This window comes from Nitratidesulfovibrio sp. 1201_IL3209 (genome assembly GCF_036763125.1).
Lineage (GTDB): Bacteria > Desulfobacterota > Desulfovibrionia > Desulfovibrionales > Desulfovibrionaceae > Cupidesulfovibrio.
This window is the reverse complement of record NZ_JBAIYT010000011.1, coordinates 1-57,671: the sequence shown is the minus strand read 5'-3', so window position 1 is coordinate 57,671 and position 57,671 is coordinate 1. Positions and strand designations below refer to the sequence as shown.

Here is a 57,671-nt window from a genome sequence, read left to right as displayed (position 1 = left end):
CCCTTCCTGTATGATGTTCTTGACGCCCTCGAAGTTGCCGCGAATGACGGTGGAGAGGGCGGTGTAGTGCAGCGAGTTCTTGGCCATCTTGGCCATTTCCTTGTCCAGGTTCACGCGGTCTTCGCCGTGGATGACGCGCGGCTTGGCCGCCTTTTCCCAGTCGGCGCTGAACCCGTCGGGACTGAACTCGGAGGGCATGTGGTTTTCCTCGGTGCGGGTCATCCGCCCCTTGGCGTCCAGCCCCAGCGCCGCCTGCAACTGCTTCTCGAACTCCAGCTCGCGCGGCTTGTAGCCGGGCGTCCGGACGTTGGCGATGTTGCTCATGACGACATTCTGACGCTGGAGCTGCATGTCCATGACCTTGCCGACAAGGTTCACATGCGTTTCGTACAGGCTTTTCATGCGGGATTCCTCCCCGTTCGCCCCCGGGGCGTGCGCCGCGCGGGGGGTGGTGGCCGCCGGTGCGGCCCGTGGATGCACCCCCGCTTGAGCAAGAGGCGTTCCAGTGCATGAAACTTTTTTCATTCAGCACTGTTGCATGAAAAAATGCGGTTTTTTCCGGCCCTGGCCCGCCGGAATGACGACGCCGCCCGGCCATCTCGCGGATGGCTGGGCGGCGTCGTCATCGTGAAGGCCATGGCGGCAGGATTTGCCCCCCGCGCCGGGCAGGGGGGACGGCAAACCGGCGCTTTGTGCCCCCGCGCCCGGCGGACAGGACGGGCAGGGCTGGACCATCACCCGGCTTAACGATTACAAATACATCTTATATGTCCACATGTTGCGCATGCCACCCTGTTCTGTCAAAATGGCGTGGCATGCGGTTTGCTATGCCCGTGGCGCCCACGAAAACTCCGCAGCCAGCAATGGCACGCATCGTGCTTGGCGGAGGACATGGGCACAGCTTTCCCGGGAGCGTTCGCGAAACCGACGGGCGAACCGCTCCGGCGCCGCCAGCAAGGCGCCCGCCCCGCGCAGCGCGGGGCGACCCAGAAGCGAAATGCCTTACGGCATGGAGGGGAGAACATGAGCAACCATCTCGACTACGAAATCAACAAGGAACTGGGCGAGTGCTACCTTTTCATGGGTGACCTGGAAAAGGCCGAGGAATACTACCGCAAGGCCGCCGGAAGCAACGGCGTGCATCCGGACCCGTACCTCGGGCTCGCCACCATCGCCGTGCAGCGCGGCAACCTCGAGGCGGCCCTGGTGCTGTACCGCAAGGCCGCCGGCATCGAGGCCAACGACAAGTCGCTGGCGGGCATGGGCCTGGTGGAAATGGAAACCGGCGCGCACGCCGAGGCCTTCGAGCACTTCGTGGCCGCGCTGGGCATGAACCCCGGCAACCTGGTGGCCATGAACGGCCTGCTGCGCCTCGGCTACCACCTTGGCCGCATCGACGAAGTGGTGGCCCACCTGCGGGCCTTCCTGGAACTTTCCCCCGAAAAGGACAACGTGCGCTTCTCGCTGGCCGGGTGCCTGATCTCCCTCGGCCGCAAGGACGAGGCGCGGGCCGAGCTCGAGACCATTCTCGACCGCACGCCCGACCACGCCGACGCCCGCGAGATGTACGCCCTGATCGGGTAGCCGCGCCTGCCGCCGCCAGGCGGCCGCCACGGCAAGATACTCCCCTCCCCATACGATTTTCCGGCCCCGACGCTGGCGCTAGGGGCCGGAAAATCACCTTTCGCCGTCATTCTGCCCAACGCTCGGGCGGCGAAACGGAGCGGAAACGCAGTACGGGCGCATGGCACTCCCCGGGGAGTGCCATGCGCCCGTCCCGTTTTTCCGGCGCGCGCGACGCGGCCTACAGGTTGGCGGCGTACCAGTCGCCGGACAGGCGCAGGCCCTGGCGCACGTTGTACACCGGCTCGAAGCCCAGCAGGGTGCGGGCGCGGCTGATGTCGGCCAGCGAGTGGCGCACGTCTCCGAAGCGGAATTCGCGGTGCACGGGCTTGGCGTCGGCGGCTTCCGGCTTGTGGCGGCTCACTTCCTCGCGGATCAGGTCGAACAGCTGGTTCAGGTCGGTGCGCTCGCCGAAGGCCACGTTGTACACCGTGTTCATGGCGGCCTCGTCGGCGGCCGTGGCGGCCAGCAGGTTGGCCTGCACGCAGTTGTCGATGTAGCAGAAGTCGCGGCTGGTCTCGCCGTCGCCGTTGATGAACACGGTCTCGCCGCGCAGCAGCGAGGCGAACCACTGCGGGATGACCGCGGCGTACGCGCCGAAGGGGTCCTGCCGCTTGCCGAACACGTTGAAGTAGCGCAGGCCGATGGCCTTCATGCCGTAGCAGGTGGCGAACACGTCGGCGTACAGTTCGTTGACGTACTTGGTCACCGCGTAGGGCGACAGCGGCTTGCCGATCTTGTCCTCGACCTTGGGCAGGGTGGGCTCGTCGCCGTAGGTGGAACTGGACGCGGCGTAGACGAAGGTCTTCGCCCTGGCGTCGCGGGCGGCCACCATCATGTTCACGAAGCCCGAAATGTTGCTCTCGTTGGCCAGAATGGGGTCTTCGATGGAGCGCGGCACGGAGCCCAGGGCGGCCTGGTGCAGCACGTGGTCCACGCCCTCGCACACTTCGCGGCAGTGGTCGAGGTTGCGGATGTCGCCTTCCTTGAAGCGGAAGTTGCGCCACAGGTCCGCGCCCACGATCTCGCGCACCATGTCCAGGTTGCGCTGGTAGCCGGTGGCGAAGTTGTCCAGCCCCACCACCCGCTGCCCGTGCAGCAGCAGCGTTTCCAGCAGGTTGGAGCCGATGAAGCCGGCAACCCCGGTGACGAGCCAGGTGCGGGGAGCGGCTTCCAGTTCCTGCAACAGGGCGGTATAACGGGTCATGATGGCGTATCCTCGCAAAGGAGTGGCGGTTTCGGATGGAATGCCTATTGTACGTGCGCCGGGAGGCCGCGTCAAAGGACGGCGGACCCGGACGGCGTTGCGTCATGGCGCGGCGGCCGTGCGGCGGGGGGGCTTTCGGCCTGCCGCCGGAGACCGGTCGGCTGCCGCCAAGGACCAGTCGGCTACCGCCGAAGGCCCGTCGGCTGAAGGACGGGTTCGCCGCGCACCACCGCAACGTGCGCGCTTCTACTCCCAACGCCACACCCTGTAAAGAGGCGGCAAGGGGACGCGCCGCGAACCCGGCACTCCGGCCCCCGTCTGGCCCCAGACGGCCCCAATCCGGCCCCCATCCGGCCGGAAACGCACGTCGGCCGCCCGCCGCCCGGCCCCCTTTTCAGCGTGCGGCCCACCTGTTACAAGGTGCGCGTTCTTCCGCCCCCCGCGCCGCGTGCGCCAGGGGCGGGGCAACACTCCCCGGCGTCCTGCCGGGACCAGCGTCCGGCACGACCGGCATGACCGACACGAACCGGCACGAACCGGCACGGCGGGGCGCGCAGCCAGCGAGGCATCAGATGAAGGTCGCCATTCTGGGCAATCAGGCCCGGGCCATGGTCAATTTCTGGAGCGTGCTCATCCGCAGGCTCCGTTCGCTGGGGCACGAGGTGCTGTGCATCGTGCCCGACGCCGACACCGACACCGAAGGCCGCGCCGCGCTGGAGGCCATGGGCGCCCGCGTAGCGGGCTACCCCCTGGACCGCAAGGGGCTGAACCCCGTGCGCGACGCCGCCACCTTCACCGCGCTGTACCGCATCTTCCGCGAGGCGCGGCCCGACGTGGCCTTCTGCTTCACCATCAAGCCGGTCATCTACGGGGCCATGGCGGCGGCGCTGGCGCGCGTGCCCGCCCGCTACGCCATGATCACCGGGCTCGGCTACATGTTCGAGGCGGACACCCCGGTCAAGCGCGTGCTGACCAGGGTGGCCGCCCTGCTCTACCGCATGGCCCTTTCCTGCGTGCGCACGGTGTTCTTCCAGAACATGGAGGACCGCCGGGTGTTCGAGGACAACCACATCATCCCGCACGGGACGTCCGTGGCCATGTGCCGGGGCACCGGCGTCGCGCTGGATCACTTCGCCCAGGCGGAGCCGGTGCTGGACCCGCCGTCCTTCCTGCTGGTGGGCCGCCTGCTGGAGGCCAAGGGCCTGCGCGAATACGCCGGGGCCGCGCGGCTGCTGAAGGCCAGGCACCCCGACGCCAGCTTCCGCGTGCTGGGGCCACCGGAAACCGGGCCGGGCAGCGTGCCCCTTTCCGAGGTGGAAGGCTGGACGCGCGAAGGAATCATCGAATATCTTGGCGAGACCCGCGACGTGCGCCCGTTCGTGGCCGCCGCCAGCGTGGTGGTGCTGCCCTCGTGGCGCGAAGGCACCCCCTGCTCGGTGATGGAAGGCATGAGCATGGGCCGCGCCGCCGTGGTCACCGACGCCCCCGGCTGCCGCGAGGTGGTGGAGGACGGGGTGAACGGCTTCCGCGTGCCCCTGCGCGACCCCGAAGCCCTGGCCGCCGCCATGGAACGGTTCATCGCCGACCGCAACCTGATCTCGCGCATGGGGCAGGCCGGGCGGCGGCTGGCCGAAACCGAATTCGACGCCGACAAGGTGAGCGAGCATATCCTGCGGGTGATGCGCCTAGTCTAGGACCGGCCCGGCATCCGCCACCGCATCGCAGAGCGCCGGGACGCCGCAGCCCCCCGCCACCAAAGATTTCCCAACCATTCCGGGAGGAATGCGTGAACGACAATATCCGTAACGGCCTGTTCCGCCTGCTGGATGCCCTGTGCATCCTCATCGCGCTGTACGTGGTCGGCGAAACCATGCTGCCGGACGAATACAGCGTGCTCGTGGACTACACGGGCGCCTCGTTCTTCACCACCTTCTTCTTCCTGCTCTCGTTCTACGTGCTGGACTGCTACTCGGTGGGCGAGGAAGACTTCCGCGATTCCGTGGCCCGCGTGGGCGTGGCCTCGGTGCTGGGGGTCATCGCCACCGGCTTCACCTTCTATTCGTTCGAAAGCTGGCGCTTCGACCGGGCCACCTTCGTGCTGCTGCTGGTGCTGGTGGTGGCCCTGTGCCTTGCCTGGCGCGTGGTGTGGCACCGCATCGGCAGGCGCTTCACGACCCGGCACCGCGTGGTGCTGGTGGGCGTGGACCGCGCGGGCAAGGTGCGCAGCCTGCTGGAACAGAGCATGCCCCATGCCGAAATCCTGGGCTACGTGGGCGAAGGCGGCATGGACGCCGACGCCGGGCCGTGCCTTGGCCCCTCGTACGACCCGCTGGGGATTGCGCGCGCCCATAACGCCACCATGCTGATCATGCTGCCCGACGCCCCGCTGGACGAGGACATCGCCCGCGAACTGTTGCGCGCCAAGCTGGGCGGCCTGATGGTGGTGGACATCCGCACCCTGTACGAACACGTGGCCGGGCGCATTCCCGTCAGCCTCATCCGCGACGAATGGCTGCTGATGGAGGACGGCTTCAACCTGAACACGCAGGGGTCCATGCAGCGCCTGAAGCGGGTATTCGACGTGCTGACCTCGCTGGTGCTGCTCATCCTGACCCTGCCGGTGATGCTCGTCGCGGCCGTGGTCATCCGGCTGGAATCGCCGGGGCCGGTGATCTACCGGCAGAAGCGCGTGGGCCTGCACGAAAAGGAATTCACGGTGCTGAAGTTCCGCTCCATGACCGTGGACGCGGAAAAGAACGGCGCGGTGTGGGCGCAGAAGGGCGACACCCGCGTGACCAAGGTGGGCAAGTTCATCCGCAAGGTGCGCATCGACGAACTGCCCCAGTTGTGGAACGTGCTGCGCGGCGACATGTCGCTGATCGGCCCGCGCCCGGAGCGCATGGAATTCGTGCGCGAACTGGAAAAGGTCATCCCGTACTTCTACGTGCGCCACACCGTGAAGCCGGGCGTCACCGGCTGGGCGCAGGTGTGCTACCCGTACGGCGCGTCCATCGAGGACGCCCGCTACAAGCTGGAGTACGACCTGTACTACATCAAGAACATGTCGCCCCTGCTGGACCTGAAGATCGTGCTCAAGACCGTGGGGGTCATCTTGTTCCCCAAGGGGGCGCGGTAGGGGCCATTTCCCCGCCGGTACGCCAAAGGCCGACCGCTCGGGAGCGGTCGGCCTCTTTTAGTTGTTCGGCCCGCTTGACGACATGCATTTCAATCTATATTTTCAATACATGAAATGGGACGCCAGCTTTTGCGATGAATTTGACGCAGAGTTCGCTGAGTTCGACGTTTCGCTGCAAGATGAATTGTTGGCGCGTCTTTCGCTGCTGGAGGAAACCGGCCCCTCGCTGGGCAGACCCCACGTGGACACCCTGAAGGGCTCCCGGCATCCGAACATGAAAGAATTGCGTTTCAGCCTTGGTCGACAACCGTACCGATTCCTGTTCGCCTTCGACCCACTGCGCAACGCCGTGGTGCTGGTCGGCGGCAGCAAGGCTGGCGATGCCCGTTTCTACGACCGCCTGATCCCCGTTGCCGATGCCCGGTACGACAAGCATCTTGCCACGCTGAAACCACAGGAGGGCAATCATGGCCCGTAAGCTCAGCGACGTTATCGCGGCACTGCCCGAAGCCCGCCGGGAAGCCATCCGCAAGCGCACTGACGAACTGCGCATGGAGATGAGCCTGCGTGAACTGCGCCGGGAACTCGGCGTTTCGCAAAAGGAACTTGCCGCCGCACTGGATGTTTCACAGGCCACCGTCTCGAAGCAGGAACGTAGCGGCGACATGCAGATCAGCACTCTGTGCCAGATCGTACGCGCCCTTGGCGGCACGTTGCGCGTCACCGCGCAACTGCCGGGCAAGAAGGAAGTGGAACTGACGCCGTTCTCGGACGGCTGCCGGGTGTGACGCAACACCGCCACCTGCGCAATATTCCCCCAACCAGAAAGTTTGCGGGGTGAGAGCGCGAGAGAGGGGGGCTTTTCAAAGCCCCCCTCTCTCGTATCTCCAAATCTTCTCTTCTCCCCTCTTCTCTCGCGCCGTCAGCAAATCCTCGGCAACTGCTCGCCTTCCAGCATGGAGAGCAGGCGGTGGCCGCCCATGGGCGTTTCCAGGATGACCTGCCCGGCCCGGCCCGGCCCCGCGCCATCGGCGGCCAGCACGGTGCCGATGCGGGCGGCGTCGGCGCCAAGGGGGCTTTGGCGCAGCACGGCCAGGGCGGCGTCGGCCTTTTCCTGCGGCAGGATGCAGATCAGCTTGCCCTCGTTGGCGAGGTACAGCGGGTCCAGCCCAAGGAACGAGCAGCCTTCGCGCACGGCGTCGCGCACGGGAATGTCCCGTTCGGCGATGCGCACCACGACGCCCGACTGCCCGGCGATCTCGTTGAGGGTGGTGGCCAGGCCGCCGCGCGTGGGGTCGCGCAGCACGTGGATGTCGCCCACCTCCAGCAGCAGCCGTTCGGTCAGCCCGTTGAGCGCGGCGGAATCGCTGCGCACGTCGGCCGAGAAGTTCAGCCCTTCCCGGTGCGACAGGATGGTCAGCCCGTGGTCGCCCATGGTGCCGCTGACGATGACCGCGTCGCCCGGCCTGGCGGAATGCCCGCTGGGCGAGGGGTCGGCGATGATCTCGCCGATGCCGGTGGTGTTGATGAACACCTTGTCGGCCATGCCGCGCGGCACCACCTTGGTGTCGCCGGTGACGATGTGCACGCCCGCCTCGCGCGCGGCGTTGCCCATGGAGGCCACGATGCGTTCCAGCACCTCCATGTCCAGCCCTTCCTCCAGGATGAACCCGCAGCTCAGGTAGCGGGGCCGCGCGCCCAGCATGGCCACGTCGTTGACGGTGCCGTGCACGGCCAGCGTGCCGATGTCGCCGCCGGGAAAGAACAGCGGGTCCACCACGTAGCTGTCGGTGCTCATGGCCAGCGGGCCGGTCAGTTCCAGCCGGGCGGCGTCATCCAGCGTGCGCAGCACGGGGTTGTCGAAGTGTTTCAGGAACAGTTCGCCAATGAGCCGGTGCGCGGCCTTGCCGCCGCTGCCGTAGTCGAGAAGAAGCGTATCCCCGGCCATGCGGTCATGCCTCCACGTGGTACTTGAAGTAGGCGGCGCAACTGCCCTCGGTGGAGACCATGCACGGCCCCACAGGTTTCGCGGGCGTGCAGGCCTTGGCGAAGAGCGGACAGTCGCTGGGCTGCATCTTGCCCTTGAGCACATCGCCGCACTTGCAGCCGGGAATGGGCCGGGCCTCGGGCAGGGTCAGGCCCAGACGGGCCATGGCGTCGAATCGCTCGAATTCGGGCCGAAACACCAGCCCGCTGCCGGGAATGCACCCGATGCCGCGCCACAGGGCGTCGGCAGGCTGGAAGACCATATCCAGGATTTCCCGTGCGCGGGGGTTGCCCGCGTCGTCCACGGCCCGGCGGTAGGAATTGACGATGGCGAATTCGCCCGTCTTGCGCTGCTCGACCATGATCAGCAGGGCTTGCAGGATGTCCACGGGGTCGAACCCGGCGATGACGCCGGGCGTCCTGAATTCCTCGGCCACGAAGCGGTAGGGCTCCACGCCGAGAATGGTGGACACGTGGCCGGGCAGCAGGAAGGCGTCCACGGCGCAGTCCGGGTCGGCCAGCAGGGCGCGCAGCGCGGGCGGCACCAACTTGTGGAACGAGAGCACGCAGAAGTTGGTCAGGCCCTGCTGCCGGGCCATGAGCACCGTGGCGGCCACGGTGGGTGCGGTGGTCTCGAAGCCGATGCCGAGAAAGACCACGGTGTCGCCGGGGTTGTCGGCGGCCAGCTTCAGCGCGTCGTGGGCGGAATAGACGATCTCCACCCGCGCGCCCTTGGCCTGGGCCAGCTTCAGGTTGTCCCCGCCGGGGCCGGGCACGCGCATCAGGTCGCCGAAGGTGGCGATGATCACGCCGGGCTTTTCGGCCAGTTGCAGGTAGGCGGCCACCTCGCTTTCGTGGGTCACGCACACCGGGCAGCCGGGGCCGGAAAGGTGCTTGACCCCGGCGGGCAACAGCGGGCGCATGCCGCTCTGGAAGATGGCCACGGTATGGGTGCCGCACACTTCCATGAAGCGCAGGGGGCGGTCCAGCTCGCGGTGCAGCCGCTCGACGAGGCTGCGGGAAAGGTCCGGATCCTTGAAGGCCGTGGAGAAATTCACGCTCACGTTGGTCTTCCTGCCTGTCGGTGCGTCGGCGGTGAACCGGAGTGGGCCGCTGTGGGCCGGGCCATGCGGACCGCCCGCCGGACGATGATGCGCCGCCGGGCCATGGGCCGGGCAGGCGCGACGCGACGGCGGAACCGCCCCTGGGGCATGGCCCGCCGCCCGCACGGTTTCGCGCGGGCAACCCCATGCCCTCCGCACCGTGTCCCGATGGTGCTACGCCGGGCCAAGGGCTGCTGTCAACGTGACGGGACTGCGGGATCGGGGGCCTGCGGGACTGCAGAACCGGGGGACCGGGGGACAACGGCGCTGGGGAACCGGGGAGCGCCGCCGCCTGCCCACCGCCTGCCCGCCGCCTGCCCGCCGCCTGCCGGCCCGCGCTTTGCCTTTTGCCCGGCCAGTGGTTATGTTCACGGATGTGGCGAACGCGCGGCGCATCGCACGGGACCGGCATCCTGCGGTCCGCCCGGCCCGCGCGTCACCAGAGGAGATCGCATGACCGCCACCGAGGGTATGCCCTTCACCGGCGATGCGGAAAACCCGCGCGAGGCGGCGGCCATCCGCTGCATGACGCCGGACGACCTGCCGCCCCTCAGCTTCGCGGCCCCGGACCCCAAGGACCCCAAGGACCCTGCGGACCCCGCGGATCCCAGGGTCGCCTGGCCCGTGCCCGACGCGGCCGCCTGCCACGCCCTGTGGGACCGTTACGCCATGCCCGAGCACATCCGCGCGCACAGCAGCATGGTGGCCGACATGGCCATGGCCCTGGCCCGCGCGGCCGTAGCCAATGAAGCGGGCGGAGCGGGCCTGCACCTGCCCTCGGTGCTGGCCACCGCCCTGCTGCACGACATCGCCAAGGACTACACCATCCGCTTCGGGGGCAACCACGCCCAACTCGGCGGCGCGTGGACCCTGCACGAGACGGGCAACCCGCGCATCGCCCAGGGGGTGATGCACCACGTGCACTGGCCGTGGCGGGTGGACGTGGCCGTGCCCCAATGGCTCATGCCGCTGATCATCATCTACGCCGACAAGCGCGTGAAGCACGACCGGCTGGTGAAGCTGGAAGAACGCTTCGACGACCTCATCGAGCGGTACGGCCGCACCGAGCGCATCCGGGAACGCATCCGCGAATCGCACGAGCAGGCCGTGGACATCGAACGCGCCCTGTCCGCACGGCTGGGCGTGCCCCTGCACGACACCGGGCTGCGCGACGGCCAACTGGCGGCCTACACGGGCTGATGCCCTGCCGCGTCCGCCGGACCGACCGGCGGACCGCCCGGCGGGCCGCGCCATTCCCGAACACCTCTTTCCTTCCGCCCCGCAAGAAGGGTTCCGCATGAAATCCGACCACCTGCACGCGGCGCTGCTGGCCGTCTACGGCGGCGTGTGGCGTCTGGCCCGCCCCCTGCTGCGCCGCAACGCCCGCCTGGCCGAAGGCTACGACCAGCGCCTGGCGCCCGACGGCTGGGCCGAGGCGGCCCACCTGTGGGTGCAGGCGGCCTCCGGCGGCGAGGCGTATCTGGCGTGGGAACTGCTGCGCCATCTGGACGGCGACATGTCCGCAACCGCCGGGGGCGACGGCGCACCCGGCCGCTGTCCCGGCTCCTGCCCGCCTTTGTCCACCGACGGCAGGCTGTCCGTGCTGCTCACCTCGTGCACCCGGCAGGGGGTGGAAGTGCTGGAAAAGGCCCGTGACTGGGCCGCCGGACACCGGCCCGGCCTGCGAGTGCAGGTGCGCTACTTTCCCTTCGACGAGCCGGACCTGATGCGCCGCGCGCTGGACCAGGCCCGCCCCCGAGCCGTGGCCCTGCTGGAAACCGAACTGTGGCCCGGCCTGCTTTCCGCGTGCGCGGCGCGGTCCATCCCCGTGGCCGTGGTCAACGGCCGCATGACCCCGCGCACCCTGGCCGGGTACCTGCTCACCCCGGACTTCTGGCACGGGCTGGCCCCGGCGCGCATCGCCGCCATCTCGCCCGACGACGCCCAGCGCTTCGGCCTGCTGTTCGGGCACCGGCGCACCTCGGTCATGCCCAACATCAAGTTCGACCGGGCCCTGCCCGAACCCGGCGCGCCCGGTTCGCCGTCGTCCCCCCCGTCGTCCCCTCCATCCCTGGGCCTGACAGGCACGGTGCTGCGGGAATCCGCTCCGCTGGTGGTGCTGGGCTCGGTGCGCGAGGAAGAGGAAGCCGTCCTGCTGCCGGTCATCCAACGGATACTGCAAGAACGGCCCGACGCGGACATCGCCGTGGCCCCCCGCCACATGCATCGCGTGCCCGCGTGGGTCAACGCGCTGGAACAGGCCGGACTGCCGTGGGAACTGCGCTCGCGGCGCACGGCCCCTCCCGGCGGCGCGTCCACCGCAGGCGGCACGGTGCTGGTCTGGGACGTGTTCGGCGAACTGGCCGCGCTGTACGCCAGCGCCACGGCCGTGTTCGTGGGCGGATCGCTGGCCCGGCTGGGCGGCCAGAACTTTCTGGAACCGCTGACGCACGGGGTGGCGCCCTGCGTGGGGCCGTCGCGCGAAAATTTCGCGTGGGTAGGCGACGGACTGGCCGAAGCCGGGCTGCTGGCAGAGGTGGCCGACGGCGACGCCCTGGCCGAAGCCCTGCTGCGCCAACTCCGCAGTCCCCTGCAACGCCAGGTGGTGCGCCACCGCTTCGAGGAATGGATGGCCCCCCGCCGGGGCGGCGGGCGCATGGCGGCGGAACTCGTATTGTCCGTGGCCGGGCTGCGCTAGAGGCTGTTTCTAAATTGTCCTTTCGCCCGTTGGCTGCGTCAAACTTCGTCTGCCATGGCTCTGCTGTCCTTATCCGTAAGGTTCGCTTCGCTCACCAACGGCTAAGGCTCGGTCGAATACGGTAAGAGTACGCGCTGCGGTCCTCATCCGTAAGGCTCGCAAGCTCGCCAACGGCTGAGGCACTCCCTCATGGCAGGCTCGTTTTCCTTGCCAACGAACGAAAGTCCTAATTTGGAAACAGCCCCTCCTAGAGGTTGCCTCCGGATACGGAGCGGACAGGCTTCGCCCCCCCCTACGTGGTCCGGCCAGCGTGCGCGCCGTCCCCGTCGGCCATGCCTTCGCCGCCCCCGCAGGCATTCTCCGCGTCCTCGCCGCCGTTTCCGCAATGCCGGTCCATGCAGCGCAAGAGTTCCCCGCGCGAGAAGGGCTTGGCCAGAAAGCCGGAGCACCCCGCCGCCGCGCAGTCGTCGCGGAACTCGCCCACCACGTGCGCCGTCAGGGCGACGACCGGCGTGGGCGGCAGGCCCCGCTCGCGCTCCAGGTCGCGGATGGCCCGCGTGGCCCGGTAGCCGTCCATCACCGGCATCTCGATGTCCATGAACACCAGATCGAACCGCCCGGCGGCGTAGGCGGCCACGCCCTCCTCGCCGTTGTGGGCCTCGGTGATGGCGCACGGCCGCCCGCGCAGGTACAGCGAAAAGAGCAGCCGGTTGCTGGGGCTGTCCTCCACCAGCAGGATGGACAGGGGCCGCTGCGGCCCGGAACCGTCGTCGCCGGTCTGCGGCCCGGCCGGTGGCGGGACGGCTTCCGGTCCGGTGACCGCGTTGCCGCCCATGGCGTCCGGCCCGGCGGTCTGCGCCACGGCGGGGTCCGCCGTGCAGGCGTCATCCGGGGCGGGCTGCATGGGCAGGGTGAAATACACGGTGGTGCCCCGGCCGGGGACGCTTTCCAGCCAGATGGCGCCGCCCAGCATGTCCACCAGCGCCCGGCAGATGGACAGCCCCAGCCCCGTGCCGCCGTACTGCCGGGTGATGGACGAATCCGCCTGCATGAAGCTCTCGAAGACCACTTCCTGATGCTCCGGCGGGATGCCGATGCCCGTGTCCGCCACGGAGAAGAGCACCTCCACCCGTCGGCCCTGAGGCAGGCGGCAGGCATCCTCGGCCTGCGCGGGGGCGCGCGGCGCATCCGCCCCGGCCCGGCCGGACGGATCACCCGGATCACGCCGGCTGGCCGGGCTGGCCGGGCTGATCAGACTGGCCGGGCTGGGTGAACTGGCCGCGAGAGCGCCACGGGCGGACATGGACGGCGCATCGCCGTCACGGCCCGGCACGTTGCCGTCGGCGGGCTGGGCCAGCACCATCACCCGCCCGGCGGGGGTGAACTTCACCGCGTTGGAGACCAGGTTGCCCAGAATCTGGCGCAACCGCAGCGGATCGCCCACCAGCGCGCCGGGCACGCCGGGCAGCACGGCCCAGTCCAGGCGCAGGCCCCGCCCGCCCGCACCGGCGGCGGGCTCCATCTGGCGGCAGACCTGTTCCATGAGTTCGCCCAGGCGGAAGCGCACCCGCTCCGGCACCACCCGCCCCGCCTCCAGGCGCGAAAAGTCCAGCACGTCGTTCAGCAGCGCCAGCAGCGAATGCCCGGAACTGCGCAGCACGTCCAGGTAGCCGCGCTGCTCCGGGGCCAGGGGGGTGCGGTCCAGCACATCGGCCATGCCCAGCAGGGCGTTGAGCGGGGTGCGCACCTCGTGGCTCATGCGGGCCAGCAGTTGCGTCTTGGCGCGGCTGGCCGCCTCGGCGGCCTCGCGCTCGCGCTCGGCGCGGTGGCGTTCCACGCGCTCGGTGATGTCGTGCACCGCGCCTTCGATGTACAGTTGTTCGCCGGTCTCGCCGGTCACCGCGCGGGCGGTCAGGGCCACGTGCACCACGCTGGCGTCGCGTCGGCGCAGGCAGGTCTCCATCGACACCCGCCCCTCCTGGCGCAGGCGGCGCAGCAGTTCCTCGCGCTCGCCGGGGCGCACGTAGAACTGCTCGCCGATGTCCGTCACCGACGACACCATCTCGTACGGCGACGAATAGCCGAACGTGCGCGCCATGGCCGGGTTCACCCGCAAGAAGCGGCCCTGCGGCGTGGACTGGTAGATGCCCTGCGCCGATTCCTCGAAGATGCGCCGGTAGTTGGCCTGGGCGCGGGTAAGTTCCCAGTTCAACAGTTCCAGTTCGCGGTTGGCGCGGGCCAGCCGTTCGCCCGACTCCACCTTTTCCTGCAACGCGCCCAGCAGGCTGGTGCGGTTTTCCTCCAGCGTGGAGGCCATGTGATTCACGGCCTGGGCCAGCTGGCCGATCTCGGCCATGCCCGCCGGGGGCAGCCGTTCGCTGTAGTTGCCGAGGGAAATGCGCCGGATGGCGTGCAGCAGTTCGTGCAGGGGGCGCACCACCCGGTCGGCGATGAAGAACCCCGTGCAGATGGACAGCCCCAGGGCCACCGCCGCGGCCAGCAGGGTGTATTCCACGGCGGTGCGCAGGCGCGAGCGTTGCGGCTCCACGTCCACGAACACGGCCAGCGCGCCCACGGGCATGCCGCTGCCCCCCGGCAGGGGCTGGTAGCTGACCAGATAGGGCCTGCCCGCCACCTGCTCGTAACGTTGCAGGAAGGGCAGGTCCGGCCCCTGGCCGAAACCCTGCGCCCGGCCGAACGGCCCGGCCATCTCGCCCGGCCACCCCAGCAGGCTGCCCCCGCCGGAGGAGCCGCCCACCGCCCGGCCGTCCGGCGGCATGCCTGGCGACACTCCAGGCGACGGGCCCTGCCCCGCCCCCTGCGTCAGTCCCTGGGTCAGATCGGGCCGGTCCGGCCAGTCCGCCACGTCGGCGGTGCCGTCGCCGGGGAACAGCGTGCCGCGCGGCCGCTTGCCGCCAAGGTCGAACACCGCCACGTCGGCGCGCACCGCGTCTCCCAGGCCGCGCAGCAGCGACCGGTTCATGGGAAACGACACCACCGCAGCCCCCACGATGCGCCCGTGCTGCCGGGCCGTCAGCCCTTCCATGTCCACCCGGCCGGTGATCTCCTCCACGTCCGAGGCGAACGGGGCGTACGAGGGCATCGGGGATAACTGCGGCAAATGGGGCAGTTGATTCAGCTGGGGCGCGCTGCCCAGCGAGGCTTCCGGCAAGGCCGCGGGGCCCATGGGCGCGGGCAGCGGCGGACGCCGATGCTCTCCGCCCATGCGGGAACCGAACTGCTCCAGGGGCACGATGACAGGCACCACCGCCTTGATGGACAGGCCGTCGGCGGACCGGAACACGTCGCGCCGCGACAGCCCCCGCAACGCCTGGCGCACCACCAGCGCCCCGTCCATGGTGGCGCCGTTGGGGGTCACGCCGGTGGCGGGGACGTCCCCCGCGCCGCCGACGGGCAGCAGGCGCACCACGGGCTCCGCGCCCATGTCGAACACCTCGATGCACGCCCGGGGCCACAGCCCGTGCAGTTCGGCCAGACGCAGGCGCAGGCCCGGCATGTCGCCGTCGTATTCGGTGCGCAGCCCGGCCACCACCCGCGCCAGGGCCTCGGCCGTGCGCGACAGGCGGACGAGTTGCAGCGAGGCCGCGTCGGCCAGGGTGCGCCCCTGGGCATGCAGGTAGCTGTCGGTCTGCACCGTGGTCACCTGCACGAACACCGCGCTGACGATGCCCAGCGGCAGCAGGCAGACCAGCAGGCACCACCCCACCAGCCGCAGGCGCAGGCCGGGCGCGGGCGGCGCCCTGCGCGGCAGCAGGTGCCGCAGCGGAAAACGCGCCCAACGGCGAAGGAGGGTGCGCAGGCGGCCGGTCATGGGGGTCGTGGGGATCACGGGGGTCATGGCCGTGCGAAGGGAACAGGGAAGGAAAGGAAAACGGCCGCCGCGCCGGACTGCGCGAATGCGGCTCCGCACGCCGCCACGCGCACGCGCTGCGCGACGATGCTGGCAAAAAGGTCTGCGACGCTGGACATGCGGGGCCTCTGGGGCGTCTGGGCCGGAAGGATACGATGGTTCGAACATAGCCAATCGCCATGGGGCGCGCAACGAGGCGAGGCCCGCAACGCGCCGTGGGGGATGCCCCGGCGCGCGCCGCATGGCGGAGTGCTGACGGGCATGGCGGCCGGAATGGGCCGGGACAGGCCGGAGCGGGCCGGAATGGGCCGGGGTTGCATCGTGCGCTCACCTTGTTATGGTGCATGCTGCACGCTCGGGCGAAGCCGTCGCCCGGCACGATACGGGAAAGGAGGAGAGCATGCCCCGCTTCAGATCGCTGAAGACCCACCTGCGCGCGCTGCTCGCTTCCGCCGAGTGGGAAGAACACCTGGACGACATCGTGACCCTGCCCGGCAAGGGGGCCGTGGGACCGCTGCTGTCGTGCCTGCTGCTGGGCGGCGAGGCCAAATGGCGCGCCGTGGTGGCCCTGGGACGGGTGGTGGCGCGCATCGCCGACGCCAACATGGAGGACGCCCGCATCATCATGCGCCGCCTGATGTGGCACATGAACGAGGAGTCGGGAAACATCGGCTGGGGCATCCCCGAGGCGTTCGGCGAAATACTGGCCTGCCACGAACGCCTGGCCGGGGAATACCACCGCATCCTCGTCTCGTACGTGCGCGAGACGGGCAAGGACGACAACTACTGCGACCACGCCCCCCTGCGGCGCGGGGTGTACTGGGCCATCGGCCGACTGGCCCAGGAACGGCCCCACCTGCCCGGCTTCGCCGAAACGGCCGTGCCCGCCCTGCTGGCGGGCCTTGCCGACTGCGACCTGCCCGCGCGCGGCACGGCGGCCTGGTCCCTTGGCGTGCTGTCCACGCCCGAAGCCCTGCCCGCACTGCGTGAACTGCGCACCTGCGATGCCCCGGTGGAACACTTCGAACGCGGCCGCGTGCTGCTGTGCACCGTGGGCGAACTGGCCCAATGCGCCGCCCAGCGCATCGAAGCCCAGTGCCTGCCGCCCACGGACAGGGCTATGCCCGACGCCAACGGCACGGCGGCGTAGCTGGCTGGCTACCGCCGAGGCAAGGCCGCACCAGATGGGAAACGGGGCGCGCAAACGGAAAAACGGGGCTCCGCCCCGGACCCCGCCGGGGGAACATATTCCCCCGGACCCCCTTTATTGACGGCCACCCCGAACAGAACCGAACAGGACCGCGACGTTCACACCGCATGTAAACGACCCCGCCCGCCTTCATTGCGAAGGCGGGCGGGGTTTCTTTTCTGATAAGCCAGGGTCCTATCCCCAAACTTTCCGGGAAAAAGGCGGAAAGCACTCGAAGCGGTGCGTTCCGGCCGCAGGATTTTCGTTCTCCGGCAAGGAAGATGAGCCTTTTTGCGAAGGGAGCGTACTCTTCTCGTACGTAACCGGAGCAAAAGGCGAAATCTGACGCAGCCGGAGGGCGAAAGGACGCGGCCGAACGTACCGCTAGAGGTCTTGGCGGTACTGCATGGATTGTCTGAGCGTCTCCCGGTCCATGAACTTGACCTCGGACCCCAGGGGAATGCCCTGGGCGAGGCGCGTCACGCGCACCTGCGGGTACTGCCGGGCGATCATGTTGCGGATGTAGGTGGCGGTGTTTTCCGCCTCCACGGTGGTGCCAAGGGCCATGACCACCTCGCGCACGGCGCCCTCGGCCAGCCTTCTGGTCAGCCGGTCCAGTTCCAGCGAATCGGCATGCAGGTTGTCCAGCGGGGCCAGCAGGCCGCCCAGGATGAGGTAGTGGCCCTTGTAGAAGCCGCCCTCCTCCAGGGTGAGCAGGGAATCCCACTCCGACACCAGACACAAGGTCTCGCCGCTGCGGGCCGGGTCAGTGCAGATACCACACGGGTCCACGTCGGTCAGCGCGCCGCAACGCCCGCACAGGTGCAGGTTGTCGCGCAGGTCGTGCACGGCCCGGCCCAGCCTGCGGGTTTCGCTGGCGGGCCATTTCAGCAGGGTCATGGCAAGACGCAGGGCCGACTTGGGCCCAAGGCCGGGCAGCCGGGAAAGCTGCTCCACCAGCGCCTTCAAGGGTTCGGGCAGTCGCTGCACGGACACTCCGGGTTACATTGCGAAAATCGGTTTCTCCTGCCGTCGGCACGTCGCGAACCCCGTACAGGGTGCCCCGCGCGACAGGATTTTCGTTCTCCGGCGAGGAAGACGAGGCTTTCGCGCAGGGAGCGTACTCTTATCGTACGTGACCGGAGCGAAAGGCGAGTCTGACGACGCCGGAGAACGAAAGGACGGAGCGCGGGCCTAGAAGAGGCCGGGAATCTTGAGGCCGCCGGTGAGAGCCCCCATCTCCTTCTCCATCATTTCCTTGGCCTGGCGCAGCCCTTCGTTGACGGCGGTGAGCACCAGGTCCTGGAGCATTTCCACGTCGTTGGGGTCCACGGCCTTGGGGTCGATGGCGATGGACAGCACTTCCTGCTTGCCGTTGACGGTGACCTTGACCATTCCGCCGCCGCTGGTGGCTTCCAGGGTGCGTTCGGCCATGTCGGCCTGGAGCTTGCTCATCTTGGTCTGCATGACCTGCGCCTGGCGCAGGAGGTCGTTCATACCGCGCATGGATTCCTCCGATGTGTTCTATTGGGGCTGCCCGTCGGCCAGCGGCCGGCAGGACAGCATGGTGGCCCCGAACTGCTCGCGCAGCAGGCCCACGGCGGGGTGCCGTTCGGCCTCGACGCGCAGTTCCGAGGGGGTCTTGATGCGGGTGGCGGGGGGCTGCACCTCCACCGTGGTCCCGTCGCCGAAATAGGCGCGCGCATGCTCCGCAAGGGCATTCTGGTTGTTGGGCGAGCAGAGCTGGTTGTACAGCGTGCTGAAATTCGTCTCGATGGTCAGCCGCCCACCGGCACAGCGGCCCCGAACGCGTTGCAGCACGGACAGGCCGTTGCCGCCCTCGCCGTTGCGCTCCAGGCAATACTGCACGAAGCCGTCCCACGTGGCGCTGCCGCCCATGACGGAGGAAACCGCGTCCTGCGGGTTTCCTTGCGGAACAGGGCCTGCCGCGCCGGGACCGGAATCCCCCACGGATTGCGCAGGGGCCGCCGCCGAAGCCGGAGCAGCACCAGCGTCCGGCGCGGGGTACGGCACGTCGTCCCACGGCAACGAGGTGCCGGACCCGCCGCGCGGGGGCACGGGGTCCGCCGCCGGGGCGGGACGTTCCGGACGGGGAAAGCCGCCTGCGCCCGATACGCCGGACGCCCCCGATGCCCCCAATCCCGAGGACATGGACGACGCCGACGGCGCGGCCTGGGGCCGGGTCTGACCCGGACCGGGATACCGCCCCTGCGGGGGCTGAACCTGCTGGATCGACTGACCGGGCTGACCGGGCTCATCGGGCTGAACCGCTTGGGCACCATACCCGCCGGGGTCGTCATGACCACCCTGCCGGGACGGCATGGAGCCGTAGCCCCCCGCGCCCCCGGCACCAGGCATGCCCGAACCTCCCGCCTGTCCGCCAGCTTGCCCTCCCGCCTGTCCTCCGGGCACGCCGCGCCCGCCGGCGGAACCTCCGGCCCCGCCGCCGCGCGACAGCTGTTCCAGCGAGACGAGGCGCGGCAGCATGGCCAGGTTCAGCAGCAGGAGTTCCAGCGCCATGGCCGGTTCCAGGCTGGTCAGCACCCGGCGCTGGCCTTCCAGGGTCATCTGCCAGCAGGCGTGGATGTGCGAAATCTCGAACTTCGGGGCCCATTCCAGCCACTGGCGGGCCTCTTCCTCCGGCAGGTCCAGCGCGGGCAGGGCGGCCTCGCCCGCCTGGCGCAGCATGAACAGGTTGCGCCAGGTGGCGGCCAGTTCGCGCAGAAAGAATCCGATGTCCACGCCCTTGTCCAGCAGGTCGCGCACCACGGCGGACACCGCCACGCAGTCCTGCGAAGCCAGGGCCTGCATGACCTCGAAGAACAGTTCCTGCCCGGCCAGGCCCAGCACGCCGCGCGCGCCCTCCACGGTCAGGCGGTCGCCGCCGAGCGCCAGCACCTGCCCCAGCAGCGACATGGAGTCGCGCACGCTGCCCGCCGCCCGCCGCGCGATGAGCCGCACCGCCGCCGGGTCGAAATCCTGGCCCTCGCGGGTCAGCACGCCGGTGAGATGGGCTTCCAGTTCGTGCTCGGGCAGCCGCTTGAAGGTGAAATGCTGGCAGCGGCTGATGATGGTCACGGGAAACTTGTGCGGCTCGGTGGTGGCCAGCACGAAGGTGACGCGCGGCGGGGGCTCCTCCAGCGTCTTCAGCAGGGCGTTGAACGCCTCGCGCGTCAGCATGTGGGCTTCGTCGATGATGAAGACCTTGTAGCGGCCTTCCATGGGCGCGTAGCCGATGGCCTCGCGCAGGCGGCGGGCGTCCTCGATGCCCCGGTTGGACGCGCCGTCGATCTCCACCACGTCCACGTGGTTGCCCATGACCACCTTGCGGCACTGCTCGCAGGTGTTGCACGGCTCGGCCGTGGGGGCCTTTTCGCAGTTCAGCGCCTTGGCCAGGATGCGGGCGATGGTGGTCTTGCCCACCCCGCGCGTGCCGCTGAACAGATAGGCGGGGGCCACGCGGTCTTCCGCCGCGGCGCGGGAAAGGATGGCCTTTACCGTCTCCTGCCCGGCCACCTCGGCAAAGGTCTGCGGGCGGTATCTGGCGGTGAGGGGGGCGTTGCTCATGACGATGCGGGCCTGCTGCGCCGCCTGTCCCGCCCGCCTTCGCGCGGAAGGACGGGACGCCGGACGGGGCGCGGGTTGGTGCGTGCCGTGGGACAGTGCGGCAGTGGGACCGAGGCGTTACGGGCGTGACCGGCGTGACCGGCATTTCCGGGGCCGGGGCCGCAACGCGCGCCGCACGCCGGGACGGGTGCCCGGCGTGCGGCGATCATACACGGACGGACCCTAGATGGTATAGCGGTGCAGCCAGTGGGCGTAGGCCGGGTTTTCACCCTTCACGGCCTTGAAGTACTCACCCTGCAGGTGCTTGGTGACCGGACCGGCGCTGCCCTTGCCGATGACGCGCAGGTCCACCTCGCGGATGGGCGTCAGTTCGGCGGCGGTGCCACAGAAAAACGCCTCGTCGGCGATGTACAGTTCGTCGCGGGTGAACTGCTGTTCCACCACTTCGTAGCCCAGTTCGCGGGCCAGGGTGATCAGGCTGTTGCGGGTGATGCCGTCCAGCACCGAGGTGAGCGGGGTGGTCTTGATGACCTTGCCGCGCACGATGAAGATGTTCTCGCCCGTGGCCTCGGACACGAAGCCCTGGGTGTCCAGCATCAGGCCCTCGTCGTAGCCGTCGGCCTTGGCCTCCATCTTGGCCAGCACCGAGTTCACGTAGTTGCCGCAGGCCTTGGCCTTGGTCATCATGGCGTTGACGTGATGGCGGCAGAACGAGCTGGTCTTGACGCGGATGCCGTGTTCCAGCGCCTCGGGGCCAAGGTAGGCGCCCCACGGCCAGGCGGCGATGATGGTCTGCACCGGGTTGTCGCCGGGGTACACGCCCATGGCGCCCGCGCCCACGAACGACAGCGGCCGGACGTAGCCTTCGGCCAGCTTGTTGCGCTTCAGGGTTTCTTCCACGGCGTCCACGAGTTGGTCCACGGTGTAGGGAATGACCATGCGCAGGATCTTGGCCGAGTTGAGCAGGCGCTGCATGTGCTCGCGCAGGCGGAACACGGCGGAACCGCCGTCGGCGCACCTGTACGCGCGAATGCCCTCGAACACGCCCACGCCGTAATGCAGGGTATGGGTCAGCACGTGCACGTTGGCTTCGTCCCAGGGCACCTGCTTGCCGTCGAACCAGATGGTTTCCGCTTTCTGGACCATTGTTCCTACCTCTCGGAATGGTATGCCCCGCGTCTTTCGGGGGTACGTTGGCGGGGCACGCCGACGGGCCACGTTGCGGCCAGCGATGGCGGCACGGCCGTGCCTCGGTGGTGGCGAGCGCCGCGCGCCGGGGGTCCGGCGCACCGCGTGGAGTGAAGACGTGCCACGCTAATCAAGCCACCCGGCAAGGTCAAGACGCGGCGGGGCAGGAGGGCGGGGCCACGGCTGCCTGAGGGGGTATCCGGGCAATGCCGGGATGGCGTGCGGTGATGCCGGAGCGGCGTGCGGGGTGCGTCCGGATTGCGTCCGGGTAACGCCATGGCCGTACCCCCTCCGGACGGCCTTCCCACCCCGCTGCGGCCCCGTTGCGGCCGCGCCGGGCCGAAACCTGCATGCTACGGATGCGGCATTTCCACCATCAACCCATGGAGATGTCATGTCCGCATCCACTCGCGGGCGCACGTCCCGTCGCGCCCCTGCCCAGCGTTCTCCCCAGGCCATGTCCACCGAAGACTTCCTGCGCAACGTGGTGTTCGCCAAGCGGCCCCGCGACGAACAGCAAGGGGCGACGCCCGGCAACACGCAGCCCACCGCACGCCCCACGGCCAACCCCACCGGGTCCCCGGCCCCTGCGTCCTCCCTGCCCGCCCCCGGAACAGGCAGCCCCGCCGCCGCGCCGTCCGGCGAACTGCCGCCCGCGCTGGACTGCCAGTGCGCCTTCTCTCCCGACGGCAGGCTGCGCGCCAAGCAGGAACGATGCGGGGGGCGCGCCACCGCCTGCGACTACACCCACGACGAGCGCGGCCACCTGACCGAGGTGCGCCGCGACGGCCAGGTGGCGGAACGCTACGCCTACAACTCGGCGGGCCAGCGCACGGAGGCTCGGGTGGCCCCGCTGCCCGGCATGTCCCGCGACGCGCTGCGGGCCATGGAGACGGAGCGCGCCTTTGCCTACGACGCTGCGGGCCGCCTCGTGCGTGCCGGGCGGGCGCGCTACATGTACGCCCCGGACGGCACGCTGCGCTGCCGGGAGGAAGGGCGCAACAGCACGTGGTTCTATTACGGAAATGGAGGAAACGCCGACGCCGGGGGCGCGCCCCATGGCCCCCATGATCCCCATGGTCCCCACAGCCAACTCGCGCCCGTGGCCCTCGATTCGGTGGTGCTGCCCGGGGGCGACATCATCCGCTACCGTTTCGGGCAGCACGGCATGCCCTTCCTGGTGCTGCGCAACGACGCTCCCAGCGAGGAATACCAATGGCTCGACCAGCTGCGCCTGGCCCGCTTCCGCGACCACCGCACCGGCTCGGACTATACCTTTCATTACGGCGGCGACCGCGTGCCCGAGGCCGTCACCGTATGCGGCCCGGCACTCGACAATCTGGAAGGGGGCCTGCTGGACCTGTCCCTCTTCCGCAAGGACGGGGAGGCCGCCCCGCCGCCGCGCTCCGTCACCTTCCGCCTCGGGCGCGACCAGGTGGGCACGGTAAAGGTCCTGATGGACCCGGACGGCAAGGTGGTGAAACACCTGGAGCACGACAGCTTCGGCAACCTCCTGCTGGACACCTGCCCATACTTCTTCCTGCCGCTGGGCTTCGCCGGGGGACTGGTGGACCGGCACACCGGCCTCGTGCGCTTCGGCTTTCGCGACTACGACCCGCGCACCGGACGCTTCACCGCGCCCGACCCCCTGGGCGACACCGGCGGCGACCACGACCCCTACGACTATTGCGTGGACGACCCGGTCAGCGCCTTCGACCCGCTGGGCCTCATCGGGGAAGCCATCATCAACCGGGGATGGGACGAATCGAAGCACCCGCGCACTCCGGACGGCAAGTTCACCTTCTCCAACGGTGGCGGCGCCATGACGCTCGAATATCGCCACCCCATGCCGGCTCTCCCACGGGGCAGCCTGACGCTCCCCCCGCGCGTACACCCCGGCATTTACGCTGACGAACTGCTTCTCAGGCCGTTCGGCCCAAGGCGTGGCGAGGAACTCATCGCTGGCATCTTTCCCGTCACTCCCGGCGTGCAGCCCCCGAACGGCCAACCGGCTCCAGACTCAAGATTCTACCCCGAAAACCGCCCTATGCCTTCAAAGGAAGGATTCCAGCCGCTGGGGCCTGGCGGCCCAGAGCGAGGAATAAGCCGTAACAGACCATACTTCCATGACGGAAGATCGCCGTACGCCGACAACCTGTTGCTGGCCAGCAACGATTCGGGTCAAAACACTGAACCTCAGCAAACAGCACCTGAAAGAATCGGCCAGAAGAAATATGACCTGCTTAAAGAACGCATCAAGCAAAACAGTCTTGAAAGCGACCCCATCGGGCACCTGTATGCAACCCTAACCTTTCTTGAAGGAAGCGGGGAAGATGGCGATTGGGAAAATCCAAAACCGAGCTTTTCCATAGGCAATAGCTCACTTGCCTTTGGGCTTGGCGTAGACTCCCAACATATGACACACGCCGATATTGCTGAATACAAACGCCGTATTAACTCACCCGATGGTGACCAGTCTGCCGAAATGCTCTCGCAATTCGCGCAATTAAACAGAGAACAAGCCCAAAAAGCGCTCGAGCGTTACGTCGTCAATACTGGAACCTACCCACGGCTGACGAGAGAACAAGCCTACACACTATCGCACATAGCCATAGAAAAAAGGCGAAATGCTACACGACAGCGTTTCGACAAAGAAACGCCTTCGGATGAAGGCAGCAGCTTCGACAAACTACCCATCCAGGCACAGACGGTCTTGAATTCAGGAGCATACCAATATGGTGTGGGTGGTATGGCCTCTGGAAAGCTGAAGCCTGTCTGGGATGCCATAAAAGCTCATGACTGGGACGCAGCCAGTCGTGCACTACGAACCAGCAACGATGGCTTCACATCACGGAGGCATATTGAGGCCAAGCTGCTTGACGAAATACCCCGAGCAGGTCAAAAGAAATAACGTCATTATATTTGTTTGACGATGTGCCTCGCAAAAAATTCTCTTGCGAGGCACATCCCAACACAAAAGGTTGTCATGCCCCGCATCTTCCTCCGCCTGCTTGCACTCTGTCTTGTGGCGCACCTTGCCTTGCCCGGCGCTGCCATCGGCAGCCGCAAGCACAACGTCGTTGCACACAACGTATCATCAACAATCCGGCATTGGGCATACACGGTACATCCAGGCGGACAGGATGCCTTCCTCGACGTCATGGCGAAAGAAGCTGGCGACAACAGTGCTGTATACATCGGGAAATACACGGACGCCACCGGAGCATCCATGCCCGTGGCTGGATGGTACACACCGCGATGGTACACATCGCCCCCAACGGTATCCGGCTATGTCTGCCCCGCCCCCACGCAATCGTGCGTGTTTTTCGAAACCCGGTCCCATGCGCAGGAAACCTCTCCGGACGGGATGACTCCGTACATCGTAACGGAGACGTTACGTCACGATACGGCCAACACCCCATTTCCGCCCAAACCCGTCTGGGTGTCCCCTCCACCGTCCCCCTTGCCCGAACTCGCGCGCTTGCTCGGGCAGCCCGCATGGGCCATCAACACCTTGCCGGGGGTCACGGCCCAACTGGCGGACATCCTGCCGCCGCCACATTTTCTGCTGCTGCAAGAGCTTCAGGCCCAATGCACCATGACCAGCCGGGGCAGCATCGCCTGCGGCGGCTACTTTGAACGGCAGCGCATCCTTTACGGAGCCGTCGTCGTTGCGCCCTCGGGCAGGGTAGACGTCTTCTTCTACGGCTCGCGCGACAACGGACGCATCCGCAACCTTGCCTGGCACTACACGACGGACCGGAATCGCCCGAACTCGCTCCCGCCGGACATGGACGAACTGGTACAGGCATGGAATTTCGAGGGCTGGCCGCCGCTTGACGCCTCCGCCACCCACTGGCTGCACGCAAGCGCCATGTCGCCCAGCGCCCGGCCCTCTGCCTCCGTGAAGGCGCAGGAAAATCCCGGCATCCAGGTGTTCCCCCCATCCCCGCCAATGGCCACGGCCCGGTGGACCATCTCTGGCGATGTGGACTCCGGGGAGGTCCGGTTCGATGTCATCGCCAGGCAGACCCCGGACGGCACGGCAGTCTTTTCCGGCTCCTATACGGACAACGCGGGGGAGAGCGTCCCGGTCGTCGGCTCGATCCTGAAAGACTGGGACACCGAGGTCGGCCTGGTCGACATATACGCCTGCCCGTCAACCGAGCCGGTATGCACCTCGTGGCGGACGGAAGTCGTCAATGACCTGGTTTCGCCCCAAACCCGGAATTTCTCCGGCCCCCAGTACCCTCCCCGCGTGTATCCGAGCAGTCCCCCCGAAAAAGCCCGGTGGACATCCCCGCCCGTTCGCCCCCTGCCGAACCTTGGGCGCCTCGATGGCCGGTGGGTCAACGCCATCTTCACGATCCCTGGAGTGGCCGAACAACTGGCGGATATTCTGCCGCCGCCGCATCTTGCGCTGATGCAACGCCTTAACGCCGAATGCACCGTGCTCGAAGGCGGCTCTCTCTCCTGCGGTGGACGATTCGACCGGCATGAGCAGGTTCCGTATGCCGCAATCCTGCTGCGTCCTTCCGGCATCATCCATGTCTTTTTTCATAATCCGTCTCCCCGTGGACCGGTGGCCTCGTGGCACTACACCAACGACCGACGCCACCCGGAGACGTTGCCGCCCGAACTCGAAGAGATGGGAACGGCATGGGACATAGACGCCGCTCCCCCGGACGACAACACCCCTTGGATCCACGTAAGCGCCCCCGCCAAGCCACACCACCCAGGAGACTGGCAATAAAAGGAACGGTCGATCGGAAGTGTGGCGATTCCGACCGCACGGACGCAGCATCCCCCCCGGCACCCCACGCCCACGGGAACAGGGCCGTACCCGCCCTTTGAGTTCCACCCGGTTTTCGGATAGGGTTCCCCCGGCGCACGGCGGCAGGGCGCGGCCCCGTCCGGGGGTTCGTCCGGGGCATGCCGCGTCACGCCCGGTAGCACCGGGCCGCCCCGCATCACGTTCCGCATTACGTTCCGCATCCGGGGGCGCATCCGGGGCTGCATCCGGGATCGCATCGGGGGCCATACTTTCGGGGGCACGCAACGGGCACATGAACAGACGACGGTTTCTCATCGCCGCGTGCGCTGGCGCGCTGCATCTGGCCGCCATGGGCACCGCCCTTGCCGGGCCCGCCGTGCGTCCCGCCCTGCGGCGCGGCAGCGGGCCGCTGGGGTCCGCCGCATCCGGTGCCGGAGCCGCCGCGCCCGGCACGTCCCCGTCTGCCATATCGGGCACATCGGGCATATCAGGCGCATCGGGCGCATCCCTTTCCGGCCAGCCCGCGCCAGACCCCAAAAATTCCCGGCCGCCGCTGGACGACGACCTGGCCGCCCAGCAGACGCTCCACCCCGACGACCTGGACGCCCCCGCCGGCATCGACGACGCCGTGCGCGACTACCTGTTCAAGATGCGCCGGTTCGACAGCCCCCACCCCAGCGACATCACCCTGCCGCCCCAACGCACCCCCGTGCTGCGCGCCGCCACCGACAGGCTGGGCCGCCTGGAACGCACCGTGGGGCACGGCTTCTTCTACCTGCTCGGCTTCGACGAGGCGGTGCGGGTGGCCCAGCGCTACCCGGCCGTGGGCGCCTTCAGCCCGCAGGAACTGGCCCTCATCGACGAACTGTTCCACGCCGACGCTTCGGCCTACGGGTTCATGGGCATGAAGCCGCTGAACTCGCTCACGGCCACCATCCCCGCCCGCGAGGTGCACAAGGTGCCGGGCATGGGCAACTACGTCTACCAGGGCGAGCCGCGCGCCACGTGGGAAACCATCCGCCGCCTGCTGGGCGAGGAAGTGGTGCTGACGTCGGGCGTGCGCGGCATCATGAAGCAGTTCCACCTGTTCCTCACCAAGGCGGCCGCATACGGCGGCAACCTGTCGCTGGCCTCGCGCTCGCTGGCCCCGCCGGGGTATTCGTTCCACGGCATAGGCGACTTCGACGTGGGGCAGCGCGGCTACGGCGCGCGCAACTTCACCTCCGCCTTCACGGCCACCCCGGTGTTCCGGCGGCTGGAAGAACTGGGCTACATCACCCTGCGCTACCCGCAGGACAACATGCTGGGGGTCCGCTTCGAGCCCTGGCACATCAAGGTCGCCACCGCATGACCACGTACCGCACCGCACCGCGCCCGGCCGCATTCCGCCACGGCGTCCGCCCCTGGCTGTACTGTCTCGCCGCGCTGCTCTGCCTGCACGCCGCGCCCGCCACGGCGGCATCCCCGGCCCAGGCCGGAAGACCGGCAATCACGCAGACAGTGGCCTCGGCCAGCCCCGCGCCCGCCGTCGTCACCACCGCCGACCTGACCAAGGCCCCGCCGCGCCACACCGAACTGGACTTCAACCTGTACAAGCTGGGCACCGGCAGCGGCCCCACCGTGCTGGTGGTGGGCGGCATCCAGGGCGACGAGCCGGGCGGGTTCTCGGCCGCGTCGCTGCTGGTCACCCACTACGCCATCACGAACGGCTCGGTGTGGGTGGTGCCCAACCTGAACTTTCCCAGCATGATCAAGCGCTCGCGCGGGCCCAACGGCGACATGAACCGCAAGTTCGCCGCCCTGCGCAAGGACGACCCGGAATACGACACCGTCAGCCGCATCAAGGACATCATCCTCGACAAGCGGGTGGACCTGATCCTGAACCTGCACGACGGCAGCGGCTTCTACCGCCCGAAGAACGAAGGCCCCATGCGCAACCCCATGCGCTGGGGGCAGAGCGTGATCATCGACCAGGCCACCCTGCCCGGCGCACGCCACGGCGACCTTGCCGCCATGGCCCAGAAGGCCGTACGCGAGGCCAACGGCGGCCTGCTGAGCCCCATGCACGAATACCACCTGAAGAACACCCGCACCGCCGAAGGCGACCGCGAGATGGAGAAGACCCTGACCTACTTCGCCATCCGCCACGGCAAGCCCGCCTTCGGCATAGAGGCCAGCAAGGACTTTTCCACCGAGCAGCGCTCGTACTACCACCTGCGGGTGCTGGAATCGTTCCTGCGCCAGGCGGGCGTGGGCTTCAGGCGCGACTTCGCCCTGACCCCGCGCGGCGTGCTGGCCGCGCTGGAGAACGACGTGGCCGTGGCCTTCTTCGACCAGCGGCTGTACCTGCCGCTGGACGACGTGCGCGCCTCGCTGGGGTACATCCCGCTCAAGAAGGGCGAAAAGCTCTCGTTCACCGCCACCAAGCCCATCCTGGCCGTGGTGGACGAGGACGACGGCTACCGCGTGTTCTACGGCAACCGGGCGCTGACCCGCATCACCCCGGAATGGCGCGAATACACCGACGGCCCCGGCTCGCTCTCGCTGGACGTGGACGGCCGCAAGGTGGTGGTGCCCTTCGGCCGGATGGTCACCGTGCGCGACACCTTCACCGTGCACCCCGTGGACGGGCACCGCGTCAACGCCATCGGCGCGCAGGTGGCCAGGCCCGACGCGCGCGACGACAGCGAATGCGACGTGCCCATCCGCAAGAAGGACTTCCAGAACCGCTTCTCCATCGACAAGTCGGGCAACATCTACCGGGTGGAAGTGTACCGGGGCGAAAAGTTCGCGGGCATGATCCTGGTGCGCTTCGAGGGCGGGGCCAAGCCCGGCAAGCGCGACATGCGGCCGTCCGTGGCGGGGAAGGAAAGTCTGCTCGGCTACTGATATCACCTGCAAGCATCCGGATTGACAAACAGCAGCCCCCGGCCGTGATGGCCGGGGGCTGTGTTCGTTCCGGTCCCTCGCAAAAATTATTTCGGCACCTAACGAAATCTCCTTGACCGCGCCTAGGGGATGCCTATATCCATCTCATTAGGCACCTAAGCAAAAACACGCAAGGAGACATCCATGAATACTTCCACCACCGAAAAACTGTTTCATCAGCTGCATTATTGCATGAACCTGCTGCACCGGGGCCACGGCCCGCACGGCCCGCATGGGGGTCGCGGCGGCGCGCATCGCGGGCAGGGCCGCGTGCTGGCCCTGCTGGCCGAACGGGACGGGCAAAGCCCGCGCGATCTGGCCGCCCTGCTGCGCGTGCAGCCCCCCTCGCTCAGCGAACTGCTGGACAAGCTCTCGCGCGACGGCAGCATCGAGCGCCGCCGCCACGAAGAGGACCAGCGCATGAGCGCCGTGTTCCTGACCGACAAGGGCCGTGCCATGGTGGACGAGGTGCGCCAGGCCCGCAAGGACGCGGCCGAGGCCACCCTGGCCGGACTGTCGGCAGAGGAGCAGGAGGCCCTTTCCACCCTGCTGGACAAGCTCATCGCCTCGCTGGAGGCCAGGGACGGCGACGGCGGCGCCTGCCGCCGCATGGGCGGGCATGGGCATGGCCGTGGCCGCCACGGCTGCTGCGGGGGTGAAGACGCCGCCCCGCACGGCCACCACGGGCACGGGGGGCATGGCCGGGGCCGTCACAACGAAGGGCCGGGCGAAGGGCCGCACGGACATGGCTGTTGCCATGCGGCGCATAGCCCCGAAGACCGCGCCGACGCGGAAGGCGGGCGCGGCGGATGCTGCGGGCATGGCCGCGCCGGTCATGGCCGCGCCGGACATGGCGGGCACGGGCACGGCGGACGGGGACGGCACGGGCGGCACGACGGGTTCGGCCCGCATGGCCCACGCGGGGCGCAGGGTCCGGACGCTGCGGCGTCCACCGCCGCTGCCGACACCGGCCACTCGCCGGAAACCTTCGCTGCGGCGGATGCGGAACGCGACGCATAATCCCGGCGTGCATCCACATAAGAAAGGGGCGCCCCGGCAACGGCCGGAGCGCCCCTTGGCGTTTCGGGAACAGGCCGCGCCCGGTCCGGAATGTCGTGGCGGGCGTGGCCCTACGGCACGTCGCCGGGAAACACCACCCGCCCGGCCCGGGACAGGTCGTACCCCTCGAAGCCGTCGGCCAGGGCGCGGAAGCGCGCGTCCACCAGCATGCCCAGGAACAGCTGCACTCCCCGGTCGAAATACCGGGCGCGGGGCACCAGCAGGTCGAACCGCTCGCGCTGCACCGGCACGAAGCCCAGGCCCAGCAGCCCGGCCACGGCGCGGATGCCGGGGGCGGCGTCGGCCCGGCCCGCCAATACCTCGATGCCCGCGTCCAGATGGCGGCGCACCTCGGTCCCGTAGCCGGGAATGCGCGCGGGGTCGGCCCCCGTGCGGGAAAGCTCGGTGTCGAACAGCAGCCGCGTGCCCGTGCCCAGCGGCCGGTTGACCACCCGCAGCCCCTTGCGCACGATGTCGCCCGCGTCGCGCACGGCGTTGGGGTTGCCGGGGGCCACCAGGTAGCCCTGCTCGCGGATGCAGAAGTTGACCACCGCCGGGGCCTCGTCCAGTTCGCGCCGGGCGTGGCCGAAATTGTAGTCGCGGCCGGATTTTCCTCCGCCGCCCCCCGCGCCACCCGTGGCGGACGGGACCGCGCCTGTCTGGACCGCACTTGTATGGGCCGCTTCGGGCCGGGCAGGCTCCGCCGCATGGCCGGGGCCGCCCTCCATCAGGTGGCTGGCCGCCATGTGGCACAACCCCTCGCGCATGGCCCGCAGGCCCCCCAGGCTGCCCAGGTTGGCGAAGGCCGCGATGTGGCCGGGGTTCAGGTCCGCGAACAGGCCCAGGGCCTTGTCCAGCAGCAGGTCGTTGCTGCCCGCCACCACCAGCACGCCGCCGCCCGGCTGCATGGTCCCGCCGGAGCGCTCCGGATGGTTCACGGTGTTGTTTTCCAGCCACTGCTCCACCAGATGCGCCGGGAACAGCCATTTGCCGGTCACCTTGGTGGCGGGCAGGCCCTTTTCGGTGATCAGGCTGTAGACCATCTTCTCGTTGACGCCGAGCACTTTGGCGACCTCGCGGGTGGAAAGCAGCTGCTTCACGGATGCGCCTCCTGCGGGCTTGCGGACGGGGAGCGGAGAGAGTGCGGCGTGCATGGCCGGGCATGAGGAACCCGGACGGGGCGGGGCCGCAACGCCTTGGCGGCCAATGTAGCCGCACTCGGCCAGCGGTGCAACGCATGGCGTGCCGGAGCGGGGCCGGGCGCAGCGCCGCATCCGGCCCTTGCCATCATGCCGGGCTTGGGGTAATGGGCACACTCCCGTTACGCGCCCGTCATTCCAAGCTCTCGCCGAACTCCCGCCGAGCTCTCGCCGAACGTTCGTGGACGCACCCGCCAGGCAGCGGCGTACGGGCCCAGAACGCCACCAGACGCCACCGGACGGCCCCGCCCGGCCACATCCACCGGCACATTGAAATTTTCCGCACGCACCCGTCCGGCCCCATGCGCCGCATTGCGCGGCGCGCCCCGCCGGGCTACGCTGTGCCCCAGCGGCGGCCCCGCCGCCCCCATATCATCCCGACATTCCGAGAACGCCATGCCCATAGCCCAGCCCCCCGCCCCGTCCGCACCCGTCACCACGCATCTGCCCAAGATCGCTCTGGTGGGCCGCCCCAACGTGGGCAAGTCCACCCTGTTCAACCGGCTCATCCGCGCCAACCGGGCCATCACCCACGACCGGCCCGGCGTCACCCGCGACCGCATGGAAGGCCAGGTGCGTTCGCGCGGCAAGCGCACCTTCGCCATCGTGGACACCGGCGGCATCACCCTGGACGCCCACGCCGCCGTGGCCGAAGGGCCGGAAGGCATCCGGGGCTTCGAGGCGGAAATCCTGCGCCAGGCCGAAGCCGCCATGGCCGAGGCCGCGGGCATCTGCCTGGTGGTGGACGGCCGCGACGGGCTGACCCCCTTCGACGAGCACCTCGCGGCGCACCTGCGCCGCGCGGGCAAGCCCGTGCTGGTGGTGGTGAACAAGGTGGACGGCGCGGAGCGCGAGGACGAAATGCTGGCCGAATTCCACGCCCTGGGCTTTCCGCTGCTGCCCGTTTCCGCCGCGCACGGGCACAACGTGCGCGTGCTGGAAGACGAGATGCGCGACATGCTGCCAGAAGAGCCAGACGAGCCTGACAAGCCCGGGGGGGATGGCGAAGAGGAAGAAGCGGACAACGCCGACCCGGATCACGCAGACGATTTCGGCCCCGCCCAAGGCCAGGACGACGCGGAAGACGAGGGCGCGGAATCCGGCGCACCCGCCCCCGCCGAGGCCAAAGGCCCCGCCTACGACCCCACCCACCTGCGCCTGGCCATGCTGGGCCGCCCCAACGCGGGCAAGTCCTCGCTGGTCAACGCCCTCAGCGGCCAGCAGCGGATGATCGTCAGCGACGTGGCGGGCACCACCCGCGACAGCGTGGACGTCAGCTTCGAGTCGGGCGACCGCACCATCACCTTCGTGGACACCGCCGGGGTGCGCCGCCGCTCGCGCATCACCGATTCGGTGGAGCGCTTCAGCGTCAACGCCTCGCTCAAAAGCACCACCAAGGCCCACGTCACCCTGCTGGTGCTCGACGCGCTGCAAGGGGTCACCCAGCAGGACAAGCGCCTGGTGGACCTGCTGGACGAGCGCAAGACGCCGTTCATGGTGCTGGTGAACAAGATCGACCTTGTGCCGCGCAAGCTGATGCCGGACCTGGAAGCATCGTTCAAGGGCATGCTGGAGTTCTGCCCCCACGTGCCGCTGCTGTACGTTTCCGCCAAGTCGGGCAAGGGCCTTGGCCCGGTGCTGCCCATGGCCGAGCGCATCCGCGCCGAGTGCCACGTGCGCGTGGGCACCGGCCAGCTCAACCGGGCCATGGAAGAGGTGCTCACCCGCCACCAGCCCCCGGTGGTGCGCCGGGTGCGGCCCAAGTTCTTCTACCTGACCCAGGCGGAGACCAACCCGCCCACGTTCGTGTTCTTCGTCAACGATGCCGACCGCATCCAGACGCCCTACGCGCGCTACGTGGAAAAGGCCCTGCGCAGGATGTTCCGCATCGAGCACGCGCCCATGCGGGTGCGCTTCCGCTCGTCGCACAAGAAGAAGGGCGAATAGCGCCGCCCGTCCCCGCTTTCTCCCGCCCCGTGCCGCTCCGCCTCGTACTGTCAGTATGGGCGGAGCGGCACGGGGCGGTCGTGTTTCCGGCCGCGGATACGTTTTCGTGCCCGCCGTGCGGGACAGTTTTCTCTTCTCCCCCCGCCGGGCCTTCACCTTGCGGTCCATCCCGGCTACAGTGCGGGCCGACAGGAGGCCCGCCATGTCCCAGCCTTCCCCTTCCCCGACGCCGTCGTTTCCCCCGCCCTTTCCGGAACAATGGATGGAGGTTGCCCGCAGGCTGGCCGCCCGCTCCGGACGGATGGTCCGGTCCGCGTGCAGCGTCCTGGGCAGCTTTCTGGGCGGCTTTCTGGCGCGCCACGTGTCCGGGCGGGCCTTCTTCTGGGCCCTGCTGCCCGCCGCCGCAGGCATGTTCCTGACCCAGTGCACCATGACGCCGCTGTCCGCCGTCACCGCCGCCCGCGAGCAGGTCCTGCTGGCCGAGGCCCGCGACAGCCGCCTGGCCGCCACGGTCACCGCGCTGGCCCAGGCCCTGGGCGAACTGGCCGCCACCCAGCCCGACGAGAACGCCCGGCGCGAACTGCTGGTGCGCGCGGTGGACCCGGTGCGCACCGGCGCCGCCCACTGGGACTACGTGTTCCTTTCGCAGGGCACGGTGAACGTGCACACCCCCACCCTGCCCGACGCGGGCGGCGTGGACTTCGACGCGGCCACGGACGTGCACGGGATGCGCTTCGTGCGGCGCATGATGGACACGGCCCGCGCGGGCGGCGGCTTCACCGAATGGACGGCCGATGTCGGCGACGGCCGCGCCGAGGCGCGCCGGGCCTACACCCTGGCCGTGCCCGGCACCGACTACTGGCTGGGCGCATGGGCTCCGACGTCCGTACAGCCGCCCGCCACGGCGCAGTCCGGCTCCCCCACGCCGCGCGCCCTGGAATTCCACGCCCTGCGCCTGGGCTGGCTGGCCGCGCTGGGACTGGCCCTGCTGGTGGGGATACTGGCCCGCCGCCGGGAAACAGCCCGGCCCTGAGACGCGGAGGGCATGAGCACCGCCGGTGTTCTCGCCGGTGTGGCCCGTTTCGTGGCCGGAAGCCACGGGCGGGAAGGACAGATGGCGGGGAGGGAAGGAAGGAGCCCGGCGGCGCCCTTCGGAAAGCATCCGGAAAGGCGCCGGAAAGGAAGACCCTACCCGGCGGTACCGGTGGGCAGCCCCGGCAGCACCAGCGTGCGGGGTCCGGTCAGGCGCGCCTTGACCCGGCGGTAGGTTTCCGGCAGCACGCCGAAGCGGTAGGACCACAGGGCGCAGCGGTCGCGGGCGTCGCAGGTGCGCACCTCGGCCCGCTCGCCGCCGCAGCAGGCGATGCAGTAGCGGCGGACGGCCCGCACCGGGCGTTCGTCGGGCAGGGTCTGGACGATGAGCGGCAGGGCGCCGGGCAACGGGTCCGTGGCGGGTCGGCCCGCTGGTGCTCCGCCCAGGGAGGCCACATCGGGGTCGTGGTCCCCGGCCGGATCATGCCTGCCGCCACCGGCCCCGCCGGTGAGGATGCCCGCCAGCCGCCACGCGTACAGGCCGCAGCCCGTGTCCGGGCACAGCCGCACCTCGCGCGCGACACCGCCCTGGCAGTCCAGGCAGAAACGGCGGATGGCGCGGATGATCTTCACGTGCGACATGGCTCCTCACCTACACGGTTTCGCCCGGCCCCGCCACGGGTTTGTGCGCTCCGGACGGTGGTTTCCCGCCGCTTTCCGTCCCGCCGCCGCCCACGGAAATCCGCCCTGCGGCATGCAACACCCACATGCCCCATGCAAACGGCCCGCACCCCCGAAAGGGCGCGGGCCATGGTCATGCAGATGTCCGGCCGTCAGGCGTCGAGCGTCAATGGGACGAGCCGCTCGTCAACTGATCGATCTGCCGCTCCAAAGCCTTGGCCAGCCCGGCCAGCTTCAGCACGGCCCCGGCGGCCTGGTTCATGCCCTCGGCCGTTTCCGAGGCGATGCGGCTGATGTCCTCCACCGCGCGGTTGATCTCCTCGCTGGTGGCGGACTGCTGCTCGGCGGCGGTGGCGATGGAGCGCACCTGGTCGGAATTTTCCTCCGAAAGGGCCACGATGCGCTGCAACGCCTGGCCGGATTCGCGGGCCATGCGGGTGGCCTCGGTCACGGCGGCGGCGGCCGTCTCCATGCCCTTGATGTTGTTGCGCGCCCCGGCCTGGATGGACTGGATGGCCTGGCCCACCTCCTTGGTGGCGTTCATGGTCTTTTCGGCCAGCTTGCGCACCTCGTCGGCCACCACGGCGAACCCGCGCCCGGCGTCACCGGCGCGGGCGGCCTCGATGGCCGCGTTCAGGGCCAGCAGGTTGGTCTGGTCCGCGATGTCGCTGATCACGTCCATGATCCGGCCGATGTCCTCGGCCTGCTTGCCGAGGGTGGTCATCTCGCCTTGCAGGACCTGGGCCTGCTCGTGCACCTGGCTGATGGCGTCCACCGCGCCGCTGACCACCCGTTCGCCCTCCTGGGCCTTGGACCTGGCCTCGTCGGCGCTCTGGGCGGAACTGCCGGAACTGCGCGCCACCTCAAGGACCGTGGCGTTCATTTCCTCCATGGCCGTGGCCGTCTCGCCCGCGCGGTCGGACTGCTGCTCCGCCCCGGCGGAAACCTGCTCCACCTGGGCGGACAGGGCTTCGGCCGCCAGCGAGACCTGCTGGGCGATGATCGACGCTTCCCCGGCCACCGAGGTCATGCGTTGCAGCAGGTCATTGACCCGTGCTTCCTGCTCGCGGGCCTCGGCCAGGGCCTTTTCCGCACGGGCGGCATGGGCGTCGGCGTCGGCGCGGCGCTGGTCGGCCTCCTGCATCTTCTGCTTCAGGTTGCCCACCATGGTTTCCATGGCGCTCTTCACCTCGCCCAGTTCCGAGGCGTAGTCCCCCTCGGCGCGGGCATCCAGGGCGCCCCCGGCCACCTGCCCGGCAAACTGGCGGATGCGCAGCAGCGGGCCGATGATGCCCCGGTTCAGGATCACCCAGATCACCGCGAACAGCAGCGCCAGCACCAGCACGGTCCACCCGGCCACGGCGATGCGCGCCTGCATGACCTGCTCGTGCGCCTTTTCCAGCGAGCTGATGACCACGAAGGCGCCGTGGGTCTCGCCCGCCTTCCAGCCTTCCTTGGTGCCGCCCACCACGTCGGGCTGCCCCGCCGGGTCGCCGTGGCAGAACAGGCAGTCCTTGGTCAGCTTGACGGGTCTGAAATAATAGATCTTGTCCGGCGTGCGGATGACCTTTTCCACCAGGTTGGCGCGCTCCATCTCCTGCATGGCCGAAAGTTCCAGCGGAGTCGGCGTGTTGGCCGGGTTGCGCGGCTGCACCTTGGGCGCGCGGAATTCGTAGCCCGCCTGCGCGGCGTTCTGGGCGGCCATGCGCATGGCGGTGACCACGGGCACCGCGTCCATGATCCTGTCCCTGGGCAGTTCGTCCAGCGGGCGCATCAGCCCGATGTCGAGCTTGCGGCCCATCTCGTTGCGGATGGCCTCGGCCATGAGCACCACGGCCCGGCTTTTCTGGAGGATCGCCTCCTCAGCCCCGGTGCGGATGTCGTCCACGCGCTGCCAGGCCATGATGGCGGCCACGATGACCGGACCGGCCAGCGCCACGATGAGGATCTTCCACTTCAGGCTGAGATCGCGGAACATAGCCCCTCCCAGGGATGACGAAACACTGCGCGCCGGGGTGTTTGCGACGCGCCTCACGCGGGCGTAGCCCTGTCAGGAATCACTGTCAACAAGCCGGAACAGAAATCCCTGTGGACTCCCTGCAAGAGCTTTCTTCATGGGTGCTTATCGGCAGAACGCCAGGCAGGACTTTAGCCGGGAAACGTGATTTTCCGGTGACGATCCGCATCGCTCGCAGGAATGCCGCCCGGGCCCGACAGGAGGGGGAAGGAAGAAGAACGTCAGCAATCAGGGCCGACCCTGAAAAACGCGGGCGCCGCAAATCGCCCGCGCCGTCCTTGGTCCGGCCGTCCGTCGGGCTACGCCCCGCGGCGCTCCCACAGCTTCATGTCGCGCATCTTCTTGCGACGTTCGCGCTGCAGCGACTTGCAGACCAGGGGAGTGCCCTTCTTGTAGCCGCACTTCTCGCGGTACGTTTCGGGGGTGAAGCCGTGCGTGGCCAGATGCTTCTTGGTCAGGATCTTGAACGACTTGCCGCACTCGCAGCAGGTGATGGACTTTTCCTTGATGGCCTTCTTGGGGTCCATGCCGACGCCATCGCCGCTTTCGGGCAGCGCACCACCTTCGCTCAGGGTCCGGATGCCCTCCGCAAGGCGCCGGACCATGGTGGTGATCTCGTCTTCGGTCATGGTCCGGACACTGGCCTGAGCCTTCACGATGTCCAGAGCCTCCTTCAGATAACTCTCCGTCATTGCCGCTCCTTTGATGTTTCATGGACATGAGGCGTGCACGATACTCGTTCCGAACCTACGACAATCCTTCCTTCGCGGTCAACCACAATCGGATGCGGCCGCATGCGGCGCGGCGAACCGCATATCGGAGCCCGACAGCGATGCACGCACGCCCCGGATGATGCAGAGTACTCGCTGACGCAGTGGCAAGCGCAACCTTGCGACATGCACGATTGCCCGCACGAATGGGCCGGGGCGAACCACGGGGGCGTTGCGCTCGCCGCGCGCCATGCGGCATGCCCGTTGCGGCGGCGCGGCCTCCATGCGGACGGCCACTGTTGTGCGTCACGCCGGATATCCGCGTCGCGGCGGCGCCCCGCGCCCCGCACCCTGTGGACCTTCGCCGCCAAAGCCCGTACCATGCGGCAAACCCATCGGGAGCCCCGCATGAAGTACATCATCTTCGAGGACTTTTCCGGCCACCCCGTGCCGTTCATCTTTCCGCACCGGGTGGACCACGCGGACATGCGCGAACAACTGCCCTACACGCGCGTGCTGTCCGCGGGCTACGTGGACATGGTGGACGGCGCGTTCCGCTGCCACGGCGGCGCGCCGGAGTTGCAGGTTTCGGCCCGGGCCGGGGATGCGGCCATCATCGCCGCCAAATTCGCACCCCGCCTGCCCGGCGAGGCCGACATCGCATGACCCGCCCGGCGGCGCCCCACGCGGCACCCGCATCCCGGTCCACGCACCAGTCCGGACCCCAGTCCGGGCACCTGCCCGTCCTTGTGGTGGCGGGCACCCACAGCGGCTGCGGCAAGACCACGGCCACGCTGGCCCTGCTGGCCGCCCTGACCCGGCGCGGCCTGCGCGTGCAGCCCCTGAAGGCCGGGCCGGACTACATCGACCCCGGCCTGCACGCCGCCGTCACCGGTCGGCCGGGCTGGAACCTGGACGGCTGGATGTGCGGGCCGGAGGGGGTGCGCCGCTCGTTCGCCCGCGCCACCCGCGCGGCGGAGCCGGACGCATCGCCGCTGTCCGCTTCGCCCGGCGACGCCCCCCGCATCGCCGTCATCGAAGGCGTCATGGGCCTGTTCGACGGCGCATCGGCCGAAGGGGGGCAGGGCTCCACGGCGGAAGTGGCCGCCCTGCTGGACGCCCCGGTGCTGCTGGTGGCCGACGTGCGCGGCATGTCGCGTTCGGTGGCGGCGCTGGTGGCGGGCTACACCCGGTTCGACCCGGCCCTGCGCTTTGCCGGGGTGGTCTGCAACCGGGTGGGCGGCCCCGGCCACCGCGACCTTTTGCGCGGGGCGCTGGCCGCCCACTGCCCGGACGTGCCCCTGCTGGGCCTGCTGGCCCGCGACGAAACCCTGGCCCTGCCCTCGCGCCATCTGGGACTGGCCCAGGCGCACGAGCACCACTGGGCGCACCTGTCCGCCCGGCTGGCCGACTGGTTCGAGGCCGGGCTGGCCGCAGCCGGGCAAAATCTGGACGACCTGCTGGCCCGCTGCGCGGCCATGGCCCCCCAAAGCCCACGGCCCGCCGTGCCCGCCATCGACCAAGGCAGGCCGGAAGACCTGGCGACGCCCGCGTCCAAGCCCGTCGCCCCCCCGCCTGTCACCGCCACGCACCTGGCCGAAGGCGCGCCGCGCCGCGTGCGCGTGGGCATCGCCCGCGACGCGGCCTTCTCGTTCCTGTACCCGGAAAACCTGTTCCTGCTGGAGGCATCCGGGGCCGAGCCGGTGTTCTTCTCGCCGCTGGACGACGCGGAACTGCCCCCCGGCCTCGGCGGGCTGCTGCTGCCCGGCGGCTACCCGGAACTGCACGCCGCGCGCCTGGCCGCCAACGGCCCCATGCTGGACGCCGTGCGCGCGTTCGCCGCGCCGGGCCGCCCGGTGCACGGCGAATGCGGCGGGTTCATGTATCTGATGCGCTCCATCATCGATGCGGCGGGCGTCCGCCATGCCATGACCGGCTGCCTGCCCGCCCGCTGCCGCATGGACGGGCGGCTGCGCTCCCTGGGCTACCGCGAGGCGCACACCCTGCACCCGTCCCCCTTCGGCCCGGGGGGCACGGTGCTGCGCGGCCACGAATTCCACTATTCGCACCTGGACCCCGTACCATCCATCGTCGCCCCGCAAGGAGACGCCGCGTCCGGCGCAGCCCGTCCCGCTCCCGCGCTGTGGACCCTGCGCGACCGCAACGGCGCGCCCCTGGGGCCGGAAGGGCTGCGCGCGGGATCCGTGTCCGGCTCGTACGTGCACCTGCATTTCGGCTCCAACCCCGATGCGGCGCGCGCCTTCGTGGCCGCCTGCGCCGCCCCCGGAGACATCGCATGCCCCTGACGCCAGACCCCGCCCGCCCGCCCGCCGCATCCCCGAACGCCATGCACCCGGACGCCCCCCGTTCCGCCGACGCGGACCCGCGCCTGCAACCGGCCTTCACCCCGGACGCCATAGAAGCCCGCTCCTTCGCCATCATCGACGAGGAGGCCGGAGAGCCCAAGCCCTTCGCGGGCCGGGCCTGGGAGATCGCGCGGCGGCTGGTGCACACCTGCGCCGACTTCGACATCCTGCCCCACCTGCACCTGCCGGACGCAGCCATCGAGGCCGGGGTGGCCGCCCTTGTCCGGGGCTGCGCCATCTACACCGACACGGAAATGGCCCGCGCGGGCATGCCCCTGCGCCGTCTCACCCCGCTGGGCTGCACCGTGGCCTGCCTGCACGCCCTGCCCGGCACGGCGGAACGCGCGAGCGAGCGGGGCACCACCCGCGCCCGCGCGGCCATGGAACTGGCCGGGGACCGGCTGGGCGGGGCCATCGTGGCCGTGGGCAACGCCCCCACCGCGCTGCTGGCCCTGCTGGACCATCTGGCGGCGGGCGGCCCGCCCCCGGCGCTGGTGGTGGCCATGCCGGTGGGCTTCGTCAATGCGGCGGAATCCAAGGAGCTGTTTCTGGAACAGGCGGCCGCGCTGGCCCGCTGCGGTCCGCAGGGGCTGCCCTGTCTGGCCCTGCGCGGCCGCAAGGGCGGCTCGCCCCTGGCCGCCGCCACCGTCAACGCCCTGGCGGAACTGGCCCTGCGCATGAAAGATTGACGGCACGCCCGCGCCCCCTCCCCTCGCGTCTCCGTCCCGCGTCCCCCGGCATACCAGGCCGCACCGCGCGCGAAGCCCCAACCATTCCGCCCGAACCATTCCACCCGGACCACGCCGCTTCGAATTCGAAACAACCGGGGGTCCACGCCTCACGTTCTTGCGCAACGGGCACACCCTTTGCTATTCTGGTCGACAGGCATTCCGCTCCCTCGCCGGAGCGACGCCACACCGCGCCGGCCCAGCCGGTCCAACAAGGAATCTGCATGACCCACGATCCACGCCTTGAGGGCGACGCGCACTCGGCTGCCGACACCGGCGAAGCTCCTTCGTCCGCGCCCGGCGCATCCGACGTGCCCGCCCCCGCCGTCACCGACGTTTCCGGCACCCCCGACGTTTCCGTCGCCCCCGAATCCCCGGCCACCGAAGCTGCTCCCACCGAAGGCGCTCCCGCCGAAATTTCCGCTGCCGCCCCCACGCCGGAGCCCCCCGTGGCTCCCGTGGCCGACGCCGCCCTTGGCGCATCCCCTGATGCATCCGCCGACACTTCCCCCGACGCTTTCCCCGAAGCTTCCGACGACGAGGAAGACCCGGCCCTGCGCCTTGCCGCGGAGATCACCCGCATCGACGAGCCCGAGGACGCGCTGCCCCCGGTGACTCTCACCGACCTGCCCCCCGTGGTGCAGGAGGCCGCCGCCCGCGCCGGGTGGACCAACCTGATGCCGGTGCAGACCCGCGCCCTGCCGTACATCTTCGCCAAACGCGACCTGATGGTGCAGTCGCGCACGGGCAGCGGCAAGACCGGGGCCTTCCTGCTGCCGCTCATCGAACGCCTTTCCCCCGACGAAGCCGCCGTGCAGGCCCTGATCCTGGTGCCCACGCGAGAACTGGCCCTGCAGGTGGAATACGAGGCCCGCGTGCTGTTCCAGGGCACGGGCCTGAACGTGGCCGCCGTGTACGGGGGCGTGGGCTACGGCAAGCAGATGGACGCCCTGCGCGAGGGCGCGCACCTGGTGGTGGGCACCCCCGGCCGCGTGCTGGACCACCTGCTGCGCCGCACCATGAACCTGGACCGCATCCGGGTGCTGGTGTTCGACGAGGCCGACCGCATGCTGTCCATCGGCTTCTACCCGGACATGAAGGAAATCCAGCGCTACCTGCCCAAGCGCCGCATTTCCGCCTACCTCTTCTCGGCCACCTACCCGCCCCACGTGCTGAACCTGGCGGGCGAATTCCTGAGCGAACCGCGCATGCTCAGCCTGAGCCACCAGCAGGTGCACGTGGCCCAGACGCAGCACCTGTATTGCGAAGCCAGGCCCATGGACAAGGACCGGGCGCTGGTGCGCATCATCGAGTCCGAAAATCCCACGGCGGCCATCATCTTCTGCAACACCAAGGCCAACGTGCACTACGTGACGGCGGTATTGCAGGGCTTCGGCTACAACGCCGACGAGCTTTCGGCCGATCTTACCCAGGCCAAGCGCGAGCAGGTGCTGGGCAACCTGCGCAAGGGCGGGGTGCGCTTTCTGGTGGCCACCGACGTGGCCGCGCGCGGCATCGACATTCCCGACCTTTCGCACGTGATCCTGTACGAGCCGCCGGAAGACCGCGAATCGTACATCCACCGCGCCGGGCGCACCGGCCGCGCCGGTTCGGCGGGCACGGTGATCTCGCTGGTGGACATCATCCAGAAGCTGGAATTGCAGCGCATCGCCAAGCACTACAAGATCGACATCCAGCACCGGCCCACGCCCGACGACGAGTCGGTGGCGCGCATCGCCGGCGATCGGCTGACCGCCCTGCTGGAGGCGCGCCTGCGCGCCCGCACCGGGCTGGAACGCGAACGGCAGCAGCGCTTCGCGCCGCTGGCCCGCGCCCTGGCCGGTGACGACGAGCAGCTTTCGCTGCTGGCCATGCTGCTGGACCAGTACTACCAGGAAAGCCTGCACGCGGCCCCGCCCATGCCCGCCACGGCCCCGGCGCCCCGCGCCGAACGGCGCCGCGAGGAACGACGGGACGAGCGCCGGGACGACAGGCGTGACGAACGGCGCGATGAGCGCGACGGACGCCGCCGCGACCGGGACCGTCGGGATGACCGCCGGGACGATCGGCGCGACGACAAACGCGATGAACGGCGTGATGACCGGCGCGATGAACGCGACGGGCGCGATGCCCGTCCCCAGCCCGTGGCCGGGGACGTCGAGGCCGCCACGGACGATGCCGCCCGCGCAGAGGGCGCGGAACAGCGCACGGAACAGCGCGAGGACGGGCAGGCCCCCCGCGAGGGACGCCGCCGGTCGCGGCGCGGCCGTGGCCGCAAGCGCCGCCGCGAGGCCGAGGCCCTCGCCGCGCAGGAAGGCGCACCGGACACTGGCGCTCCGGAATATCCGGATGACGGAATGGACGACGATGGGGCGGACGACGGCCTGACCGGCACCCCGGACACGGCCGTGGCCGCCGCTCCGGAAGCGCCCAGGCAGCCCCGCGAACCACGGACGCCCAAGGCCGCCGCTCCCGCCGCAGCGGACGCCGACGCCGCCGGGGCGGGAGACGCCCCCACCGAAAAGTCTGTCACTGACAAGCCCGTCCCTGACACGCTCGCCACTGACAAGCCCGGCAGGGCCAAACCCGCGCGCCCGGCCCGGGGCAAGGCCGCCGGCCGTGCCGCCAAGGCCGATGCCGAAAAGGCCGACGCGGCTACCCCCGATGCCGCGCCTGCCGATGCCGAGGCAGGGTCCGACGACGACGCCGAAGCCAAGCCCGCGCGCGGCGCGCGGCGCGGCAGGGGCAAGGGCGGCAAGGCCGAGCCCGCCAAGCCCGAAAAGGGCAAGGCCGCACCCCGTGGCAAGACCCCCGACGAGGATGATGACGACGGCATGCCCCTGCTGCTGGAAGACTACCTGAGCGAGGACGACGACCGTCTGGACGACGTGCGCGCCTCCTCGGCGGCGGTGGGCAGCGTGTTCGGCCAGCGGCTGCCCACCGGGACCAGGGCGCAGGCCCCGTCCAGGGGCAAGGCCGCCGCCAAGGGCAAGGCGGCCCCCAAATCGGCCCCGGTACAGCCCGTGCTGACCGATGCGCTGGGTGGCGGCGACGACCTTGACGACGGTCTGGACGACGAGTTCGATGACGCAGCCGACGGGCACGGCCCCGAGGACGCCGCCCCCGGCAACGCGGCCACGCCCGCCAAGCGCCGCAGGCGCCGCCGCCGCAAGAAGCCCGCCGGGGCGGCCCCCGAAGGCGAGAACCATGCGGACGGCGAGGGCCATACGGATGGCGCGGCACACCACGCGGAGGCCGACGCCGAATGAGCGCCGGTCCACTGCCGGGCATGAACGCATCGCCCGCCTATACCATCGACGAAGTGCTGGACAACTTCGCCGCCCTGCTCGATTCCTTCGACTTCACGCCGGAAATCGACGCCATGGGCATCGGCCGCATGCAGTTCCTGCGGCGCAAGCGCGCGCTGCAGGACCTGCGGGCCCTGTTCATCGCCCTGTGGCGGCTGGCCCTGCGCAGATCGTTTCCGGACGACTTCGAGGTGATCTTCGAGACGTTCCTGGAACGCTTCCAGCAGGCCCCGCCGCGCAACGCCGCCCGCAAGGAGGCGGCCGCGCTGGCGGAAAAGGTGCGCGCCTACGTGGACATGCTGGAACACAAGGGCGACGCCGACTTCTCCGAGGCGGCCCACCACCTGGTCTCGCTGCTCTCGCTGGGCGACGCCGAGGCCAAGGCCCTGCGCCTGCGCCTGGCCCTGCACATCCGCTCCACGTATAAGCTGATTTTCGACAAACTGATCTAGGGGTCATTTCCAAATCGTCTTTTCCCTCTGAAATACCAACACAAAAATAAATGGGAGGAACCGCGAGGTCCCTCCCATTTTCATTTCCAAGGGATACATCACTTATCACGTCAGGTTCGGATACCCCGCGCTGGCTGCCGACAGGGGGGGCCGTCACGAGCAGGAATTTTGTTCTCTGCCAAGGAAGAACAGTTTTTTATGGAGGGAGTGTACTCTTCTCGTACTCGACCGAAATAAAACACTGTTCTGACGCAGGCAGAGGGCAAAAGGACGCTCGTGACGGCCCCCCCCTAGAATTGCCAGCCAGCGGAAAGCCCAAGGAGCTGCGCATCCCCGTCGTGGAAGCGCACGTCGTAGATGCCGTTCCTGCCCTCCACCTCGCCGTCGCGCCCCTTGATCCACAAATAGGTGTACGAAACGTCCACCCGCCACGGGCCGTCGTGCAGGCCCACGCCCAGGCTGTACAACTGGCGGTCGTTGGCGGGCACCAGAAAGTCGAGGCGGTCGGGATTCACGGGCTCGCAGTCGTAGACGTACCCCGCGCGCAGGTCCACCATGTCGGTCAGGCGGTATTCCACGCCGATGCCCAGGCGCCACACGTCGCGCCATTCGGTGGTTTTCAGGCTTTCCGTCACGCCGGGGGCCAGTGCGTCGTCATAGCGGATGCGCAGTTCGTCGTAGCTGCTCCAGAAGGTGCGCGTCACGTCCACGGCCACGCTCCAGCGGTCGTCCGGCTCCCACGCCACGCCCATGCGCACCTCGCCGGGCAGGGTCACGGAGCCTTCGGCGCCGGTATCCCTGAACCAGGTGGACGGTACGGGCGCGCCGTTCCTGTCGAAGGTGGCGCGGCCTTCCAGGTCCTGCTTGATGGGCGTGCGGAAGCTGGCGCCCAGGGCCACGCTGTCCGTGGCCTTCCACCACAGGCCGCCGTTCAGGCCGAAGCCGGTGGAATCACCCTTGACCCGGCCGTCGATGTCGGTGGCGCCCACGGTGGTGGCCTGCCGCTGGTCGTATTCGAACCACATGGCCTCGACGCCCAGGCCCAAGGCCAGGTTGCCGTTGCGCACGCCCAGCACCGGGTTCACCGACATGGACTGGATGTTCACCGAGCGCAGGTCGTTGCGGCCCACCCAGCCGGAGGGATACTCCGTGCCCAGGCCGAAGCGCGAGAAGGTGCCCACGCCCAGGAACAGGTTGTCGTTGATCTGGGTGGTGGCGTAGGCGTGCGGAATGGTCCACATGTTGGATTCCGCATCGGTGGTGTGGCCGTTGACGTCCACGGACACCTGCGGCGCCACCACGGTGGCCCCGGCCAGGGCCTGGGTGCCCTCCAGCCGGGTGACCAGGGCGGGGTTGAAGGCGATGGACGAAGGGTCGGCGCGGCGGGCCGTCATGGCTCCGCCCAGCGCGTTGCCCCGGGCGCTGAATTCGTACATGGCGAAGCCCGCTGCTTCGGCAAAAGGAGCCCATGCCGCGACGCAGAGCATCGCGGCCAGAAGAACACGGAACACATTGCCTCCGATATGCATGCGGCCGGAAATGGCCGTGCGACAACCCGGCGCGCACGCCGCCCGAAACCGGGCAACGTTCCCTCGCGCGCCAATGGCGGACGGCTGCTGGCCGCCCTTGTCCACATCGTGCAGTGCCGAGCGGCAACATGTAGAAACATTTGTGCCTGATGGCAAGAAAGAAGGCCGCACGGCACGCACCGGGGAAGGGCGCAGGAACGGGAAACGCCGCGCTTGCGGCGCGGCGTCGATAAAAAGCGAAGGCAGGGGACGGCACGCCCTACGTGGTCACGTGGCGCTGCTCCACGGGCAGCCGCAGGGTGAACACCGTGCCCCGGTCCGGTTCCGAATCCACGGTGAAGGTGCCGCCGTGGTTGGTGGTGATGATGAAGTACGACACCGAAAGGCCAAGGCCGGTGCCCTCGCCCACGCTCTTGGTGGTGAAGAACGGCTCGAACACCCTGCGCCGCACGTCCTCTTCCATGCCGGGGCCGTTGTCGGCCACGTCGATGCGCAGCATGCCGCCCTCGCGCCGCAGGGTCACGGAAATGCGCGGCGGGTCGGGCCGTTCGCCGCGCAGGTGCATGGCCTGGGCGGCGTTCTTGAACAGGTTCAGCAGCACCTGCTCGATTTCGGTGGGCATGCACGGCAGGTCGGGCAGGTCGGGCGCGAAGTCGCGCACGATGTCGATGTGCCGGAAGTCGTACTTCTTCTTCAGGTCGTAGTCGTTGGCCGCCAGTTCCAGGGTGCGGTCCACCAGGTACGGCAGCGACACCCGCTGCCAGCGCGATTCGCTGCGGCGGCTGAATTCCAGCATGTTGGAGACGATGTTGGCCGCGCGGTTGCCCGACTCGCGGATGCCGTCCAGAAAACGCAGGATGCCCCGGCGGTCCAGGTAGCTCCGGATGGAGTCCATGGAACAGCCCGACTCTTCCGCGGCCACCACGTTGGGGGCAAACTCCGGGTCCAGCCTGCGCTGGATGTTCTGCGCCCCCTGCAGGATCCCCCCCAGGGGGTTGTTGATCTCGTGCGCCATGCCCGCCGCAAGGCCGCCCACCGACAGCATCTTCTCGGTCTGCACCATCATCTCCTCGATGCGGATGCGACCGGTGATGTCGTCCAGGCGCACCACCGCGCCGAAGCTGCCCCGCGACACCACGGGATAGATGACGATGTCGAAATACCGGGTCACCCCGGGGCCGGGCACCGGGGTCTTGTCCAGCGAGATGGTGCCGCCCTCGGCGATGGAGCGGCGGATTTCGTCCAGCAGAAAGCCGAAGTCGGGCAGGGCCTCGCCCACGGGGTTGCCCAGCACCGCGTCGCGCGGCTGGCCGGTGACCCGCTCTGCCGTGCGGTTCCACAGGGTGATGCTGCCGGACTGGTCCACCCCCACGATGATCGAGGGCATGGCGTTCAGGATGTTGTCGAGGTTGTTCTTGGCCTCGCGCAGTTCCTGTTCCACTTCCTTGCGGGTGGTGATGTCGGTGTGGGCCCCGGCCATGCGCACGGGCACGCCGTTGACGTCCCACAGGGCCGCGCCGCGCCCCAGGATCCAGCGGTAACTGTCGTCCTTGTGGCGCATGCGGTATTCCACCTGAAACTCGGGCACGCGCCGGGCAAGATAGTCGTCGTGGCCGCGCAGCACGAGGTCCACGTCGTCCGGGTGGATCCGCTCTTTCCACTCCTCGACCCGGTTGGGCAGTTCGTGGTCCTCGTAGCCCACGATGGATTTCCAGCGCGGCGAGAAATAGACGGTGTTGGTGACGAGGTCCCAGTCCCAGATGCCGTCGCTGGTGCCGCCCACCACCAGGGCGTAGCGCTCCTCGCTGGCGCGCAGGGCCAGTTCGGTCTGGCGGCGGTTGTGGATCTCGTCCTGGAGCTTGGTGTTGATGGCGTGCAGTTCGTTCTCGCGCTGCTCCACCTGGCTGCACATGCGCGAGAAGTTTTCCGCGATCTGGGCCAGTTCGGCATGGGCGATGGAGCCCATGTCGTAGGCGAAGTCGCCCCGGGCGATCTGGTCCATGCCCGATTGCAGCGCTTCCAGCGGGCGGCGCAGGAACACCCGCAGCAGCACCCCGGTGGAGGCCAGCAGCACCACCAGCACGCTGCCCATGATCAGGGCGCTGGCCTTCAGCAACCGCTCCAGGCTGCGCCGGTATTCCTGCAGGGTGACCACCATGGACACCCGGCCGATGGTCTCGGACTCGAAGCGCACGGCCCGCTCGCGGAACACGGTGGCGTCGGGGTCGGTGCCCTTGCGCACCCGGAACAGGGTGTTGCCCTGGGCGTCCTCGATGTGGATTTCGTTGATCAGTTCGTACTGCGCGAACACCGAGCCGATCTGGTCCATGGTGCGCGCGTCGAAGTTCCACATGGGAATGGACAGGATGTCGGCCAGGCGGGTGATGTATTCGTCGGCCTTGCGGTCCACCTCGTGCAGCATGTCGCGCGAAATCTGCACGTAGACGAACGAGAACAGCGCCGCCACAACCACCAGCACCATCACCACGAGGCTCACGGTAAGGTCGCGCGACAGCGAACGCCCCTTGATGATGTCCGGGACGGAGAGTCCTTTGCTGGCGGTGGTGTTGCTCATGCGGGCGTCATGTCCCCGTCGCCTGTCTGGAAGCACCGCGCGGCGCGTCGGGCTTCCGGTTTACGACAACGTACACGATGCGCCATGCGATGGAAAGAGCGGGGGCGACGCGGCGCGATGGAAATGCGGGCGGCGCGGCCTGCGCGCGCCGCCCCCGCGCCCGTCACCTTGACTCGCCGGGGGTTCTGGGCAAAGTTGTGGCGGCCCCGCGACCGGCACGGCTCCGGCCAGCCCGGCCAGCCCGGCCAGTTGGACCGGCGAACCGACCGGACCGGCCGAATCAGCAGGACCAGCCGGACAGGCCAGACAGACAGGCCGGGCATGCACGGCCTCTGGCCCGCGCCGCCGCTTCCCGCCGCCACTTCCCCCGCATCTGGAGGACGACATATGGGTTTCTTCAGCGCCATCAAGAAATTGTGGACGCCCCGCGAGGCGGACGCGCCCAAGGCCCCGCCCGGAACCCCGGAAGCCGGGGCGCAGGCCGAGGCCGCTCCGGCCCCGGAAGCGGCTGCGCCCGGCGCACCCGAAGTACCCGGTACACCCGGCGTGCCCGGCGCACAGGACGCCCCGTGGCGGGCCGAGCTGGCCCGCGCCCTGCGCCAGTCCGAGCCGCGCCTTTCGGTGTGGCTGGGCCACGTGCTGGCGGGTGTGGACGAAGCGGGCGACGTACTGTGGGAACGGCTGCGCTTCCTGTTCGCCGCGCTGGAAACCCCGGACGCCGAGGCCGAGGCCTTCATGGCGGACTTCCGGCGCTGGCTCTCCGCCATGGACTACCGCCACGTAGGCGACTTCCGCTCCGAACTGCAATACCGGCTGGCCCTGGCCCTTGACCTGGAGGACGAGGAGGACGAGCGCAACCGCCTGTTCCTGAAGCTGACCGAGGGCCTCGCCCGCACGCGCGAGCAGATCACCGGCCGCATCGACGCCCTGCTGGCCTCGCACGGCCGCATCGACGCCAGGTTCTGGGAAGAACTGGAAGAAATCCTGATCATGGCCGACGTGGGCTTCGAGCCCGCCATGCAGCTTGTGGGCCGCCTGAAGGAACGCGCCCGCAAGGCCGGCACCGACGACCCGGCCGCCTTCCGCGACCTGCTGCGCGCAGAATTGCAGGACATCTTCCGCGCGCCGCGCCGCATCGCCGCCGTGACCCCGCCCGAGGTGGTGCTGATGATCGGCGTCAACGGCGTGGGCAAGACCACCACCATCGCCAAGCTGGCCCACCGCGCCCGCATGCAGGGCAAGAAGGTGCTCATCGCCGCGGCGGACACCTTCCGGGCGGCGGCCATCGAACAGCTGGAAGTGTGGGCCAGGCGCGTGGGGGCCGACTTCCACGCCAAGACCGCCGGGTCCGACCCGGCCGCCGTGGCCTTCGAGGCCATGGACGTGGCCCTGGCGGGCGGCTACGACATCGTGTTCGTGGACACGGCGGGCCGCCTGCACACCAAGGTCAACCTGATGGAAGAACTGCACAAGATCCGCCGGATACTCGAACGCAAGCACCCCGGCGCGCCGCACCGCTCCATCCTGGTCATCGACGCCACCACCGGCCAGAACGCCCTGTCGCAGACCAAGCTGTTCAACGAGGCCTGCGGGGTGGACGAAATCGTGCTGACCAAGCTGGACGGCACGGCCAAGGGCGGCATCGTGGTGGCCGTGGCCATGCAGTTCGGCATCCCCATCACCTTCGTGGGCCTTGGGGAAAAGATGGAAGACCTGCGCCCCTTCGACGGCGGCGACTTCGCCCTGGCCCTGCTGGGCGTGGGCCGCGAGGAAGGCCGGCCCGACGCCGAACAGGACGCCGGACAGGACGCCGAATAGGGCCGACGCCGGACGGCCCGAGCAGTCTGGACAGCCCGGACACCTCAGACGGGGACCGCCTGCCGCCCGCCCGTCAGGTGACGGCGGGCCGGAAACCGGCTATGCCAGCGGCACGGGGCGGTGCATTCCGGCCCGTATTCCGCGCCAGCCGCGCCCCTTCCCCCAGTGCTCCCGCCAGGAGGACACCCGCATGACCGCAGCCCTGCATCCCTCCCCGCCCGCTCCATCAGTCCCGCTGCTGCGCCGCATGGTCGCCAGCCTGCGCGACCCGGTCAGCGGCCTTACCCACTGCATCGGCGCGCTGCTGGCCGTGCTGGGCACGGTGCTGCTGGTGGTGCGCGCGGCCTCGCCCCTGCTGCCCTGGCACGTGGTGACCTTTTCCGTCTTCGGGGTGTCCATGGTGCTGCTGTACACGGCCAGCACCCTGTACCACTGGCTGCCGCTGCGGGAACGGGGCGTGCGCCTGATGCGCCGCGTGGACCATTCCATGATCTTCGTCTACATCGCGGCCACCTACACGCCCATCTGCCTCATCCCGCTGCGCGGGCCGTGGGGCTGGTCGCTGTTCGGCTGCGTGTGGGCGGTGGCCGTGGCGGGCATCTTCACCAAGGTGTTCTGGCTGCACGCGCCGCGCCGGGTGTCCACGGGCATCTACCTGGGCATGGGCTGGATGGCCTTGGCGGGCATCTACCCGCTGGTCATGAACCTGCAAGCCGGGGCGCTGGCCTGGCTGGTGGCGGGCGGCGCGTTCTATTCGGTGGGCGCGGTGATCTACGCGCTGAAGCGCCCCAACCGCTTCCGGCACTTCGGCTTCCACGAGATCTTCCACCTGTTCGTGATGGCGGGCAGCTTCTGCCACTTCGTGGTCATGTATTCCTACGTCAGCGTGCTGTAACCGCCCGCGCGGAACACGGCCGCAACGTCCCGTCCCCTCGACATTTCCCGAAACGAAACGGGGAGGCCCGCCCATCGGCGCGCCTCCCCGTCTGATTTCACGGCCCGTGCGTTGACGCTGCTACAGCGTATAATCGATGGCCTTGCGGCTGGCCACGATCTTCTTGATGAAGTCCACGCACTTCACGTGCTCGGGGTGTTCGGCGTAGGCCTTCAGCCCTTCGGCGTCGTCGTGGGTGGACACCAGGATGATCTGCACCGGCTCGGTGGTGGTGCCGAGGAAGGTGGTGCTCACCTCCAGCCCCTTCAGGCTGGGGATCCTGCCCATGAGCGGGTCGAGCATGGCCTTCATCCTGGCGGCGTTCTCGGCGGCGGAGGCGCCTTCGGCCTCGTCCTTCAGGGTCCACCAGACGATATGCTTGAGCATGGGAAACCTCGTGCGGCGTTGGGGTTTGGATGGTCCATCCGGTATGCGACACGACGGGCTGCGTGGTCAACCGGTGCAGGCATATCCGTCCGCTGGGGCGGCTGCCGCAGCCTGCGAAAGCGCGAACCGTCACGACCCGCCACGCCCTCCCCCGAACCTGCGTTCCCGGTACAGGCATGCGCACGCCCGGCCACTGCAACGGCCTGTCGCACCCTGTCCCGCCGCTCCCTTCCGTGACGTTACGGCGACACGCCGCGTTCCCCGCCCCCTGCCGCGTCGCATGGGATTGCGGCAAACCCGGCTTTGCCGTACATCCGTGAAGTCTCACATGAAGGAGCTTGCATGGAGTTGCAGACGCTTACCCTCAGGCGGGTGCTGGAGCGCAGCGCCGAACTGTTCGCGGACCAGCCCGCGCTGTCGCAGATCGGCGGCACGCCGATAACCTTCCGCGAACTGCTCGAACATGCCACCACGGTGTCCGCCCTGCTGGCGGAACAGGGCGTGGCGCGCGGCGACCGGGTGGCCATCCTTTCGGAAAGCATGCCCAACTGGGGTATCGCCTATTTCGCCATCACCGCCATGGGCGCCATTGCCGTGCCCATCCTGCCGGAATTCCACGCGGACGCCGTGCACCACATCATCCGCCATTCGGAAGCCAAGGTGGTGTTCGTCTCCGAGCGATTGTTCCCCAAGCTGGAGGACGGCCAGTTCGACACCCCGCCGGAACTCATCCAGATAGAAAATTTCCACCCCGTGCAGCAGGGCGTCACGCGCGACAAGCTGCGCGAATTGAAGGAGCGCGGCCTGCGCGAATTCCGCAGGCTGCGCGACAAGGCCATGCGCCTCACCCATCTGGCCCCCGAGGAGCCGGGCGAGGACGACGTGGCGGCCATCATCTACACCTCGGGCACCACCGGCCACTCCAAGGGCGTGGTGCTGACCCACCGCAACATCGTGTGGGACGCCGACGCGGTGAAAAGCATCGTGCGCATCGCCCCCGGCGACCGCATGCTGTCCATCCTGCCCCTGTCGCACACCTACGAATGTACCCTGGGCCTGGTGCTGCCGGTGCTCAACGGCGCGCACGTGCACTACATGGACAAGCCGCCCACGGCGCGCGCCCTGCTGCCCGCCCTGGCCCAGGTGCGGCCCACGGCCATGCTGTCGGTGCCGCTGGTCATCGAGAAGATCTTCAAGTCCGCCGTCCTGCCCAAGTTCACCGACACCTGGCTGAAGCGGCGGCTGTACGGCCTGCCCTTCGTGCGGCGCAAGCTGCACGCCATGGCGGGCAAGAGGCTGTTGCAGACCTTCGGCGGGGCGCTGCGCATCTTCTGCATCGGCGGGGCGGCCATCGCGCCTGATGTGGAGCGCTTCCTGCGCGAGGCGGGCTTTCCCTACGCCATCGGCTACGGCCTTACAGAGACGTCTCCCCTTGTGGCGGGCTGCGGCCCGGCCGACACCCGGCTGACCGCCACCGGCTGGCCCCTGACCGGGGTGGAGGTGCGCATCGACGCGCCCGACCCGGCCACCGGCGAGGGCGAAATACTGGTGCGCGGCCCCAACGTGATGCGCGAGTACGCCAAGGCCCCGGAAATCACCGCGTCCGTGTTCACCGAGGACGGCTGGTTCCGCACCGGCGACCTCGGCAAGTTCGACCGCGACGGCTACCTGTACATCAAGGGGCGGTTGAAGAACGTCATTGTGGGGCCCAGCGGCGAGAACATCTACCCCGAAGAAGTGGAGGCGATCATCCAGCAGTCGCCGTACGTGCTGGAATCGCTGGTGTTCCAGCTGGACGGACGGCTGGCGGCGCGCATCCACCTGGACTACGCGCGGCTGGACGAGGAATTCGGCGGGCTGCCCGCCGCCAAGGCCCGCGACAAGGTGGCGGCCCTGCTGGAAGAACTGCGCAACGACGTGAACACCAAGGTGTCCACCTTCGCGCGGCTGCACAAGGTCATCGAACAGACCGAGCCCTTCGAGAAGACGCCCACCCACAAGATCAAGCGCTACCTGTACGTGGAGCAGTAGGCGGGCGAACCCTCCGGCGACGCGGGCCATGCCCGGCCACGTCCCAAATATCTGGCCGGGACAGCCGGCCGGGACATCCGGCGGGACATCCGGCGGGACATCCACGGGGTGCGCCGGGCGGTCAAATTTCTTGGCCGCCCCGGAGGGCCGGGGAGGACCGGTTCAACTTCCTGCACGCGGGACGCGCCCATGGCGGAATACGCAGACAGCCAACACATCTTGTGATATCACGATATTGCATGTTGCCCTCCTTGCAAACGAGGCGTTGGCACGCCCCATGCAGGAACAGAGACATCCTTCCTTTCTTTGCATGACGCAGAAATCGGCTTGCGGGCGGTCCGCAAGCCGTTCTGCGTTTTGGGCTCCCGCGCCCGTAAGTACCCGCTTTCCAAGCCGCGCGCTCTGCGATATCCGTCAATCTGACGGACACACTCTGCCCGCGCCCCGCGCGGTACCTCCGGCCACACCATGGGTTTCTTCCGCAGCGGAAAGCCTCGCGCCTCCGCCTCCCCCATTGTCGCCCCCGCCCCCAAGGCTGGCGCCGCGCCCAACCGGCCGCACCACGGCCCGGCCGATGGCGTGCGCCCCGCCGGGAGCGGCCCAAATGGCAGCCCCCCGGACAGTGCCGCTCAGGGCGGTTCCGCCCATGCGGCATGGGCTGACACGGCGCTGGCCCGGCGCTTCGCCCATGTGGACCTGACCCATCCGCTGCTGGCCGAACTTGCGCGCTGGGCCCGTACGCGCCTGCTGCGCGACGTGGAAGCCGCCGCCCGGCGCGATCCCCGGCCCGGTGCCCGCCGCCCGGCAGATGGCGTGCCCGCCGGGCTTTCGGGCGGACGTTCCGTGGCGGCCCGGCCGGAAGCCCCCTCGCTGGCCGCGCTGCTGGCCCGCCGCCCGGCCCTGACCACCCCGCCCGAGGTCGTCCAGCGCCTGAGCGAACTGGTCACATCGGATGACGCCACCCCCGACGACGTGGCCCGCGTCATCCAGCACGACACCTACCTGACCGCCGCCGTGCTGCGCATCGCCAACAGCCCCCTGCACGCCCCGCTGGTGCCGGTGGAAACCGTGCAGCGCGCCGTGATGATGCTGGGCATGCGCCAGATTCTCAGCCTGGTCACCGCCGCCTCGCTGATGCGCCTGATGACCCCGCGCGACGTGGCGGCCCGGCGCACCTTCTGGCGGCACGCGGCGTGCGCGGCCACGGCGGCCCGGGCGCTGGCCGTGGCCTGCGGCGGCGCCGACCCCGGCAGGGCGTTCGTGGCGGGCATGCTGCACGACATCGGCCACCTGCTGCTGATGGGCAACCTTCCGGACCTTGCCGCCCAGGTCGCGCGCCGCGCCCTGGACGGGGCCATGCCCATCCAGGTGGCTGAACGCGAACTGCTGGGCTACGACCATTGCGACATCGGGCGCCGCCTGCTGGACGCCTGGCGGCTGGGCGACGCCGTGGCCGAGGCGGCGGAACAACACCACGGCCCGGATGCCCGCAACTGGTCCGACCTCAGCCTGTACGTGCACCTGGGCGACTTCATCGCCGTGGCCCTGGGCAACCACATGCCCGGCGACGAATTGCTGCGCCAGCCCGCGCACGGCGCGCTGGACCGGGTGAAGCTGACCCCGGCGGACTTCTCCTCGCTGGTGGGGCACGTGCTGGCCGACACCGAGGCCATGGAGCAGGCCCTCTTTGGCGACGCCACGGCCTGACGGAACCGGCGGCCCCGCCCGCGCGTAGCAAGCCCTTCTACCTGCGTGCCGCCACCCGCATGGCCGCCTCCACACGGGCCTGCGGCCCCACCAGCACCGCCCCGGCCAGCAGGCCCGCCAGCAGCCCCCAGAACGACGAGCCTACGCCCAGCAGGCTCACCCCGGACACGGTGACCAAAAAAGTGATGACGGCGCTTTCACGGTGCACCGGGTCTTCCGTGGCCTGGGTCAGTCCGCCCAGAAAGGCGCCCAGCAGGGCCAAGCCGGACACCACGGCCACCAGCGCCTGCGGCAGGGCCGTGAACAGCCCCACCAGCGTGGCCCCAAAGGTGCCCACCAGCAGGTAGAACCCGCCGCAGAAGACGCCCGCCCAGTAGCGCCGCGCCGGGTCCGCATGGGCTTCCGGCCCGGTGCAGATGGCGGCGGTGATGGCCGCAAGGTTCACCCCGTGCGAGCCGAACGGGGCCAGCAGGGTGGAGGCCACGCCCGTCCAGGTCACCAGCGGGCTGCCGGGGGTGTCGTAGCCGGATGCGCGCATGACCCCGAGGCCCGTGGCGTTCTGCCCGGCCATGGCCACCACGAACAGCGGCACGCCAAGCCCCAGCAGCGCCCCCATGCTGAAGTGGGGCATGGTCAGCACCGGCACGGCGGGCGCGGCGCTCACCGCGCCGAACGAAAGCTGCCCGGTGACCCCGGCCACCACAAGGCCCGCCAGCAGCGGCAACAGCACGGCATAGCGCGGGGCCAGGCGGCGGGCCGCCAGCCACACCAGCAGCATGGGGGCCACCAGCAGCGGCGCGGCCTGCAACCGGGTGAACACGTCCACGCAGAACCGGAACAGGATGCCCGCCAGCATGGCCGACACCACGGCCTTGGGAATGCGGTCCATGAACGCGGCGAACAGCCCGGTGACCCCGAACACGGTGATGGCCACGCCCACGGCGATGAACGCGCCGATGGCCTCGGGGTAGCTGTACGCGGTCCACCCGGTGGCCAGCAGCGCCGCGCCGGGGGTGGACCACGCGGTGATCACCGGCACGCGGTACCACAGGCTGAGCCCGATGCCGGTCAGCCCGCCGCCCACGGAAATGGCCCAGATCCAGCTGGACAACTGGGCCTGGGTCAGCTGCGCGGCCTCGGCGGCCTGGAACATCAGCGCGGCGGGCCCAGCGTAGGAGACGATGACCGCAACCAGCCCCGCCACAAGGGCCGAGAGCGACGATTCGGACAGGAGGCGCTTCAGCATATGCGAACCTCTCACATGCAGGGCCGCGGAAACGGCCGGAAACGGGCGTGAGGCCCCGGTGCTAGCACCGCCGCTGTGGCAGCGTCAAGACAACGCACGCAGGCCCCGATGTTCTCACATCGGGGCCTTGCGCGCTAAAGCGGGGGTGGGAGCGTGCGGTCGCGCGTCTCCCGGAAAGAAAAAGTGCTGGCATCGGCCTACTTTCCCACGCACGAATACGCAGTATCATCGGCGATGGAGGGCTTAACTTCCGAGTTCGGAATGGGATCGGGTGTACCCCCTCCTCCATGGATGCCAGCACAAGATTCTGGTCACCGTCCGGGAAGGCTGGCTATTGTGCGCCGCCACGTCGGCCGGGACCGAAAGTTGTAATCAAACAGGGTGGAAAGGAAGTGTGAGGAAGAAAACAAGGCGCACGGGCTATTAGTACTGGTCAGCTGAGCGCGTCGCCGCGCGTACACCTCCAGCCTATCGACCGGGTTGTCTACCCGGGCCCTTCAGCTCCGAAGAGAGGGAGACCTTATCTTGAGGCAGGCTTCCCGCTTAGATGCTTTCAGCGGTTATCCCTTCCGCACATAGCTACCCTGCTGTGCCACTGGCGTGACAACAGGACCACCAGGGGTGCGTCCATCCCGGTCCTCTCGTACTAGGGAC

The 57,671-nt window shown here is 69.2% G+C and carries 40 protein-coding genes, 2 rRNA genes and 1 pseudogene (1 of these 43 running past the window's edge); 24 read left to right on the top strand and 19 right to left on the bottom strand.

Annotated elements, in window-relative coordinates; genetic code table 11:
• A protein-coding gene (gene flgB / locus V6B97_RS07360) for a flagellar basal body rod protein FlgB (RefSeq protein ID WP_333505850.1) crosses the window boundary here: on the bottom strand, positions 1–402 show its 5' portion. It extends 9 nt beyond the left edge of the window; 402 of the gene's 411 nt are visible here — the first part of the coding sequence; it begins with the start codon at positions 400–402; its stop codon lies off the left edge, out of view.
• Between the two features lie 621 nt (positions 403–1,023).
• Between flgB and V6B97_RS07355 the strand changes: the two genes are divergently transcribed.
• Positions 1,024–1,584: a tetratricopeptide repeat protein gene (locus V6B97_RS07355; RefSeq protein ID WP_333505849.1), complete on the top strand. Its 561-nt coding sequence runs from the start codon at positions 1,024–1,026 to the stop codon at positions 1,582–1,584.
• A gap of 220 nt (positions 1,585–1,804) precedes the next feature.
• Here V6B97_RS07355 and V6B97_RS07350 read toward each other — a convergent pair whose 3' ends face one another.
• Positions 1,805–2,830, bottom strand: a complete 1,026-nt coding sequence (locus V6B97_RS07350; protein ID WP_333505848.1) for an NAD-dependent epimerase/dehydratase family protein — start codon at positions 2,828–2,830, stop codon at positions 1,805–1,807.
• A 572-nt stretch (positions 2,831–3,402) separates the two neighbouring features.
• On the opposite strand from V6B97_RS07350, the gene V6B97_RS07345 reads away from it, so the two are divergent.
• The 4 genes from V6B97_RS07345 (at position 3,403) to V6B97_RS07330 (ending at position 6,754) form a co-directional block, all read left to right on the top strand.
• The gene (locus tag V6B97_RS07345; protein WP_333505847.1) at positions 3,403–4,524 is read left to right on the top strand and encodes a glycosyltransferase family 4 protein; all 1,122 of its coding nucleotides are present in this window, start codon (positions 3,403–3,405) and stop codon (positions 4,522–4,524) included.
• Positions 4,525–4,616: 92 nt separating this feature from the next.
• Positions 4,617–5,966: a sugar transferase gene (locus V6B97_RS07340; RefSeq protein ID WP_333505846.1), complete on the top strand. Its 1,350-nt coding sequence runs from the start codon at positions 4,617–4,619 to the stop codon at positions 5,964–5,966.
• An 82-nt stretch (positions 5,967–6,048) separates the two neighbouring features.
• Positions 6,049–6,444 carry a type II toxin-antitoxin system RelE/ParE family toxin gene (locus V6B97_RS07335; protein WP_333505845.1) on the top strand — a complete coding sequence of 132 codons (396 nt, stop codon included), beginning with the start codon at positions 6,049–6,051 and terminating at the stop codon, positions 6,442–6,444.
• Complete coding sequence (locus V6B97_RS07330; RefSeq protein WP_333505844.1) at positions 6,434–6,754, top strand: helix-turn-helix transcriptional regulator; 321 nt, start codon at positions 6,434–6,436, stop codon at positions 6,752–6,754. The genes V6B97_RS07335 and V6B97_RS07330 overlap by 11 nt, the downstream gene beginning before the upstream one ends.
• 134 nt (positions 6,755–6,888) lie before the next feature.
• On the opposite strand, the gene hypE is transcribed toward V6B97_RS07330, so the two are convergent.
• Together hypE and hypD are read right to left on the bottom strand one after the other, a co-directional pair.
• Positions 6,889–7,914, bottom strand: coding sequence for a hydrogenase expression/formation protein HypE (gene hypE / locus V6B97_RS07325; protein WP_333505843.1), 1,026 nt, complete (start codon positions 7,912–7,914; stop codon positions 6,889–6,891).
• A gap of 4 nt (positions 7,915–7,918) precedes the next feature.
• On the bottom strand, positions 7,919–9,016 hold the full coding sequence (gene hypD / locus V6B97_RS07320) for a hydrogenase formation protein HypD (RefSeq protein ID WP_442935472.1): 1,098 nt from the start codon (positions 9,014–9,016) through the stop codon (positions 7,919–7,921).
• 492 nt (positions 9,017–9,508) lie between these two features.
• Between hypD and V6B97_RS07315 the strand changes: the two genes are divergently transcribed.
• Both V6B97_RS07315 and V6B97_RS07310 read left to right on the top strand, forming a co-directional pair.
• Positions 9,509–10,255, top strand: a complete 747-nt coding sequence (locus V6B97_RS07315; protein ID WP_333505841.1) for a phosphohydrolase — start codon at positions 9,509–9,511, stop codon at positions 10,253–10,255.
• 97 nt (positions 10,256–10,352) lie between these two features.
• Complete coding sequence (locus tag V6B97_RS07310; protein WP_333505840.1) at positions 10,353–11,753, top strand: 3-deoxy-D-manno-octulosonic acid transferase; 1,401 nt, start codon at positions 10,353–10,355, stop codon at positions 11,751–11,753.
• A 292-nt stretch (positions 11,754–12,045) separates the two neighbouring features.
• On the opposite strand, the gene V6B97_RS07305 is transcribed toward V6B97_RS07310, so the two are convergent.
• A complete protein-coding gene (locus V6B97_RS07305) occupies positions 12,046–15,612 on the bottom strand; it encodes an ATP-binding protein (protein ID WP_333505839.1) in 3,567 nt (1,188 codons plus the stop codon).
• A gap of 412 nt (positions 15,613–16,024) precedes the next feature.
• On the opposite strand from V6B97_RS07305, the gene V6B97_RS07300 reads away from it, so the two are divergent.
• Entirely contained in the window at positions 16,025–16,774 is a 750-nt protein-coding gene (locus tag V6B97_RS07300) for a DVU0298 family protein (protein WP_333505838.1), read from the top strand.
• A gap of 423 nt (positions 16,775–17,197) precedes the next feature.
• Here the strand turns inward: V6B97_RS07300 and recR are convergent, their stop codons facing one another.
• The 4 genes from recR to V6B97_RS07280 form a co-directional block, all read right to left on the bottom strand.
• Positions 17,198–17,803, bottom strand: coding sequence for a recombination mediator RecR (gene recR / locus V6B97_RS07295; RefSeq protein ID WP_333505837.1), 606 nt, complete (start codon positions 17,801–17,803; stop codon positions 17,198–17,200).
• A 204-nt stretch (positions 17,804–18,007) separates the two neighbouring features.
• Entirely contained in the window at positions 18,008–18,319 is a 312-nt protein-coding gene (locus tag V6B97_RS07290; RefSeq protein WP_333505836.1) for a YbaB/EbfC family nucleoid-associated protein, read from the bottom strand.
• An 18-nt stretch (positions 18,320–18,337) separates the two neighbouring features.
• Complete coding sequence (dnaX, locus tag V6B97_RS07285) at positions 18,338–20,401, bottom strand: DNA polymerase III subunit gamma/tau (RefSeq protein ID WP_333505835.1); 2,064 nt, start codon at positions 20,399–20,401, stop codon at positions 18,338–18,340.
• 222 nt (positions 20,402–20,623) lie between these two features.
• On the bottom strand, positions 20,624–21,547 hold the full coding sequence (locus V6B97_RS07280; protein WP_333505834.1) for a branched-chain amino acid transaminase: 924 nt from the start codon (positions 21,545–21,547) through the stop codon (positions 20,624–20,626).
• A gap of 436 nt (positions 21,548–21,983) precedes the next feature.
• On the opposite strand from V6B97_RS07280, the gene V6B97_RS07275 reads away from it, so the two are divergent.
• The 5 genes from V6B97_RS07275 to V6B97_RS07255 all read left to right on the top strand — a co-directional run bounded on the left by V6B97_RS07275 (position 21,984) and on the right by V6B97_RS07255 (position 30,311).
• Positions 21,984–24,500 (top strand): RHS repeat-associated core domain-containing protein, encoded by a 2,517-nt coding sequence (locus tag V6B97_RS07275; protein ID WP_333505833.1) that lies wholly within the window; start codon positions 21,984–21,986, stop codon positions 24,498–24,500.
• Positions 24,501–24,575: 75 nt separating this feature from the next.
• On the top strand, positions 24,576–26,342 hold the full coding sequence (locus tag V6B97_RS07270; RefSeq protein WP_333505832.1) for a hypothetical protein: 1,767 nt from the start codon (positions 24,576–24,578) through the stop codon (positions 26,340–26,342).
• Between the two features lie 313 nt (positions 26,343–26,655).
• Positions 26,656–27,714, top strand: a complete 1,059-nt coding sequence (locus V6B97_RS07265) for a M15 family metallopeptidase (protein WP_333505831.1) — start codon at positions 26,656–26,658, stop codon at positions 27,712–27,714.
• Positions 27,711–29,252 (top strand): M14 family metallopeptidase, encoded by a 1,542-nt coding sequence (locus V6B97_RS07260; protein WP_333505830.1) that lies wholly within the window; start codon positions 27,711–27,713, stop codon positions 29,250–29,252. The genes V6B97_RS07265 and V6B97_RS07260 overlap by 4 nt, the downstream gene beginning before the upstream one ends.
• 183 nt (positions 29,253–29,435) lie before the next feature.
• Positions 29,436–30,311: a MarR family winged helix-turn-helix transcriptional regulator gene (locus V6B97_RS07255; RefSeq protein ID WP_333505829.1), complete on the top strand. Its 876-nt coding sequence runs from the start codon at positions 29,436–29,438 to the stop codon at positions 30,309–30,311.
• A 110-nt stretch (positions 30,312–30,421) separates the two neighbouring features.
• On the opposite strand, the gene V6B97_RS07250 is transcribed toward V6B97_RS07255, so the two are convergent.
• Positions 30,422–31,450, bottom strand: a complete 1,029-nt coding sequence (locus V6B97_RS07250; protein WP_333505828.1) for a helix-turn-helix transcriptional regulator — start codon at positions 31,448–31,450, stop codon at positions 30,422–30,424.
• A gap of 495 nt (positions 31,451–31,945) precedes the next feature.
• Here V6B97_RS07250 and der point away from each other — a divergent pair, with 495 nt between their 5' ends.
• Together der and V6B97_RS07240 are read left to right on the top strand one after the other, a co-directional pair.
• The gene (der, locus tag V6B97_RS07245) at positions 31,946–33,496 is read left to right on the top strand and encodes a ribosome biogenesis GTPase Der (protein WP_333505827.1); all 1,551 of its coding nucleotides are present in this window, start codon (positions 31,946–31,948) and stop codon (positions 33,494–33,496) included.
• Positions 33,497–33,698: 202 nt separating this feature from the next.
• Positions 33,699–34,529, top strand: coding sequence for a cache domain-containing protein (locus V6B97_RS07240; RefSeq protein WP_333505826.1), 831 nt, complete (start codon positions 33,699–33,701; stop codon positions 34,527–34,529).
• Positions 34,530–34,684: 155 nt separating this feature from the next.
• On the opposite strand, the gene V6B97_RS07235 is transcribed toward V6B97_RS07240, so the two are convergent.
• The 3 genes from V6B97_RS07235 to V6B97_RS07225 all read right to left on the bottom strand — a co-directional run bounded on the left by V6B97_RS07235 (position 34,685) and on the right by V6B97_RS07225 (position 37,918).
• On the bottom strand, positions 34,685–35,170 hold the full coding sequence (locus V6B97_RS07235; protein ID WP_333505825.1) for a hypothetical protein: 486 nt from the start codon (positions 35,168–35,170) through the stop codon (positions 34,685–34,687).
• 205 nt (positions 35,171–35,375) lie between these two features.
• Positions 35,376–37,187, bottom strand: a complete 1,812-nt coding sequence (locus V6B97_RS07230; RefSeq protein WP_333505824.1) for a methyl-accepting chemotaxis protein — start codon at positions 37,185–37,187, stop codon at positions 35,376–35,378.
• A gap of 338 nt (positions 37,188–37,525) precedes the next feature.
• A complete protein-coding gene (locus V6B97_RS07225) occupies positions 37,526–37,918 on the bottom strand; it encodes a MucR family transcriptional regulator (RefSeq protein ID WP_333505823.1) in 393 nt (130 codons plus the stop codon).
• Between the two features lie 426 nt (positions 37,919–38,344).
• Here V6B97_RS07225 and V6B97_RS07220 point away from each other — a divergent pair, with 426 nt between their 5' ends.
• The 5 genes and pseudogenes from V6B97_RS07220 (at position 38,345) to V6B97_RS07200 (ending at position 44,790) form a co-directional block, all read left to right on the top strand.
• Positions 38,345–38,602, top strand: coding sequence for a hypothetical protein (locus tag V6B97_RS07220; protein WP_333505822.1), 258 nt, complete (start codon positions 38,345–38,347; stop codon positions 38,600–38,602).
• The gene (locus tag V6B97_RS07215) at positions 38,599–40,242 is read left to right on the top strand and encodes a cobyrinate a,c-diamide synthase (protein ID WP_333505821.1); all 1,644 of its coding nucleotides are present in this window, start codon (positions 38,599–38,601) and stop codon (positions 40,240–40,242) included. The genes V6B97_RS07220 and V6B97_RS07215 overlap by 4 nt, the downstream gene beginning before the upstream one ends.
• Positions 40,233–40,991, top strand: coding sequence for a precorrin-8X methylmutase (locus V6B97_RS07210; protein WP_333505820.1), 759 nt, complete (start codon positions 40,233–40,235; stop codon positions 40,989–40,991). The genes V6B97_RS07215 and V6B97_RS07210 overlap by 10 nt, the downstream gene beginning before the upstream one ends.
• 593 nt (positions 40,992–41,584) lie before the next feature.
• A pseudogene (locus V6B97_RS17415) lies at positions 41,585–42,946 on the top strand (DEAD/DEAH box helicase); the annotation flags it as partial.
• A gap of 1,349 nt (positions 42,947–44,295) precedes the next feature.
• Positions 44,296–44,790: a hypothetical protein gene (locus V6B97_RS07200; protein ID WP_333505818.1), complete on the top strand. Its 495-nt coding sequence runs from the start codon at positions 44,296–44,298 to the stop codon at positions 44,788–44,790.
• A gap of 290 nt (positions 44,791–45,080) precedes the next feature.
• Here the strand turns inward: V6B97_RS07200 and V6B97_RS07195 are convergent, their stop codons facing one another.
• Positions 45,081–46,277 carry an OmpP1/FadL family transporter gene (locus tag V6B97_RS07195; RefSeq protein ID WP_333505888.1) on the bottom strand — a complete coding sequence of 399 codons (1,197 nt, stop codon included), beginning with the start codon at positions 46,275–46,277 and terminating at the stop codon, positions 45,081–45,083.
• A 301-nt stretch (positions 46,278–46,578) separates the two neighbouring features.
• Entirely contained in the window at positions 46,579–48,894 is a 2,316-nt protein-coding gene (locus V6B97_RS07190; protein WP_333505817.1) for an ATP-binding protein, read from the bottom strand.
• 387 nt (positions 48,895–49,281) lie between these two features.
• On the opposite strand from V6B97_RS07190, the gene ftsY reads away from it, so the two are divergent.
• Together ftsY and trhA are read left to right on the top strand one after the other, a co-directional pair.
• On the top strand, positions 49,282–50,712 hold the full coding sequence (ftsY, locus tag V6B97_RS07185) for a signal recognition particle-docking protein FtsY (protein WP_333505816.1): 1,431 nt from the start codon (positions 49,282–49,284) through the stop codon (positions 50,710–50,712).
• Positions 50,713–50,959: 247 nt separating this feature from the next.
• Positions 50,960–51,607 carry a PAQR family membrane homeostasis protein TrhA gene (trhA, locus tag V6B97_RS07180; protein ID WP_333505887.1) on the top strand — a complete coding sequence of 216 codons (648 nt, stop codon included), beginning with the start codon at positions 50,960–50,962 and terminating at the stop codon, positions 51,605–51,607.
• 120 nt (positions 51,608–51,727) lie between these two features.
• Here trhA and V6B97_RS07175 read toward each other — a convergent pair whose 3' ends face one another.
• On the bottom strand, positions 51,728–52,033 hold the full coding sequence (locus V6B97_RS07175; protein WP_333505815.1) for a Dabb family protein: 306 nt from the start codon (positions 52,031–52,033) through the stop codon (positions 51,728–51,730).
• Positions 52,034–52,375: 342 nt separating this feature from the next.
• On the opposite strand from V6B97_RS07175, the gene V6B97_RS07170 reads away from it, so the two are divergent.
• Both V6B97_RS07170 and V6B97_RS07165 read left to right on the top strand, forming a co-directional pair.
• Positions 52,376–54,064 carry a long-chain fatty acid--CoA ligase gene (locus tag V6B97_RS07170; protein WP_333505814.1) on the top strand — a complete coding sequence of 563 codons (1,689 nt, stop codon included), beginning with the start codon at positions 52,376–52,378 and terminating at the stop codon, positions 54,062–54,064.
• A gap of 468 nt (positions 54,065–54,532) precedes the next feature.
• A complete protein-coding gene (locus tag V6B97_RS07165; RefSeq protein WP_333505813.1) occupies positions 54,533–55,771 on the top strand; it encodes an HDOD domain-containing protein in 1,239 nt (412 codons plus the stop codon).
• Between the two features lie 37 nt (positions 55,772–55,808).
• Here V6B97_RS07165 and V6B97_RS07160 read toward each other — a convergent pair whose 3' ends face one another.
• From V6B97_RS07160 to V6B97_RS07150, 3 genes are all read right to left on the bottom strand, one after another.
• Positions 55,809–57,017 (bottom strand): benzoate/H(+) symporter BenE family transporter, encoded by a 1,209-nt coding sequence (locus V6B97_RS07160; protein ID WP_333505812.1) that lies wholly within the window; start codon positions 57,015–57,017, stop codon positions 55,809–55,811.
• A 184-nt stretch (positions 57,018–57,201) separates the two neighbouring features.
• Positions 57,202–57,316 (bottom strand): 5S ribosomal RNA (rrf, locus tag V6B97_RS07155).
• A gap of 103 nt (positions 57,317–57,419) precedes the next feature.
• A 23S ribosomal RNA gene (locus tag V6B97_RS07150) occupies positions 57,420–57,671 on the bottom strand; the annotation flags it as partial.

Excerpts from the sequence above, each read along its gene's own strand:
- V6B97_RS07355 (WP_333505849.1), top strand. The coding sequence starts at position 1,024 with ATGAGCAACCATCTCGACTACGAAATCAACAAGGAACTGGGCGAGTGC.
- V6B97_RS07350 (WP_333505848.1), bottom strand. The coding sequence starts at position 2,830 with ATGACCCGTTATACCGCCCTGTTGCAGGAACTGGAAGCCGCTCCCCGC.
- V6B97_RS07345 (WP_333505847.1), top strand. The coding sequence starts at position 3,403 with ATGAAGGTCGCCATTCTGGGCAATCAGGCCCGGGCCATGGTCAATTTC.
- V6B97_RS07335 (WP_333505845.1), top strand. The coding sequence starts at position 6,049 with ATGCATTTCAATCTATATTTTCAATACATGAAATGGGACGCCAGCTTT.
- V6B97_RS07330 (WP_333505844.1), top strand. The coding sequence starts at position 6,434 with ATGGCCCGTAAGCTCAGCGACGTTATCGCGGCACTGCCCGAAGCCCGC.
- hypE (WP_333505843.1), bottom strand. The coding sequence starts at position 7,914 with ATGGCCGGGGATACGCTTCTTCTCGACTACGGCAGCGGCGGCAAGGCC.
- V6B97_RS07315 (WP_333505841.1), top strand. The coding sequence starts at position 9,509 with ATGACCGCCACCGAGGGTATGCCCTTCACCGGCGATGCGGAAAACCCG.
- V6B97_RS07310 (WP_333505840.1), top strand. The coding sequence starts at position 10,353 with ATGAAATCCGACCACCTGCACGCGGCGCTGCTGGCCGTCTACGGCGGC.
- V6B97_RS07305 (WP_333505839.1), bottom strand. The coding sequence starts at position 15,612 with ATGACCCCCGTGATCCCCACGACCCCCATGACCGGCCGCCTGCGCACC.
- V6B97_RS07300 (WP_333505838.1), top strand. The coding sequence starts at position 16,025 with ATGCCCCGCTTCAGATCGCTGAAGACCCACCTGCGCGCGCTGCTCGCT.
- V6B97_RS07290 (WP_333505836.1), bottom strand. The coding sequence starts at position 18,319 with ATGCGCGGTATGAACGACCTCCTGCGCCAGGCGCAGGTCATGCAGACC.
- dnaX (WP_333505835.1), bottom strand. The coding sequence starts at position 20,401 with ATGAGCAACGCCCCCCTCACCGCCAGATACCGCCCGCAGACCTTTGCC.
- V6B97_RS07280 (WP_333505834.1), bottom strand. The coding sequence starts at position 21,547 with ATGGTCCAGAAAGCGGAAACCATCTGGTTCGACGGCAAGCAGGTGCCC.
- V6B97_RS07275 (WP_333505833.1), top strand. The coding sequence starts at position 21,984 with ATGTCCGCATCCACTCGCGGGCGCACGTCCCGTCGCGCCCCTGCCCAG.
- V6B97_RS07270 (WP_333505832.1), top strand. The coding sequence starts at position 24,576 with ATGCCCCGCATCTTCCTCCGCCTGCTTGCACTCTGTCTTGTGGCGCAC.
- V6B97_RS07265 (WP_333505831.1), top strand. The coding sequence starts at position 26,656 with ATGAACAGACGACGGTTTCTCATCGCCGCGTGCGCTGGCGCGCTGCAT.
- V6B97_RS07260 (WP_333505830.1), top strand. The coding sequence starts at position 27,711 with ATGACCACGTACCGCACCGCACCGCGCCCGGCCGCATTCCGCCACGGC.
- V6B97_RS07255 (WP_333505829.1), top strand. The coding sequence starts at position 29,436 with ATGAATACTTCCACCACCGAAAAACTGTTTCATCAGCTGCATTATTGC.
- der (WP_333505827.1), top strand. The coding sequence starts at position 31,946 with ATGCCCATAGCCCAGCCCCCCGCCCCGTCCGCACCCGTCACCACGCAT.
- V6B97_RS07240 (WP_333505826.1), top strand. The coding sequence starts at position 33,699 with ATGTCCCAGCCTTCCCCTTCCCCGACGCCGTCGTTTCCCCCGCCCTTT.
- V6B97_RS07235 (WP_333505825.1), bottom strand. The coding sequence starts at position 35,170 with ATGTCGCACGTGAAGATCATCCGCGCCATCCGCCGTTTCTGCCTGGAC.
- V6B97_RS07230 (WP_333505824.1), bottom strand. The coding sequence starts at position 37,187 with ATGTTCCGCGATCTCAGCCTGAAGTGGAAGATCCTCATCGTGGCGCTG.
- V6B97_RS07225 (WP_333505823.1), bottom strand. The coding sequence starts at position 37,918 with ATGACGGAGAGTTATCTGAAGGAGGCTCTGGACATCGTGAAGGCTCAG.
- V6B97_RS07220 (WP_333505822.1), top strand. The coding sequence starts at position 38,345 with ATGAAGTACATCATCTTCGAGGACTTTTCCGGCCACCCCGTGCCGTTC.
- V6B97_RS07215 (WP_333505821.1), top strand. The coding sequence starts at position 38,599 with ATGACCCGCCCGGCGGCGCCCCACGCGGCACCCGCATCCCGGTCCACG.
- V6B97_RS07210 (WP_333505820.1), top strand. The coding sequence starts at position 40,233 with ATGCCCCTGACGCCAGACCCCGCCCGCCCGCCCGCCGCATCCCCGAAC.
- V6B97_RS07200 (WP_333505818.1), top strand. The coding sequence starts at position 44,296 with ATGAGCGCCGGTCCACTGCCGGGCATGAACGCATCGCCCGCCTATACC.
- V6B97_RS07195 (WP_333505888.1), bottom strand. The coding sequence starts at position 46,277 with ATGCTCTGCGTCGCGGCATGGGCTCCTTTTGCCGAAGCAGCGGGCTTC.
- V6B97_RS07190 (WP_333505817.1), bottom strand. The coding sequence starts at position 48,894 with ATGAGCAACACCACCGCCAGCAAAGGACTCTCCGTCCCGGACATCATC.
- ftsY (WP_333505816.1), top strand. The coding sequence starts at position 49,282 with ATGGGTTTCTTCAGCGCCATCAAGAAATTGTGGACGCCCCGCGAGGCG.
- trhA (WP_333505887.1), top strand. The coding sequence starts at position 50,960 with ATGGTCGCCAGCCTGCGCGACCCGGTCAGCGGCCTTACCCACTGCATC.
- V6B97_RS07175 (WP_333505815.1), bottom strand. The coding sequence starts at position 52,033 with ATGCTCAAGCATATCGTCTGGTGGACCCTGAAGGACGAGGCCGAAGGC.
- V6B97_RS07170 (WP_333505814.1), top strand. The coding sequence starts at position 52,376 with ATGGAGTTGCAGACGCTTACCCTCAGGCGGGTGCTGGAGCGCAGCGCC.
- V6B97_RS07165 (WP_333505813.1), top strand. The coding sequence starts at position 54,533 with ATGGGTTTCTTCCGCAGCGGAAAGCCTCGCGCCTCCGCCTCCCCCATT.
- V6B97_RS07160 (WP_333505812.1), bottom strand. The coding sequence starts at position 57,017 with ATGCTGAAGCGCCTCCTGTCCGAATCGTCGCTCTCGGCCCTTGTGGCG.